This window comes from Paracoccus niistensis, assembly GCF_042432925.1.
Lineage (GTDB): Bacteria > Pseudomonadota > Alphaproteobacteria > Rhodobacterales > Rhodobacteraceae > Paracoccus > Paracoccus niistensis.
Genome location: NZ_JBHLWE010000045.1, coordinates 1 through 46,354, shown reverse-complemented (window position 1 = coordinate 46,354; position 46,354 = coordinate 1). Strand labels below are relative to the sequence as shown.

Below are 46,354 nucleotides of genomic sequence, written 5' to 3'. Positions count from 1 at the left end.
CGACCACCGTAAACACAAACCGGGCTCCGGTCGCGGCTGGATGAAAGACCCGTGGCAGGTCAGCTGACACAATCAGGCCGGACAGCACCACCCCATGCGCTTGATTTTCTCTTGTTTGTTTATCAAGCGGCGCGGCCTGCCCAGCGCCTCTAAATCGCTCTAGTTTAGAGAACGCGCTTTCACTCCATGAGGGGGCGGCAGCTTCTTAGGGTTTTCTCAGGGTGCAGGCAAGCCTGCCATCAGGCGGGGGACGTTCAGGTTCTTCCCGGCGTCTGGCCCATGCAGGCGAGCGCAGCGCGCAAAGGGGGCAGCACCAAGCCGCTTTTCGGGGTGTCCAAGGCGTCCGTCCCTATCACCTCATCCCGCGCGCGTCGGCGTCTGGAAATGCGGCCGGCATCTGCACCTTGTCTTTTCGGTCAAGTTGCAACCGATCCCCGCATCCAATCGGCGTCCTTTTTGTTGACTGTAGGTCCGCACCACCGAACAAGGATTTGCCTGATGGTCAATTTCCTGATTTCGACCGCCGTTACGCTGATTGACACCCTGATAATGGTCGGCTTGGCCATGGCTGCCATTTGACGCCATAGTCTGTCGTGCTGCCGCGTTCGCCCCTCGCGGCGGCAAATGCCTGCTCACAGCCTGCCTTGTTTCAAGTCTTCTTTCGCTGTCGGGCGGCGCGCTTGCGGCACCCCTCGCCGCAGTAGCAGGCATCGGCGCGGCGGAACTCGGGCACGGGGCCGCCGCACCAGCGGCACGCCCAGCCGTTCGCGGCCAGGTTCCGCAGGATGCGCTTGGCCCGCGCCATGCGCTGCGTGCGTCCCGACAGCATGAAGGTTTCCACCAGCACGCCCCAGCCGTGGGGGCGCTCCTCGATGGTGATGCCGTGCGGGTCAGGTGCGGGCATGGGCGGCCTTTGATGAATCGCGGGTCACAGCCGGGTCAGGGGCCTGGTTGCCGGTCGGCGCGGAAGCTGACTTGTCCCGCGCCCTGGCCCAGCGGCGGCGCTGGGCTTGGCGAATACGCTCGATGCCCTCGGGCGTGCGCGCTCCGGTGGACAGCCCCCCCATGGAACTTGCAGCGGCGTTTGCCCGGTTCGCTCTTGTTGCGGCAGGACGTGCCCTTGCGGGTCTTGGCCCCGCAGCGGATGCGGCGGCGGGCAGCGCGCTGGGCCTCGCGGTCCTTGAAGGCGGCAAGCTGGGCGGCGGCAAGGGCGTCCATCCGCTCGGCCAAGGATAGCACCCCATCCCCGCGCGGGTGCGTAGTTGTCTCGCTTGCGAGCCGGACAGCCCAGCCCAGCGCCTCGGTCATGCGGACCACCGCCCAGCCGCGCGGGTCCAGATGCGGCGCGGCTTCCCAATACTGCACCGCCGTCCGGCCCACCCCTGCGGTCTCGGCAAGCTGGCGCTGGGTCAGCCCGGCGGCCTTGCCGCGGGCAGCCAGCTCCGCCCCCTTGGGTTCATGGGGTTGCTTCATCGGCAGGGCCTCCCGTCCAGGCAGGCCAATGCCACCTCGCGGCTGCGAGGCCGCCAGCACTTGCCGCAGAACAGCACGTCTCGCGGGCGGTGGCGTTCCAGGTCCCTCATGGCCTCCCAGCGGTCGCCGCTCACCCATTCCCCCGACCAGTCCAGCCGCACCATGCCGCCGGGGGCGCTGGGCGCAGGGGCCGGGCGGGAAGCGGGGCCGCGAAGGGGAAGCACAACGGCACCGCCGGGCATGGGCGCGTTTTCCGGCTCGGAAGGCCGGGCGCGTGCTACTTGTGCTACTTGTGCTGCATGGGCGGGCCTTGGGGCGTGCGGCGCAGCACAAGTAGCACAAGTAGCACCGGGGGCCGGTTCCGATTGCGTTTTCACGGCAGGGACGGCAGGTGCATCGGCGCGGATGCGCGCCAGCGCGGCGCGGGCGTCAAACAGCATGGACGCCCCCTTTCACGATGCGCCAAGCGGTCGAACGGGCTGCGCCCCGCACCACGGTTCCGGCAGGCAGCGCCGCAACCCAGCCGTGCCGTTCCAGCGTGCCCAGCGCGGCAGTGGCCGCCTTGGTTTCCCGCAGAGCGCGGATGGGCGCGTGCTGCACAACATCCCGCGTCATCACCTCGGGGTGGGGCCATTCCTCCACCAGCCAGCGCCGCAGCCGTTCGGCCCGGTCGGTGTCCTCGCTCACCTTCGCGGCGTCCGCCAGCCGCAGCGCCCCGGACAGGTAGAAGTCCGCCAGTTCGATCGCGGATGCCATGTCCTCGGCCTCGACCACCGGGGCGGCCAGGTCGCGCCATAAGGTCAGCACGCCTGCGATGCGGCAGGCTTGCTCGGCGGCCTTGGACGCATAGCCGGTCACGCCCGACATGGCCGCGCCGGGGCGCTGGGCGAGTTCCACGGCGTCCGCGTATTCGGTCAGCAGCGCGCGGGCATCGGGGGCCAGAGGCAAGCGGCGCGGCTCCAGCGCCCGGCTGTCCGGCTCCATCGGCAGGGGCGTGCGCAGGATGGTGCCCAGCCGGGCGGCAAACGCATCTACCGGCCCCGCCCCGTCGCGGGTCAGCCCATGCAGTCGCGTCCCGATGGTGCTGGGCGGCTCGCACAACAGAAAGCGCGGCAGAAAGCCCGTGTCGTCGGCCTTGGGGTCGGCCATGAAGTCGCGCGCCACGCCAGGTTGGACCATGAGATGCACGGCCAGCCTGCGACCATAGAGGGTGAAGGAACCTTCCCCCTGCCGGGTCCGGCGGATGGGATTGCCCTGCCAGAGGTCATTCAGCGCGGCCAGGGTCTTTTGCCGGTTGTCGCTCGACATGGCGAAGCCGCCCAGAAACTGCCCGCCTTCGTCCGAGAAGATGCCAAGGCTCGGCATCCCTTCGGCAAACTTGCGCGTCAGTCCCTCATAGGTCGGTTCCGTCACCGTGCGGTCGGGCGACGGCGGTGCGGCGGGTTCATCCCCCAGCGCCCGCAGGTCGGCCTGCGCCTCGGTCTGGGTCTTGGCGTTCTTGCCCGCCTTGCCCTTCACGGAGGCAATGATGCCGTCATGCTGCACCTTCCAGAGCGCGTGCCGCGTCAGCCATCCCTTCACATCCTCGCGGTGCCGGTCGGCTTCCTCGCGCTCGAAGTCGCGCAAGCCCTGCATAAGCAGCCCGTCACAGGTGGATTTCCGTTCGCCGCTGCGAGCGATGGTCAGGGCATAGAGCGACAGGGGCCGGTCGCCGCCCAACGTCTCGACGTTAGCAAAGCCCTGCACGGCCAACGACGCCACCGCCAGAGCGCTTTGCGCGGGAATGGCGATGGGGGCCAGCGTCATACCTTGCACCGCCGCCACCGCCCCTTGCAGCGGCCCCAGCGCCTGCACCGGATAGGGTTGCCCCGGTGGGATTTCTCGCAGGAGTGGTTGCGGGCCTTCGGGCGTGAAGGGGATGGGTTCGGCAGGGTGATTAAAGGTCATATTCTCCGCCAAAGGGGAAGGCACGGAAAGTTCAGAAAACTCCACATTGGCGGCCATCACGGCGCCCCTTTCAGCATGAGAATGTCGTTCCAGTCCCGGCCATCCGGGGCGGGCAGCAGGCTCACGGTCCAGCCCAAAGCGGTTGCGCGTTCGGCCAGCTTGTGCGCGGCCTCACGGCCTGCCGTGTCGCCGTCCGGCGCGATGGTCAGGCGATGCGGGATGCCGTCCGGCAGACGCAGCCCGCCGATGCCTGCGGCAGACAGCGCCGCCCAGACCGTCGCAGGGCCGCGCAGCAGCCCGCTGGGCAGGCTCAGGGCCGTCTCGATGCCCTCGGCCACCACAAGCGGCCCCGGCCCGTCAGCGACTCGCACAGCGCCGCCCAGCGCCGCGCCCAGCATCGCCTTGGGCGGGTCCACCTCGGCCTTGCCGGTGCCGTCCGCGCGCAGGTAGGTCCGATGCACGGCCAGGCGCGGCAAGCCGTCCACCCGCGCCACCAGCGCAGGCAGGCGCTGGGCCGTCGCGCCGTGCCAGCACTCGGGATGGAAGCGCAGCGTGTCCGGCAGGGGGCAGGTGATGCCCCGCCCCCGCAGGTAGGTATCCGCCAGGGTGCCGGGAACAGGCAGCGCCTCGCGCCAGACAGCCAGCGCCTGCCGTTCCCGCTTCACGGCCTCCGCTTCATCCTCGACCCGGCGGCGGGCAATCTCGGATGCGCTGGGCGGCTGGGGGTGGTCCATCCGGTCCACCAGCCCCCGGTCGCGCAGGGCAGCCAACACGTCCAGGAAGCTGCACCCGGTCTTGCAGTTGAGAAGCAACCGCCCGTCCGGGGCATCGGCCAGGGTCAGGCTGGGCCGCCGGTCGCCATGCGCGGGACAGCAAGCCAGCCCGTAACGGCGATACCATCTGCCGCGAAGGGCGAGGGTCAGGGCGCGCGCGTCAGTCATGCCCGCACCCCCAGACAAAGGCGGCAAGCATGGCGGCTCGGTCGGCGTCGATGCCGTAGCGCTGGCACAGGACAGCAATGCGAAGCGCCATCATGCGGCACCGCCTTTTAGCCCGTCAGCTAGGCTCTTCGCACTGGGCGGGAAGCGCAGCCGGGAAATGTCCGTGCCGGATTCCAGCCGGTAATGCGCCACGTTCTCCGGACCGCGATAGTCCGTCAGGATGGGCCAGCCGTAATCGTCTTTCAGGCGGTGGACGATAGCGGCCAGACGCCAGCCCTTCACGGCGCGGATTTCCGATTTCGTGCTGATGATGCGGCCCCGGATAAGGGCGTCGCAGGTCCAGAACACCTGCGTCGGACTTGAATACCAGCAGTCACTCGATGCCATGTCTCGGCCTCTTTTCTTGAAGGGCCGGGCGCGAAACGGTATGGTGCAGCTATCCCCGCCGCACATGATTACCGCTCCCGCCCTTGCCCGGCGGGGGTTTCGTTATACGGCGGCGGTTGCGCGGGATGCTTCCCACGCCTCGATTTCCGACAGCTTCCAGCGGGTGCAGCCGGGTGTCAGCGTCACCGGCTTGGGAAAGGTCGGGTCAGCCTTCGCCCAGCGCCAGGGCGTCGTGCGGTGGCCGCTGTAACGGGCGGCAAGCTGAATGTCGGACAGGTAGGTTTCGCGAACCATGCGATGCACTCCAACGGATTAGCGTTGGGTGCAATGTGAGGCGCATAATAGGGCCTGCGGAAGCTGGGCAGGTTTCGATAACTACGCCGTCCCTTCGCAGAAACGCAGTCGCCGAAGTAGTGGCGGCTGATTTATTGTATATATAGATCAGTATGTTAGACTTAGGGGTGGGCTGCTTTCACGATGCAGATTTGAGCCTGCCTAGAACGGTATGGTGTCGTCAAATGGCTCATAAACCGCCGAGAAATTACGAACTCCTTCCGGCGACTCATCCTCTCCTTCCTCAGCCTTCCCCCCAGTTGGATTAGCCCCCCCTTGGTTTCCCAGTTCATCACTTTGGCGATTTCCTCAACGGCGGTAGCGGGCGGGATGCCATCTTTGTCAGCGAGTCCATAGTTCACGCCGTTTGCCTGGACCCAAGCTTGGACCGTTGCCTTGACGCTTAGGTTCCGTGCAGGTCGCTTAACTGCCTCCCATGCGGCAACTGCGCATGCGAGCTTTGGAGAGTAGCGAGAATGGTCCTTATCCCTGAAGCCCGCAGCCGGTCGCTCTGGAAAAAAGAAAGTGGGAAACAATCCTTTTGACGCCAACCATCTCTTCAGATCGTCCACGTCCACCACGGTTTCCTCCCAGCACGGCTCCCTCAAGACGTAAAGAGTTGTGGCGTTATGAAGAGCATCGATCTGCCGATTCGAAAATATGGACGCCTTGAAGTCGGAAGCGCGTATGAGAGTATCGAAAGGAACCTTGATTTCATTAAGGTCTGCATCCAGAACCTCGCGACAATAGATGCGCTCCCCCATGACGTTATACCCTCCATTTATCTCAACAGTGTCGCGCGTCCTTACGGCAATCTTTGCGCGCAGCTTATCGCTTAATATCGCGTTTCGTAGAGCCCTGAATGTTGCCTCAAAACCATCATAGTTTTTTAGCTTCACCCATTGGGAAGTCTGGCTGTCGGGGTCATATTCTTCGTATTTCTGTTCTGGATTGTTCCCGGTAATGAGTATCGCGGCGTCGATAACCGACAGTTCGTCAGCCAAACGCCAGTAATCCATTGCAGAAAGGCTCATTTCTTTATCCTCACAATGTTACAACCTGTCCGGCTCCTGGCGGTTAAGTAATCCGCCCATGCCGCCATCATCGCGCGGGGCTTCTCCACCATGTCGCCGCGCCGGTAGGACGCCTCCACCGCGCTTGCCACGCGATGCGCCAGCGCCACCTCGGCCATGTCGCCGGGATAGTGCGTTCGCTCGGCCACCCAGTCGCGGAAGGTCGAGCGCAGCCCGTGCGGCACCGCCGGGCGCTTGCTCACCCGGTCAACGAAGCCCGCAGCACCCGCGTCCACGTCCGCCTGATGCAGCCTCTTCATGGCCGCGCTCAGGGTCATGTCGGACAACTCGCCGCCACGGGCCGCCGGAAACACCAGCGGGTTGTCGGCAAAGCGCGGCAGGGCTTGCAGCAGCGCCACCGTGTCGGGCGTCAGCGGCACCCGATGCTCGCGCTCCATCTTCATCCGCGCTGCCGGGATAATCCAAAGCGCAGCCTCAAGGTCGATTTCATCCCAACGCGCTCCGCGCACCTCTTGCGAGCGGGTGGCGGTCAGAGCGGCAAACTCCAGGGCACGCGAGCCCATGCCGTCGCGCTGGCGCAGGGCCGTGAACCAGCGTGGCGCGTCGTCGATCTGCACCGCCGGCTGATTGCCCACCTTTGCCACCTTGGACGGGGCGGGCAGCAGTTCCTTCAGGTTCCCGGCCCAGCGCGCCAGGTTGTCGCCCGAGCGGTGCCCGGCCACGGTGGCCCAAGACAGCACCGCCTCAATGCGTCCGCGCAGACGGGATGCGGTCTCGGTCCTAGCTTGCCAGAAGGTGCCGCCCGCGTCGTCAACCAGCTGGGTCAGCACCCGCAGCACGTCCTGCGTGCCGATGTCCTGCACCAGCATGGGGCCAAGGTCCGGCAGGGCGTAGCTGTCGAGCGTGTTGCGCCATTGCTGGCGGTGCTTGGCGTTCCTGAAGGCGTCCAGCTTCGCCGCAAGGTAGCGGTCCACGGCACCCGAGAAGGACAAGACCCGATGCTGGGCGGCTATCAGGGCAGCCTTGGCGGCCTTGCGTTCCTCCACCGGGTCGATGCCGCGCCGAATCAGGTCTTTAGCCTCCCGCGCCCGGTCGCGGGCCATCGCCAAGGTCACATCGGGATAGCCGCCCAAGCCGATTTCCCGGCGCTTGGCCCCGACCTGCACACGCAACAGCCAGGTGCGCCCATTGTTCGGCGTGATTTGCAGGTGCAGCCCCGCAACGCCACCCACGGGAAACAGGACGTTCCGGCCCCGGCCAGGATGCTCAAGCCGCTTCACCTCTATGGCGGAGAGTTCCGCAGCCATCTTCGGCATTTCGCACCCGGCATTTTACCCCACATGCACAATGCAACATGGTGCGACAGCGCGCGACAGGTGGCGACAGGCAGTCCCGCTTTTTGTGGGGTGCTGAACGAGGGTCGCAACGACATGCTACTGATAAAACATGAAAATAGCTTGATTCGTCTCCGCCATATATTCTCCTGTTTTCTTGTCAGTCCTCCCGTTGGGAGGAGTCGCTTTCCGCTCGTGCTCTTTCGCGCATAAAAGTGTGGTCTCGGGAAGTCTGACTCATCCACTCGGAGCTGGCGTCCATGACGGCAGCAGATCATCCTCCCGGCCTTGATCGTCACCCTCCGCACCGGCCGGATCGCGAGCCGGGCGGTGGAAAGCCGTAGGCCAGTTAAGGGCTGACGAGCGCTGCCTGAGACATATATACCAGCCCTGTCGCGTTGACGTGATGTCCGTTCTGCTCTGCATGGGAACCAAGCGCTTGCCGCGAGGCTTGGCTCGGACCCATATTAACAGCGTAGAACATGTTCTGCGGACGTTTCGGAAAGAGGAGCCGCATGGCCAAGGATGGTGTTCAAGTAAGAGCTGTTGCCGAGTTCACTCCGGATATGGTGGATACGCTGCGCGAGTACTTCCACAGCTATGCCGTCGAGGGTGTGGTCTCCATCGAGGTCAGCACGCATGGCCTCTGGCTGGTCAACCCGATCGGGGGGCGGCAGTTCCTCGGCCTGGCGCGGCTGCCGGACAATGCGCCAAAAGTTCTGATCAACTGAGACGAGTTTCGGGCCGGGCGCTGCGCAAGGCCGGGCTGGATGCTTGGTGCAGCCTTGCCGTCAGTCGTGCCGAGCGCGGGGCTGCGACGATGACGCCTTGGGGCGAGTTGTGCGGATTCCCAAGGCCTCTGCGCAGCGACTTGCAGAGGGCGCCTGACTGAGGCTGTCATGGCGCACTTTCCCGAGCTGACGTTACGTCGCGACATATGAGTGTGCATTTGCAGCTTCCCTTTGTTAAAGGGTTCTGTCGTCGCAATGTGAAAGCACACCCATGGGACTGAAGACATGCCCTTGTGGAACCGTCGCGCCGCCGTCGGTATCAATCCTCGCTGACCACCGCAGCGCGTGGAAGGCCATACTCGAATGTCCGACCTGTGGCTTCGTGACCGGGGCGCATGGGGACGCCCCCACATGCTCGCTTTCCTCGGCTGCGGCCAACTGGAATGCCCATGTGGGCTTTGCTGCCCTGGCGAACGCTTCGCGGCTGTTTTCCGTTCACTGATGCGCACCGCTGGTGTCGGTCCGGTGACATGTGTCAGCGGGACGACACGAGCGCCCCGCTGACACCTGGAAACACATCACTCGCTAACACGGCCATGCTAGCGCGAGTTCCCATTCTTCCTAGCTACATGAATGGATAGGACAAGGATGTGCCCGGCAGGAATCCGCTGAGGGGCAACCGGGCGGCCGCGGTCCTGAGTTCCTGAGGTGTTTCACGGTGAACCCCGGCTCTCCGCTGCATCTGTCACGAGAAGGTCAGCACGACCTTCTTCTTGTGGCCGAAAGCGTTGCCCTTGCCGGGGAAGCCGCCGCCGTTGCCAACGCCCTGGGTCATTTCTTCCAGCGAGCCGCAGACTTGCAGGGTGGGGGCAGTGTAGGTCTTTTTCATGGAAACAAACTCGACAAGAACAAGGCCCGCACAGCATTGGCAGGCACAGGCCGGTAATCTCCGAAGCACCGGAAAGTCGCAAGCTGGCTAGAAGGACAGGCCTGTTGCCGTCGCAGGGCGCGGCCTGATGGGGGCGGGAGGGGCCGGGCAGGCTGACACAGAGCGGCGCGTGGGCTGTTCATTCCACGCGAGGGAACTTGGACACGCCATCCAATCTCTTGTGTCCGCCCCGGTCCTTGTCGTGGCCGGGGCGTCATTTGCAGGGGACCGAGAGGCTGAAGCCCCGGTACGATCCCTTGGAGCAGGGCTTCCGGTCAGTTGGCCTGCAGGCCAGCCGCCTCGATCAGGTCCTTCCACTTGGCGACCTCGGCCTCTTGCGTGGCCAGCAGTCCTTGGGGCGTGGCCTCTTCGGCGGACGCCGGAGTGGTGGCCAGGTCGGCGAAACGCTCGGTGACAAGCGGGTCCTTCAGGGCGGTCTGGAGCGCCGAGACCACCGTGTCGATCACCGGCTGCGGCATGTCCCTCGGACCGTAAAGGCCCAGCCAGACGGTCGTCTCGAAGCCCTCCAGCCCCACCTCGGCCAGGGTCGGCAGGTCGGGCAGCGAAGGCAGGCGTTCGGCGCTGGTCGCGGCATAGGCCTTGACCGCACCGCTGCGGATGTGACCGATCGTGTTGGTCGCCTGTTCGCAGATCAGGTCGATCTGGCCGCCCAGCAGGTCGGTCAGCGCGGGGCCCGTCCCGGCATAGGGGACCATGACCATCGGGGTCTCGAGCCGGTTTTCGATCAGCAGACCGCAGAGGTAGGACGGACCGCCCACGCCGGCATTGCCGAAGGCCACCCCGTCGCCGCTTGCGCGGATGTAGTCCAGCGCTTCGGCCGCGGTTTCCGGCGGCAGGTCCTTGCGGCCCACCAGCGTCATCGGCGTGTGGCTGACGACGCCCAGCGGCTGGAACGCCTCGCGCGAACCATAGGCCAGCTTGTCATAGAACAGGTCGTTCGTGGCCTGCGCCGAGGTGTGCAGCATCAGCGTGTAGCCGTCGGCATCGGCCCGGGCGACCTGTCCCGCGCCGATGGTGCCGCTGGCACCGCCCATGTTCTCGATGATGACCTGCTGGCCCAGGGCCTTGGACATCGGCTCGGCGACAAGCCGCGCCACGGTGTCGGTGGGCCCGCCAGCCGCATAGGGCACGACAAGCGTGACGGTTCGGTCGGGATAGGTGCCCTGCGCCCAGGACGCGACGGGGACAAGGACGGATGCGGCAAGCGCCGCCGCGAAGGTCCGGTGATGGATAGGCATGTTTCCTCCTCTGCCTGTTATGTCGTTCATGCTGCCTTGCCGCAGTGGGGCGCCGGCCTGGATGAGGCGGCAGGCACTGGGTTCGTTGGGACAGGAAAAGCCCCACTGCTTCGCGGCCAAGGTGCCCCGCATGCCTCGGCAAGCATGGAGGGCCTTGGGGCAAAGCGGCAGGGCGCGGGATCAGGCGTGCCTTTTCGGCAGCATGGGTGCCGCCTTGTCCAGCACCAGTCCGCTGCGGGAAAAGGCGATGGGGGTGCGCAGGCCGGGGATGCCCTCGGGGGCGATCTTGAGGCCGCGCGCCTCGATCTGCGGCTCAGCCAGGGCATCGGCCACGCTGTTGATCGGTCCGGCAGGGACGCCTGCCTGTTCCATCATGGAGATGATCTCGGCGCGGCGCAGGTGGGCGGTGGCCTCTGCGATCATAGGGCAAAGACGGGCGCGGTTCGCCACGCGGGCAGGGTTGGTGGCATAGTCGGGGTCGTCCGCCAGCCCCTCCAGTCCCAGAGCGCGGCAAAGGCCTCGGAACTGCCGGTCATTGCCGCAGGCGATGATGACATGGCCGTCCGAGGCCGGGAACAACTGGTAGGGCACGATGTTTGGATGCGCGTTCCCCAACCGGCGCGGTGTCACGCCGCCGATCATCTGGTTCATCGCCTGGTTCGCCAGAACCGCCACGCCCGTGTCCAGCAGCGAGAGGTCCACGCGCTGGCCCTTGCCGGACCGTTCCCGTTCGGCCAGCGCGGCCTGGATCCCGATGACGCCGTAAAGCCCGGTGAAGATGTCGATCCAGGCGACGCCGACCTTCTGCGGCTCGCCGTCCGGCTCGCCGGTCAGGTCCATGATCCCGCACATGCCCTGGATCAGGAAGTCATAGCCCGGTTGGCTCGCCCGCGGCCCGTCCTGGCCGAAGCCCGTGACCGAGGCATAGACGAGGCGCGGGTTCGACGCCGCAAGGCTTTCATAGTCGAGGCCGAAGCGCTTCAGCCCGCCGACCTTGAAGTTCTCGACCACCACGTCGACCCTGGCGATCAATCCCTTCAGCCGCGCGAGGTCCTCGTCGTTCCCGAAGTCGCAGGTGATCGAGCTCTTGCCCCGGTTTGCCGCGTGAAAATAGGCCGCCACCCGCTCCGTCCCGCCGTCCGGCAGCGGACGGTCGAGGAACGGAGGCCCCCAGCGGCGGGTGTCGTCGCCTTCGGGAGCCTCGACCTTGATCACCTCGGCGCCAAGATCGGCCAGCGTCTGGCCGATCCAGGGACCGGCGAGGATGCGCGCCAGTTCGACGACGCGCAGCCCTTCCAGCGGGGCACCCATTAGGCGAATGCCTGCAGGCCCGTGATGGCGCGGCCCAGGATCAGGGCGTGGACGTCATGCGTGCCCTCGTAGGTGTTCACCGTTTCCAGGTTCTGCGCGTGGCGCATGACCTGGAACTCCTCGGAAATCCCGTTGCCGCCGTGCATATCGCGGGAAATCCGCGCGATCTCCAGCGCCTTGCCGCAGTTGTTGCGCTTGACGAGGCTGATCATCTCGGGCGCGGCCTGCGCCGCATCCATCAGCCGCCCGACCTGCAGCGAGGCCTGGAGGCCGAGCGTGATCTCGGTCATCATGTTCGCCAGCTTCAGCTGGAACAGCTGCGTCTGCGCCAGCGGGCGGTTGAACTGCTTGCGGTCGAGGCCATACTGCCGCGCGGCGTGATAGCAGAACTCGGCCGCGCCGAGGACGCCCCAGCTGATGCCGTAGCGCGCACGGTTGAGGCAGCCGAAGGGACCTTTCAGACCCTCGACGTTCGGCAGCAGCGCGTCCTCGCCGACCTCGACTCCGTCCATGACGATCTCGCCGGTGATCGAGGCCCGCAGGGACAGCTTGCCCTCGATCTTGGGTGCGGAGAGGCCCTTCATGCCCTTTTCAAGGACGAAGCCGCGGATCTTGCCGCCATGGGCCTCGGACTTGGCCCAGACGACGAAGACGTCGGCGATGGGCGAGTTCGAGATCCACATCTTCGTGCCGTTCAGCACATAGCCGTCCGCGGTCTTCTTCGCCGTGGTCTTCATCCCGCCGGGGTCGGAACCCGCATCCGGCTCGGTCAGCCCGAAGCAGCCGATGAACTCTCCGCTCGCGAGCTTGGGCAGGTATTTCCGCCGCTGCTCTTCCGAGCCGTAGGCATAGATTGGATACATCACCAGCGAGGACTGCACCGACATCATCGAGCGGTAGCCCGAATCCACGCGCTCGACCTCGCGCGCGACCAGTCCGTAGCTGACGTAGGAGGCGCCCAACCCGCCGTATTCCTCGGGGATGGTGACGCCCAGCAGGCCCATCTCGCCCATTTCGCGGAAGATGGCAGGGTCGGTCTTCTCCTCGCGGTAGGCGGCGATCACGCGGGGGGCCAGCCTTTCCTGCGCATAGGCGCGGGCGCTGTCGCGCATCATCCTTTCGTCTTCCGACAGCTGGTCGTTCAGGCGGAAGGGGTCCTCCCAGCCGAAGCGGCTCAGGTCCGGGGCGTCCTTGGGTTTCAGCGCGGCCATGCGGTGCCTCCATTCTTTGCAGTGCTGACTACCAGTCGGCGGCGGCCGCTGGTAGCGAGGAAAAATCCTCAAGCCATGAGGCAAAGTCATGACCCCGTTCCGATCCCACCACACGCCAAGCATCCCCGAACTGCGCGCCTTCGTGCTGTGCGCGCGGCTGGGGTCGGCCTCGCGCGCGGCCGGGGCGCTGAACCTGACGCAAAGCGCCGTCAGCCGCGCGATCCGCACGCTGGAGGACCGGCTGGGCGTGACGCTGTTCCAGCGCATCCGGCAGCGGATGGTCCTGTCGGACGCGGGCCGGGCCATGCTGCGCGATGCCGAAGGCATCCTGGACGACCTCGACCGCTCGGCGCGCAAGATCATGGCCTTCGGCGGAAGCCGGCAGGTGCTGCGGCTGGCGGTCCTGCCGACCTTTGCTGCGGCCTGGCTGATCCCGAGGCTGGGGGACTTCGCCACCCGCCATCCCGGCGTGTCGCTGGATCTCGCCTCGGCGCTGGGGCCGGTCGATTTCGACGACAGCCCCTTTGACGCCGCGATCCAGCGGGCCGAGATGGCGCGGTCAGGCGCGGCGGTCATGCCGATCCTGCCCGAGCGGCTGATCGTGGTGGCAGCGCCCGATCTGCCGGTCCCGAGGGACCTGTCGGGCGTCCCCCTGATCCAGCAGTCCACGCGCCCGCACCTTTGGACCGACTGGCTGGCCGCCGCGGGGCTGGAGGTGGAGGGCATCCGGGGCCCGCGTTTCGAGCATTTCGAGATGGTCATCGCCGCTGCCCGCGCGGGCCTGGGCGCCGCGCTGCTGCCCGACATCTTCGCCCGCGCGGATCTGGATCGCGGGATGCTGGTGCAGGTCAGCCCGATTTCGCTGGCCGGGCCGTGCCCTTATGCGCTGATCCATCCCGCACGAGAGCCCGAGGGGACCGTTGCCCTGTTCGCGGACTGGCTGACGACGCAGGGTGAGCCTGCCGGGGCATAGGAGACGACCCGGTGGGCCAGTCAGCGGTCGGCGCGGCTTGCCACGGCGTGCAGCAAGACATTCAGGCCGGCGCTGAAATCCTCGGGCGCGCAGTCCTCGGCGTTGTTGTGGGTGATTCCCCCCTTGCAGGGGGTGAAGATCATCGCCGTGGGACAGATCGTGGCCAGATGATAGGCATCGTGCCCAGCCTGAGACTTGATGTCCCTCCAGTTCCATCCCTGCCGCAGGGCTTCGGCCCGGACAGTTTCGGTCAGTTCGGCGTCGAAGATGTCGCCGCCCCAGGACCATTCGTCCTCGATTCGGAGCGTGCATCCGGCAATGGCGGCGGCGGCCTGCGCGTCGCGGCGCATCCGCTCGGCCATGACGCGGACGGTCATGGGGTCGGGATGGCGCACGTCGGCCACGGCCTCGGCGGTGTCGGACAGGATGCCTGCCTTGTTCGGCCAGACGGCCAGCCTTGAACCCGAGGCCTTGCCGTCCTGCGCGCTGAAGGCCCAGCCGAGGTCGTCCACCGCCGTCAGCCAGCGGGCGCCCGCAACCAGCGCGTTGCGGCGCAGGTCCATCGGCGTGGGACCGGTATGGGCCGTCTGGCCGCCAAAGGTCACGCGCATCCCGTGGCTGGGATAGCCGCCGGTGACGACGCCCATTTCGCGCCGTTCCGCGTCAAGGATCGGCCCCTGTTCGATGTGCAGTTCTAGGTAGGCGTCGATCTCGCCCGCGCGGCAGGGCAGGCTGCCCTTGTAGCCGATGCGCGCAAGCTCGTCGCCCAGGCGTGCGCCGTCGTCGTCCTGCAGCCCATGGGCCCAGTCCAGGGCATAGCGGCCGGCGAACACGCCCGAGCCGATCATGGGCGGGCTGAAGCGCGCGCCTTCCTCGTTCGTCCAGTTCACGACCACGACGGGACGGCGCGTGACATGGCCCGCGTCGTTCAGGCAGCGCACGACCTCGAGCCCCGCCAGCACGCCCGCGATCCCGTCGAAGCGGCCGCCGTTGACCTGCGTGTCAAGGTGGCTGCCGATCATCACCGGGGGCAGGTTGTCCTCGCGCCCGGCGCGGCGGCCGAAGATGTTGCCCATCTCGTCCACCGACACCTTTAGCCCCGCCTCGCGGCACCATTCGGTGAACTGGTCGCGCATCTCGCGGTCGGCATCGGTCAGGGTCAACCGGGACAGCCCGCCGGGGCGGCCGGGGCCGATCTCGGCCGAACGCGCGATGGTGGACCAGAAGCGGGAGATGTCGGCGCGGGTGTCGGAACTGATGCTCATGGACCGAGCGATCCTCGAAGGACCGGGCCTGTCAATCCGGCCGCCGTGGTTCACGGCTTATGAGTGCATAAGCTGAGGCGATGGACGCCGGAGGGCATGTTTGTTGACAGCCCGCGGACCATGAAAGTCCACTGACCCCAACAAGAACACGAGGGGAGTGGCAGGTGGACACAGCGGATGTGGTGCTGACAGGAGGGGTCGTCTGGTGCGGGCTGGACCTGCCCAAGGCCGAGGCCGTGGCAATCCGGGACGGGCGCGTCATGGCGACCGGGACGACGGCCGAGATCGAGGCCGTGGCCGGGCTGCAGACGCGGCGCATCGACCTTGGTGGCCGCTTTGCGATGCCGGGGATCTACGACGCGCACATGCACCTGCTGCCGCTCGGGATGGACATGAGCCGGGTGGACCTGCGCCACGAGGTCGCCCCGACGCTGGAGGCGATGCTGGAGGCGCTGCGGGCGCGGGCGGCGGTCACGCCCGAGGGCGAATGGGTGCTGGGGCGCGGCTTCAACCACTTCCTGCTGGACGTGGGTCGCTTCCCCCACCGCGACGAACTGGACCGCGCCTGCCCCGATCATCCTTGCTACATCGTCCGCACGGATGGCCACTCGGCGGTTGCCAACAGCCGGGCGCTTGCACTGGCCGGCATCGACGAGACCACGCCCCAGCCCGAGGGCGGGCTGATCGAGATCCGCGACGGCCGCCTGACCGGCATGGTGGCCGAAACGGGGCGTGAGCCCTTCGAGGCCGTGATGCCCCATCCCTCGGTCGAAGAAATGGTCGAGGCGATCGAGCGCGCGGGCAACATGCTGCTGGGCCACGGCATCACCTCGGTCATGGAGGCCGCGATCGGGCTGCATTCCGGCTGGGACGAGATGGTCGCCTATCGGCGTGCGCGGGACGAGGGCCGCCTGCCGGTCCGGGTCTACGGCTGCGTGATGGCGGACAAGACGCGCACCATCCTGCCGCAGGCGATGGCCGAGGGGCTGTCCACCGGGAAGGGCTGCGAGATGTTCCGCATCGGCCCAGTCAAGATGTTCACCGACGGCAGCGCGGGGTCCAAGACCGCCGCGATGACGCAGGACTACATGGGCGATCCCGGCAACAAGGGCCTGCTCTGCATCCCCGACCAGTCGGAACTGGACGCGATGGTGAAGCAGGCGCATGACGCGGGCTGGCAGATGGGCATCCACGCCATCGGCGACGCCGCCATCGAGGAAGTGCTGAACGCCATCGAGGCCGCCCAGACGGCGAACCCCGCGCCCGACCGGCGACACCGGATCGAGCATTGCGGCTGGCTGCGCCCCGACCAGATGGACCGGCTGGAGCGGCTGCATGTCCTGCCCGTCGCGCAGCCCTCGTTCCTTTACTGGTTCGGCGACAACTACGAGACGGTGCTGGAAAAGGACCGCATCGCCGCCTCGCATCCCTTCCGCACCTGGATCGAGCGCGGGCTGAACCCCTCGGCCTCGACCGACTGCCCGGTGACCGACATCGACCCGCGGCCGGTGATCTACAACCTCGTCACCCGGAAGACGCGCGGCGGCAAGGTCTTCGGACCCGAGCAGTGCCTGAGCATCGACGAGGCGCTGCACGCCTACACCTCCGCCTCCGCCTATGCCTCGAGCGAGGAAGGGCTGAAGGGGCGGCTCGAACCTGGGCAGCTCGCCGACATCGCCGTCTTCGACCGCGACCTGACGGCGGTCGCGCCCGAGGCTCTGCTGGACGCGGTCTGCGAACTGACGCTGCGCGGCGGCGAGATCGTGCACGAGCGGGCAGCCCCGGCATGATCAACGCGCTGGTCAACCGCCTGCTGCTGTCGGTCCCGGTGCTGATCGGCGTCGTGATCTTCGGCTTCCTGCTGATCAAGATGGCGCCCGGCGACCCGGCGCAGATCATGGCCGGCCCCACCGCCACCCCCGAGGTGGTCGCTCAGATCCGCCAGCAGATGGGGCTGGACCAGCCGCTGCTGGTGCAGCTTGGCCGATATGCCGAGCGGCTGGTGCAGGGCGACCTGGGGCGGTCGCTGATCTCGAACCGACCCGTCGTCAGCGAGCTTGCCGCCGCCGTCGGGCCCACGGTCGAGCTGATGATCGCCTCGCTGATCTGGGCGGTGCCGCTGGGAATCGGGATGGGCACCATCGCCGCCGTCCGGCGGGGAAGCTGGGTTGACCGCACGATCATGGCGATCTCGGTCGCGGGCGTGTCGCTGCCGATCTTCTTCATCGCGCTGGTGCTGATGCAGTTCCTGGGCGTGACCCTGCAGATCCTGCCCTTCATGGGACGCGGCGGGCCGCTGTGGACTGTCGACGGGCTGCGCCACATCGCCATCCCCGCGCTGTCGCTGGGCCTGATCTTCGTCGGCCCCGTCGCCCGGATGACCCGGTCGAGCGTCCTTGAGGTGCTGCGGCTGGACCATGTCCGCACCGCCCGCGCCAAGGGGCTGACCGAGCGCCGGGTGATCCTGCGCCACGCGCTGCGCAATGCCCTGATCCCTGTCGTCACCCTGATCGGCCTGCAGGCGGGCTACCTGCTGGGCGGCGCAGTCGTGACCGAGACGATCTTCTCCTATCCCGGCATCGGCCGGCTGGCGGTCGGCGCGATCCTGTCCTCGGACTTCCCGCTCGCGCAGGGCACGATCCTCGTCCTCGCGCTGGGCTTCATCCTCATCAACATGATCGTGGACATGCTTTACGCCATCCTTGACCCGAGGGCGCAGAAATCATGAGCGTGACAGATGCCATGACGCCCGCCGCCTCCGACGAGGCACCGGCCCGCCGCCACTGGTTCGCAGCCCTCATGCGCGATCCCGCCGCAGCCCTGGCCATCGCGGTCTTCCTGCTGATCGCGCTGGCGGCTCTTCTTGCCCCCTGGCTCGCGCCGCACGACCCCACGGAAAGCACCCGCAACATGATGCTGCCCCCGGCGTGGGCGGAACGCGGCAGCGCCGAGTTCCTGCTTGGCACGGACGGGCAGGGGCGCGACATCCTGTCCCGCCTGCTGCACGGGACGCGGCTCACGCTGCTGATCGGGCTGGTCGCGGTTGTCCTTGGCGGCGGCATCGGCTCGCTGCTGGGGCTGCTCGCGGCTTTCTACGGCAGGCTCGATCCCTGGATCATGCGGTCCGTGGATGTGATGCTGTCCTTCCCCGCGATCCTGCTGGGCCTCGCGCTGGTCGCGGTGATGGGGGCGGGCATCATGCCGGTGATCCTCGCGCTGGCCGTCGCCACGGTGCCCGACAGCGCCCGCATCGCCCGGTCCGTCGCAGTCGGCGTGATGAAGCAGGAATTCGTCGAGGCAGGCCGCGCGATCGGGCTGCCGGACCGGACGCTCTTCACCCGCTATCTGCTGCGGAACTGCATCTCGTCCATCATGATCTTCATGTCGCTGCGCTTCGGGCAGGTGATCCTGCTGGGGTCGGCGCTGAGTTTTCTGGGCCTCGGCGCGCGTCCGCCCGCGTCCGAACTGGGCATGATGGCCTCGCAGGGGCGCGACTTCATGCTGTTCGCGCCGCATATCGCCATCATCCCCTCCGTCGCGATCTTCGTGATCGTGCTGACGGCCAACGTGGCCGGGGACGCGCTGCGCGACGTGCTCGACCCGAGAACAAGAAACTGAACCACAACAAGCAGGGAGCCAAGGACCATGACCACCCGCAAGACGCTCGGCCTTGCCGCAGCGGCCAGCCTCCTCGCGCTGTCCAGCGCCTGGGCCAGCGAGATCAACATCGCCCGCGAGATGGACTCGAACAACTACGACCCGCACAAGAGCACGGCCCTGGCCGCGGCCGAGATCCTGTTCATGCTGGGCGACACGCTTGTGTCCATCGAGCCCGGCATGAAGACCCTGACCCCCGGCCTGGCGACAAGCTGGGAGGTGTCCGAGGACGGCCTGACCTACACCTTCAAGCTGCGCGACGACGTCAAGTTCTGCGACGGCCGCGCCATGACGGCCGAGGACGTGGTCTACAGCTTCAACCGCTGGCTGGACCCGGCCACGGCCTCGCCGGTGAAATGGCGCGCGGGCGAGGTCGAATCGATCACCGCGCCTGACGCGACCACCATCGTCTACAAGCTGAAGACGCCCTTCTCGGAGCTGCTGTATCAGCTGACGCAAAGCTTCGCGACGATCATCGACCGCAACCAGGTCGAGGCGCTGGGGGCCGACTTCGGCATCCAGGGCATGAACGGGACCGGCCCCTATTGCTGGGAAAGCTGGAACCCGCGCGACCGCCTGACCATGACCAAGCACGCGGGCTATGCCTGGGGCCCGGACTTCTACGAAAACAAGGGCGAGGCGCAGATCGACCGGCTGGTCTGGCAGGTGGTCCCCGAGGAAAACACCCGCACCATCGCGCTGATGACCGACCAGACGCAGATCACGCAATATGTGCCCTATATCGCGCTGGAACAGCTGAAGGTCGCGCCGAACCTGAACGTGGTGCAGTCGGAAAGCGCCTTCTGGACCTATTTCATCGGCTTCAAGGTCGATCAACCGACGGTCGCCGACCCGGCGGTGCGGCGGGCGATCAACCTTGCGCTGGACCAGGACGCGCTGGCCCGCGACCAGTTCTTCGGGGGCGTGCAAGGCGCGCAGAGCTACATCAGCACCGCGACCAAGGACTGGGACCCGGCGCTGGAAGCCTCGCTGCCGCCCTATGACCCGGCCGCGGCCAATGCGCTGCTGGACGAGGCGGGCTGGGTGCCCGGGCCTGACGGCATCCGGGTCAAGGACGGCGTGAGGCTGGCGCCCCTGGGGTATTTCTTCACCGGCTCGACCTGGCAGAAGCTGTCGGAATACACCCAGGCGGAACTGCGCAAGATCGGCGTCGATCTGCAGGTCGAGATCTTCGACGCCACGGTCGCCTGGGGCAAGATGGCCACGCAGGAGTTCGACGCCTTCGGGATGAGCTATCCCTATGTCTCGGCGGGCGACGCGCTGAACCTGTATTTCCCTTCGGCCAACATTCCGACGCCCAACCGCATGAACTGGAACGACGCGGAAACGGACCGGTGGCTGGCCGAGGGCAAGGCTGCCCTAGACGACGCCACCCGTGCCGCGGCCTACGGCAAGGTGCTGGCCAAGGTGCATGACGCGAACGTCTGGCTGCCCCTGATCCACGAGCCGCGGACGGTCGTGTCCTCGACCCGCCTCGCGCCGATCGTGCCGCACAGCAACTATGGCGCGGCGCTCTACAAGGGCCTCGACCTGAAGCTGGTCGAGTGACTGTCCGGGCGGGACCGACAGCGGTCCCGCCCCCTTCGCGACAAGGGATTAGCATGGAACAGAACGTCACGGTCATCCGCGACTGCCCGTGGATCATTGCCTGGGACGAAGCCGCCGAAAGCCATCGCTTCGCCTCGGGCGACGTCGCCTTCGCGGGCGACCGGCTGGTGCATGTCGGCGGGCGCTACGACGGCCCCGCCGCGCGCCAGATCGACGGCAGCCGCAGCATGGTGTCGCCGGGGCTGGTGAACATCCACTCGCACCCGCTGTCCGAGCCGATGAACAAGGGCTTCCTGGACGAGCTTGGCAGCCCGGCGCTGTATATGAGCTCGCTTTACGAATACATGCCGCTGTTCGGCACCAGTGGCGAAGGCACCCGTGCCTGCACCCAGGTCGCCTATTCCGAGCTGCTGCAGTCCGGCGTGACGACGCTGGTGGACCTGTCGGTCGTCTATGACGGCTGGCTCGACCTGCTGGCTCAGTCCGGACTGCGGGGCGTCGTCGCGCCGATGTACCGCTCGGCCAGTTGGGGAACCGCCGATGGCCATGTCGTCCACTATGACTGGGGTGCCGACGGGGGCGAGCGCGCCATGGCCGAGGCCATGGATTTCATCGACCGCGCCACCGTGCATGAGTGCGGGCGCATCACCGGGATGGTGGCGCCCTCGCAGATCGACACCTGCACGCCCGAACTGATCCGCGACAGCCATGCCGAGGCGCAGCGGCGCGGCGTCCCCATGCAGATCCACGCGGCGCAGTCCGTGGTCGAGTTCCACGAGATCACTCGCCGCCATGGCCGCACCCCCGTCGAATGGCTGGATGACTTGGGCGTGCTGGGGCAGGGCACGATCATCGGCCATGGCATCTTCCTGAACGACCACCCCTGGGTCCACTGGCCGCATGGCCGCGATCTTGACCGGCTGGCGGGCAGCGGCACGGCGGTCGCCCATTGCCCGACCGTGTTCCAGCGCCGCGGCATCGCCCTGCGCAGCTTCGGCCGCTATCGTCGCGCGGGTGTGCCACTGGGGATCGGGACCGACACCTATCCCCACAACATGATCGAGGAGATGCGGCACGTTCTGATCAACTCGCGCCTGATGTCGGGGGATGTGTTCGACCTGCGGACCTCGGACGTGTTCGATGCCGCGACCGTCGGCGGGGCCGCAATCCTGGGCCGGGACGACATCGGGCGGCTGGCGCCCGGCGCCAAGGCCGACCTGTTCATGGCCGACCTCGACCATCCGGCGATGCGCCCCGTGCGCGATCCGCTGCGGTCCCTGATCTATGTGGCGGGCGAGCGTCCCGTGCGGCAGGTCTTCGTCGATGGCCGGCAGGTGGTCGAGGACGGGCGCGCCCTTGCCTTTGACCTTCCCGCCGCGCTGGACCGGCTGGAAGCCGCACAGCGGCAGGCCGAGATCGACTTCGCCACCCGCGACTACGCCGGGCGGACGCATGATCAGGCCTCGCCGCTTTCCTACGGGAAGACGCCATGACGCCGCCGCTCCTGTCCATCGAGAACCTGGTTGTCGAGTTCGGCAACCCCCGGCACCGCTTCCCCGCCGTCAACGGCATCGACCTGACGCTGGAAAAGGGGCGCACGCTGGGGCTGGTGGGAGAGTCCGGCTGCGGCAAGTCGGTGACCTCGCTGGCCGTGATGCGGCTGGTCCCGCAGCCCCCCGGCCATTACGCGGGCGGGCGGATCATGTTCGAGGGCCGCGACCTTCTGTCCCTGCCGGAACCCGAAATGCGCAAGCTGCGCGGCGGCCGCATCGGCATGGTGTTCCAGGAACCGATGACCTCGCTGAACCCCGTCTATACGCTGGGGGTGCAGTTGCGCGAGATGCTGCAGGCCCATTCGGACCTGTCGGACCGCGCCGCCCGCGACCGGGCCATCGAACTGCTGGACATGGTCGGCCTTCCCTCGCCTGCCAGGCGCATCGACGATTATCCGCATCAGCTCTCGGGCGGTCAGCGCCAGCGGGTGATGATCGCGATGGCTCTTGCCAACGACCCCGTGCTGCTGATCGCCGACGAGCCCACGACGGCGCTGGACGTCACGGTGCAGGCTCAGATCCTCGAACTGCTGCAGAACCTGCAGGAACGCACCGGCACCGCGATCCTGCTGATCACCCATGATCTGGGCGTGGTCGCCGAGACCTGTGACGAGGTGGCGGTGATGTATGGCGGCAAGGTGGTGGAGCGCGCGCCGACCGCGGCGCTGTTCGCCGATCCGCAGCATCCTTACACCATCGGCCTGATGGCCGCCGTGCCCCGGCTGGACGCGCCTGCCGACCGGCTGGCCACCATTCCCGGCTCGGTTCCGCCGCCTTGGGCGAACCGCAAGGGCTGCCGCTTCGCCTCGCGCTGTCCGCTGGCCATCGACGTCTGCCGGGCCGAGCAGCCTCCGCTGGCAGCCATCGGGACGGACCACAGCGTCGCCTGCTGGCGCGCCCCCATCGAGGAGATTGCGGCATGAACGCGCCGCTTCTGTCGGTCGAACGGCTGACCAAGCATTTTCCCGTCCGCCGGGGCCTTCTGCGCCGCGTCACCGGCGCCGTGCAGGCCGTCACCGACATCAGCTTCACGCTGGAGGCGGGCGAGACCCTGGCCATCGTGGGCGAATCCGGCTGCGGCAAGTCCACCGCCGGGCGCACGATCCTGCGCCTGCAGGAGCCGACCGGGGGCCGGACGCTGCTGAACGGGCGCGACATCTTCACGCTGTCGCCGGCCGAACTGCGCGCCGCGCGGCGCGAGATGCAGATGATCTTCCAGGACCCCTTCGGCTCGCTCAACCCACGCATGACCGTGCGCGAGGTCATCGCCGAGCCGCTGCGCCTGCACGGCATGGCCGGCGGCGCGGCGCTGGATCGCCGCATCGACGAGGTTCTGTCGATGGCCGGGCTGTCATCTTGGCACGCGGGCCGCTATCCGCACGAGTTTTCCGGCGGCCAGCGTCAGCGTGTCGGCATCGCGCGGGCACTGGCGACGAACCCGCGCCTGATCGTCTGCGACGAGCCGGTCAGCGCGCTGGACGTGTCCATCCAGGCGCAGATCGTGAACCTGCTGCAGGACCTGCAGGCCGAGACGGGCGTGGCCTATGTCTTCATCAGCCACGACCTTGCGGTGGTGCGCCACATCGCGACCCGCGTGGCCGTCATGTACCTGGGCCGCATCGTGGAAATGGCTGATGCCTCGCGGCTCTTTGCCGACCCGCGCCATCCCTACACCCGTTCGCTGATCGCAGCCGCGCCCCGGCCGGTGGCCTCGGGGCGCGTGCCGCAGGTGCCGCTGAAGGGGGAAACCGCCAGCGCCATGGCGCCGCCGCCCGGCTGCGCCTTCCACCCCCGCTGCCCCTTCGCGCAGGACCGCTGCCGGGTGGATCGGCCCGAGTTGCGGCCGGTGGCCGACGATCTTGTCGCCTGCCATTTCGCGGAAAGCCTGCCCCCCATGCCCAAGGAAACCGCCGGGGACGAAAGCCCGGCACTGGCGCGGCGCCTTCAGGTGCTCGCCCATGCTCGAAAGGAAGCCGCATGAACGGTGCGGAAAGCGTCGTCCGCAGCCTGCACGCTGCGGGAACCGAGGTCTGTTTCGCCAACCCCGGCACGTCCGAGATGCAGTTCGTGGACGCGCTGGACCGCACGCGGCTGATGCGCTGCGTGCTGGGGCTGTTCGAGGGCGTCGTGACCGGCGCCGCCGACGGCTATGCGCGCATGGCAGGCAAGCCTGCCGCCACGCTGCTGCATCTGGCGCCCGGCTTCGCCAATGGCGCGGCGAACCTGCACAATGCCCGCAAGGCGCGCTCGCCCGTGTTGAATCTCGTGGGCGAGCACGCGGTCCGGCACCTCGGCTATGACGCACCGCTGTCGGCCGACCTGTCGGGAGCGGTCGCGCCCTTCTCGGATTGGGTCAAGACCGGCAGTTCGGCCGCGACGCTGGCGCGGGACGCGATGGAGGGATGGGCGGCGGCAGCCTCGCATCCCGGCGCGGTGGCGACCCTGATCCTGCCGGCCGATCTCGGCTGGGACGAGGGTGGGGTAATCGCCCCGCCGCCGCCGCCGAGGCCCGCAGGCACGGTGTCGGACGAGGCCGTCGCCCGCGCAGCCGAAGCGCTCGGCCCCGGCGCGGTGCTGCTGGTCGGCGGGACAGTGCTGGAGGACCCGCAGTCGCTGAAGCTGGCAGCCGGGATCGCGCAGGCAACCGGTGCGGCGGTGATGGCGCCGGGCGCAAACCGGCGCGTCGAGATGGGGGCGGGGCTGCCCGTCATCCCGCGTATCCCTTACCCGATCGATATGGCGCTGGAGGCGCTGTCCGGCTTCGACCGCGCCGTGCTGGTCGAGACGGTCGAGCCGGTCGCCTTCTTCGCCTACCCCGGCCGCCCCAGTGTGCTGCTGCCGCCGGGTTGCCGCACCCTGACCTTGGCCGACCGCGCCCAGGATGGCCGCGCCGCGCTGGCAGCTATTGCGGAACTGGTCGGCGCGAAGCCTTGGCAAGGCACCGACGCGCCGCGTCCCCAAGCCCCGCAGGCAGGACCGCTGAACGACTTGGCGTTGTCGCAGGCCATCGCCTCGGCGCTGCCCGAAGGGGCCATCGTCGTCGACGAGGGGATCACGCGCGGCCGTGACGTGGGCAGGCTGGCGGCGGGCGCGCCGCCGCTGTCCTGGCTGGCGATCACCGGCGGCTCGATCGGGATCGGCGTGCCGCTGGCGGCAGGCGCCTCGGTCGCCCGCCCGGACCGGCCGGTCGTGGCGCTGCAGGCGGACGGCTCGGCCATGTACACGCTGCAGGGCTTGTGGACCCAGGCGCGCGAGGGGCTGAACGTCACCACGGTCATCTTCGCCAACCGCAGCTACGAGATCCTGAAGGGCGAGCTTCTGCGCGTCGGCGCCAATCCCGGCCCGACCGCGCTGGACATGCTGGACCTGCGGCGGCCCGATCTGGATTTCTGCGCGCTCGCCCGCGGCATGGGCGTCCCCGCGCAGCGCGTCGAGGATGCCGCCGAACTGCACCGCGCCATCGCCGCCTCGGTCTGCGAGCCCGGCCCGATGCTGATCGAGGCGATGCTGTGCTGACGGGCCAGTCAGCGCCGCGCGGAGGGGAAGAGCGGCAGCAGCTCCTCGATCACGTCCACGAACTGGCTCTCGGCCAGGGCGCAGGCGCGGGGGTGGCGGACGAGGTAGATATGCGTCCCCAGCCATTCGCCCGTGGTGCGGACCGGCCAGAGCAGACCGGCCTTCACCTCGGCGCGGGCCGAGGTCCAGGGCAAGAGGCCAAGCCCCACGCCCGAGACGATCATCCGCCGCACCTCCTCGACGTGGGAACTGGTGCCGCTGGTGCTGCGGCCAAGCCCGAGGCGGATGCTGAGGGGGCCCATGGGTTCCAGCCCCGCGCCTTCGCGCGCGCAGGCGAAAGCCACGAAGGGCTCTTGTCGCAGCTCGTCCAGCGTGACCTCCTCGCGGCCGAAGAAGGGATGTTCGACCCCGCAGAAGACCGACCATTCGTCCTGGAACAGGAAGCGGCAGTCGAGTTCCGGCACCGGCTCGGTCAGCAGGCAGATGCCCAGACCCTGCGCCTGCTCGCGCAGGGTCGCCACGATGTCGTGGCTGTTGCGGACCTCGACCCGCAGCAGCACGTCGGGATGACGCTGGTGGAACAGGCGGAAGGCCTCGTCCAGCAGCGGAGAGATCAGGTTCGAGACAGTCATCACCCGAAGTTCGGGCCGATGCTGGCCGACGCGCAGCCCGATGCGTTCGGCCGCGACCTGCATAGCTTGGACGTCCGCCAGCACCGCCTCGCCCACGGGGGTCAGGCTGAAGCTGCGCCCCTCGCGCCGGACAAGCGTGCGGTCCATCGCCGCTTCCAGCCGCTGCAGGGTCTGGCTGACGGCCGACTGGCTCATCCCCAGGACCTGCGCGGCCCGGGTGAGGCCGCCGTTTTCGACAATGGCGGCGAAGATGCGGAGGTGGTTCCAGTTCAGGGTCGTCATGTCAGGCCAGGCGCGGTCAGAATGGGGAAGAAGCTGAAGCCTTCCCGGATATCGCGCCCTGTGCAATCGCTTTCCCGTCCCGATGGCGGCTTCAAAGGTCTATCCGATGCGTGCATTCTATTCCCCTGACCAGGCCCTTCATTCCCCGAAACAGTTCATGCGCTTCGGGGAACTCGCCGCCCCGACGGATGTGCCCGCGCGGACCGGCGCGCTGCTGGGCGCACTGGCGCGGCTGGGCATCACGCCCGAGACGCCGCCCGACCACGGCCGCGCGCCTGCGGGCAAGGTCCACCCGGCGCATTACATGGAGTTTCTCGAGTCCGCCTTCCGGCGGTGGCAGGAACTGCCGGTGCATGGCCCCGAGGTCCTGCCCAACACCTTCCCCGACCTGTCCGCCGAGCGCGTCCGGCCGCCCTGTCCCACGGATCACCTGATCGCGCAGGCGGGCTATTACTTGGGCGACCTTGCCGTGCCCCTGGGCGAGTTCACCTGGATCTCGGCCCTGCGGTCCACCCACAGCGCGACGGCAGCTGCTGACGCAGTGGTGGCGGGCGAGCGCGCGGCCTATGCGCTCTGCCGACCCTCGGGGCACCATTGCCGGGCCGACCGGGCCAGCGGTTTCTGCTACATGAACAACAGCGCCATCGCGGCCGAGCGGCTGCGCAGCCGCTTTGCCAAGGTCGCGGTGCTGGACATCGACGCCCATCACGGAGACGGCACGCAGTCGATCTTCTATGACCGCGCCGATGTCATGACCGTTTCGGTCCACGTCGATCCCGATGCCTATTACCCCTTCTTCACGGGCCGCGTTCACGAGCGGGGCAGGGGCGAGGGCGAGGGTTTCAACCTCAACATCACCCTTGCCCCCGGATCGGGCGACGAGGCCTTCCTTGCCGCGGTGCGCCGGGGCCTCGACGCGGTCGGCGGCTACGGGGCCGAGGCGCTGGTCCTGGCCCTCGGCTACGACACCCACGCCGAGGACCCGTTGAGCCTCGTCCGTGTCACGACCGAGGCCTTCCACGAGGCGGGCCGGGCCGTGGCCTCGGCCGGCATCCCCGTCGTCGTCGTGCAGGAAGGCGGCTACCAGGTGTCCGTGATCGGCGACTGCCTGGAGCGCTTCCTGCAGGGACTTCGATCGGGGATGTGAGGCTGCCCCGGCCTCAGGCCGGGACGCCGACCTCGGTCTCCAGCTCGGCCAGCGACTTGGCGACGATCTCGAACATGTCGTCGGCCTGCTGGCGGGTGATGATCATCGGCGGGCAGAAGGCCACAGTGTCCGTCATGTTGCGCGAGATCAGCCCGTTGCGGTGCATGGCCGCGTTCATCAGCGTGCCCAGTCGGCCCGGCGTGGTGACGGACTTGGCCTGCTTGCTCTCGACCAGCTCGACCGCCGCGATCAGGCCGACGCCCCGGACCTCGCCCACCAGCGGGCTGGACTTCAGCGTTTCCAGCCGGGCGCGGAAATGGGCGCCGACCTCGCGCGCGTTGCCGACGAGGTCGTTTTCCTGGATGATCGCCAGGTTCTCCAGCGCGACGGCCGCCCCGAGGGGGTGCCCGCCTGCCGTGTAGCCATGGCCGAAGGTGCTGATGCGGTCGCTTTCGTCCGCGATTGGCGCGAAGAAGCGCTCGTTCATCAGGATGGCCGAGAAAGGCACGTAGCTGGAGGTGATCTGCTTCGACATCACCATCACGTCCGGCCGGATGCCGTAGGTGGTCGAGCCGAACATCTGGCCCGTCCGGCCGAAGCCGCAGATCACCTCGTCGGCGACGAACAGGATGTCGTATTTCGCCAGCACCGCCTGAATCTTGTCGAAATAGCCCTTGGGCGGGACGACCACGCCGCCGGCGCCCATCACCGGCTCGGCCCAGAAGGCGGCGATGGTGTCGGGGCCCTCGCGCTGGATCAGGGCCTCCAGGTCCTCGGCGCAGCGGGTGGCGAACTGTTCCTCGGTCTCGCCGTCGCGGCCTTCCTTCCAGTGATGCGGGCAGGTGGTGTGCAGCACGCGGTCCAGCGGCAGGTCGAAGGAGCGGTGGTTGTAGGGCAGCCCAGTCAGGCTGGCCGCCGCGATGGTCACGCCGTGATAGCCGCGCGTGCGGGCGATGACCTTCTTCTTTTCCGGCTTGCCCAGCGCGTTCGAACGGTACCACACCATCTTCAGCACGGTGTCGTTCGCCTCGGACCCCGAGTTGGTATAGAAGACCTTGCTCATGGGGACAGGCGCGATCTCGACCAGCTTCTCGGCCAGATCGATGGCAGGGCCGTGGCTCTTGTGGCCGAAATTGTGGTAGAAGGGCAGCTTTTCCAGCTGCCGGGTCGCGGCCTCGATCAGCCGGCGTTCCTTGAAGCCGACGCCCACGCTCCACAGCCCGGCGAGGCCCTCGATGTAGCGCTTGCCGGAGGTGTCGGTGACATAGATGCCCTCGCCGTCCTCGATGATCATCGGACCCACGTCCATGTGGCGGCGGGCGTTGGTGTAGCCATGGAAGTGGTGGCGGATGTCGCGCGCCTCGGCCGTGTTGCCGAAGTTGGTCATGTCGTCCATGTCGGAAGTCCTGCGGAATCGGAAAAGCTGGGCGCCGCAAGCCTGCCCGGCACCCCGGCGGTTGTCGACACCGGAGTGCTTGACCAAGGTTTGACGAACTGAAAACCTTGCGCGGACCGCAGCAGGGGAAAGGTCAGTGCCGCATTCTGGAACGCCCTTCCGCGGGAACCTGTCGGACATCGACATCGCCGCCCTGCGCGAGTTCATCGAGATCGTCGAGGCAGGCGGCATCACGGCCGCGCAGGGACGGCTTGGCAAGGGCAAGTCGGCGATCAGCCTGACGCTGTCGCGGCTGGAGGCGCGGTTGTCGATGCGGCTATGCGACCGGGGCCGTTCGGGATTCCGGCTGACCGAGCAGGGGCAGATGGTCCATTCCGCCGCCATCCAGCTGATGAGCGAGATCGGACGCTTCACGGATTTCATCGGGGCGGCGACGCACAAGCTGGAAGGCGAGGTCTCGATGCTGGCCGACGACAGCTTCCTGTTCGAGTTCGCTGACCCCCTGTCACGCGCCATTGCCCGCATCAAGGACCGTTATCCCAAGCTCAAACTGAACCTGCGGATGACCTCTCCGGACCACGTGCTGGCGTCGGTGCTGGAAGGCTCGGCCGACATCGGCTTCACGGCGCTGATCCGCCAAAGCGACGCGCTGGTCTCCACGCCCGTCTGCAAGGAACGCATGGGCATCTTCTGCGGCAAGGACCATCCGCTGTTTTCCCGCGACGACGCCTGCCTGACGATGGAGGAACTGCGCCGCCACGACTTCGTCGCGGCCGAGGTCGCGCAGGACGCCGATTACTCGGACTTTGTCGGCGCCTTCACGGTGACCGCCGTGGCGCCCACGATCCTGTCGCGGATGCTGCTGATCCTGTCCTCGCGCTATCTTGGGTTCATGCCGGTGGTCTTCGCGGCCCCTTGGGCGGCAAGGGGGGACATCCGCGAGATTGCCGCACGCGGCAGCCGTGGCGCCAACACCTGCTACCTGATCCACCGCCGCGCCCGTCCGCTCGGGCTGGCGGGCTCGATCTTCCGCCGCATGATCCTTGACGAGTTCGCAGGCTGGCAATCGGCTGACGAAGCAGCCCCGGGTGCCTTTGCATCAACCACTGGCTGACGGGCATCCATCTGTCGAGCGTCGAGCACTTGGGTAATTGACCGCAAACGGAAGCCGCGCGGTCCCGATCGTGGGACCACGCGGCTCTTGAAGGGGAGGGGCGCCAGACAGGCGAGCGCCCCGATGGTTCAAGGCCTCAGAAGAAGTCGGACGCGTCCAGTCCCTTGAAGACATAGATGCTTTCGCCGAACCTCAGCACCGCATCGTCGCCCACATCCTGCAGGCTGACAAAGGATTTTGCCGACGAGATGGCCGCGTATCCCGTGTAGCCGTTGATGGTCAGGATGTCCTGCGAGACGTCGAAGTCCGTGATGCTTGCGCGGCTGACGCCGGGGGACTGAGCATTCATGAACACGAAGCGGTCGGCGCCCGCGCCCCCGGTGAGGAAGTTCGAGGACGTGCCGCTCATATCGACCTCGATCCGGTCGTCGCCGTCACCGGCCATCACGTAATCCACGCCCGTGCCCGTTCTGATCAGGTCGTTGCCTGCACCGCCGACAAGCGTATCGTCATTGGCCCCGCCGATCAGCGTGTCCTGGCCGTCGCCGCCGTTCAGGTTGTTGTTGCCGTCTCCGCCGATCAGCGAATCATGGCCGAGCCCGCCCAGGATCACGTCGGCGCCGGGTCCGCCCGACAGGAGGTCGTTTCCGATGCCGCCGTCGATCGTGTCGGCATCGCTGCCACCGGTGATCGAGTCGCTGCCATCTTCCCCATACATCGCGTTCAGGCCGCGCACGGCGCTGATCACGTCGGCCCCGCTTCCACCGTACATGGTGTCGCTGCCGCCACCGCCGATCAGGGTGTCAAAGCCCGCGTCGCCGTACAGACGGTCATTGCCTTCACCACCCGAGATCCAGTCGTCGTCGGCCCCGCCGTTGATCACGTCGTCACTGCCATTGCCCGCAAGACTGTCCTTGCCGCTGCCGCCGTTGATCGTGTCCTGCTCGGCGCCGCCGATGATCGTGTCGTCCCCGTTCTCACCGGCCAGGAGGTTGCGGCCGCGAGCAGTCGTGATCATGTCGTTGCCATCCCCTCCGACCAAGGTGTCGTTGCCCCCTGCGCCGCCCAGCCTGTCGTCACCGGCGCCGCCGAACAACTGGTCGTTGCCCTCTCCGCCGTCCAGCGAGTCGTTGCCGAGGTTGCCGTACAGGACGTCATTGTCCGCACCACCATGGATGCTGTCGTTGCCATCGCCGCCGGTCAGGGTATCGTTGCCGGTATCCCCCGTGATCGTGTCGTTGCCGGTGCCGCCGTCGATGACGTCACGACCGGCACGACCGGTCAGGGTGTCGTTGCCGGAAGCACCGGTGATCGTGTCGTCGGACATGCTGCCGATCACGGTGTCGTCGCCTTCACCCGCATCGATCCGGCCCCCGGTCCAGTTCAGCTTGTCGCCTTCGGCGTCGGTGAAGCCAACTTCGATCAGGTCGTTCCGAGAGGTCCCGTTCACGACGCCGTTCTGGCGGAGGATACCGTAGTTCATCAGGATGACGCGGCCCTGCTGCCAAGTGACGGCCAGGTCATCGACCGCTCCATCGCCGTCCGAGTCGATCATGCGACCCGCGGCCACAAGCTCGGCATCGGTCCAGACCCGGGTGCCGAGGGTAAGGGTGTCGCCCTGTTCCCGGCGGTAATCCGTGACCACGTCCTCGCCACCGTCCGTGAAGACGAAGCTGTCCGCACCGCGCCCGCCGGTCAGCAGATCGTTGCCATTGCCGCCGTGCAGGAGGTCGTCGCCGTCACCACCCGACAGGACGTCGTTTCCGTTGCCCCCGTACAGCGTGTCATCGCCGTGCTGGCCGAACAGGTGGTCGCGCTCGGCGCGACCGGTCAGGATGTCGTTTCCGTCCCCGCCGAACAGCATGTTCATCGCGTTGCCGATGCCGGTCAGCGTGTCGTTGCCACCATAGCCCACCGCATAGCCAAGGCCGTCGAGGCCCGTCGGCCCCCGATCCTCGTCGGTGACAAAGCCGGCAAGCAGACGCGCGGTGATCGCCTCGTTCCCGGCATGTCCAGGATCGTCCTGGCCCATCGTGAAGGCGTTCATGCCATGGGCGAAGCTGTCGGGATGGCGGAAGCGGATCTGCCAGCCGTTGTCGATCGACAGGAAGGCGGACTGGCCCGTTTCCGCACCGGGGAACCAGCCGATCCCGATACCGGCATCCAGAAAGGCCTCGTAGGCGCGCGCCATCCAGAACGAAGCGTCGTTGCCAGAGGCATCGTTCGCCGGCCCACCCGTGGCGTTCGTTTCGGTGATGATGATGTCATCACCCGACAGGACGCCATAGTTCTGGCGAATCAGCGCCTCGAAACCTTCGAGTTCCTGGCCTGCCCCGCTGGCCCAGTCGGGGTAAAGATGCGCCGACCAGACCAGGTCGCTTCCCGCGGCGCCACGGATCTGGTCGAGCACCGAGCCCTGACCATCGAGTGTGCGGGTATTGGCGAGCACGTCGAATTTCGCTGAATAAGCGAAGCCGCCGATCATGATGCGGGCGTCCGACCGTTCCTGGACCATTTCCGCGAATTCGACCATGTGGTCGCCGTAAAGACGGATGAATTCGCCCTTGTTGCCTGTCCGGTCCTCGGCGCGCGCATAGGTATTGGGTTCGTTGACGGCCTCGAGCGCGTAGACGGCGTTCGCCGCCTGCGGATGGTCATCAAGCCAGTCGAGCATCTTGTCCCAGCTTTTCATCATCCGGTCGTGGATGGCTCCGTTCAGCTGGGCACGCATCTGGTCGGCCGAGGCGGGCTGCTCGTCGCCCCCTAGGCGCTGGATATCGCCGTCCGAGTAGTTGAAGACGAACTGGAAGCCCTGCTTCGCGGCCTCAAGGATGAACCGTTCGTATTGCGGGTTCAGCGAACCATCGGAGTTGAACGAGAATGCGTTGAACGGCAGCCGAAGCGTGTTCACGTCCGGCAGGTTGATGCGAAGCTGCCGGGCATAGGCCTCGGGCTGACCCTCCATCCCCGTCGGGATGGTCTGAAACGACGACTGCCAGAGATAATACTTGTCGTCGGACGCGATGTTGGCGTCGTAGGTGCCCTTCTGCCTGTCGAGTGCGGCTTGAGTCTCGGCAAACACTTGCAGGTTGATCATATTGATCTGGGTCGTCGCGGACATAATCCCCTCACACGCAATAGTTGTGTCCATACAAGAGAACGACTCTTTAAAGACCGTTACGGTTGTAATCAGTGAGATCACTCACAATCACTATTCCGTGACGGAAACAGCAGCGCAATTGCCGTATTGATTAAAAATAAACTCAAACAATTAACTATGGCACTGCGCAAGCATCCGGCGACTCCCAGCGCAGGTCAGGGGTCAGCGGATAAACACCAAACATCCGGTATGAACACAACCTCTGATTGACTGGTTTTTCGGCGCGTGCCTTTGCATGGCTGCGGCAGATGAGCCATCCCTTTCCCGCAAGGTCGGCGAAGGAAGGCCGACCTCTCGGCTTCAGACCGGCATCTTCTCGCCGGAACGGCTTAAGGGTTTACATACATCCACGAATGTCTGTATATGCGTCGCTTCTAGAGGACAGAACATGCGCCGAAGCAAGGAAGACTCAGAGCAGACGCGCACCGCGATCCTGGATGCAGCAGAGCGGATGTTCTGCGAAAAGGGCTATGCCGCCGCCACGGTCGAATCGATCTCGCGTGCGGCGGGCCTGACGCGGGGGGCCTTCTACTGGCACTTCCGCGACAAGGCTGAGGTGCTGGCCGCGCTGCATGGGCGCACCTTCCTGCCGCAGGAAAAGATCCTGACCAGCGCCATTGCCCCCGATACCCCGGACCCGCTGGACTGCCTTTTCATGGCGGCGCTTGAAGCACTGCGTTCGTTTGAAGTGAACGAATGCGAGCAGCGCATCTTCCGCATCATGTCCGACCTGACCATCGAACAGGATGGACGAGAGGCTCTGGCCCGCATCCATGCCGAGATGCGGGCGCTGATCGGGACGGTGATGCGGCGCGCCCAGGCGAACGGCACGCTGAACCCTGCGGTCACGGTGGCCGAGGCCGAGCTGTACATCACCGTCACCATCGGTGGCCTGCTGGCCGAGTGGCTGACCTCGGGCAAGAGCTTTCCGCTGGCGCTTTCAGGTGAAAGACTGTTGCGCCACCTGATGACCCTGCTGCGCGCGGACCAGGGGGACGCCCCCCGACGATGCGACAGCCCGCCGCGCAGGGCGGGGCCGGAACTCGGTTCTTGACATTTGTGGCGCACGCGCGCCGAAAACAATCAACTTTCCTTCAGCGCTGACCTGAAAGTCCCCCATGTTCCATTTTTCGCTATCCCGCCCCGCCCTCGGGCTTGCAGGCGTCCTGCTGCTGGGCCTTGCGCCCTGCGTGGCCTCGGCCCAGGCACCGACGCCGACCGTCACGGTTCTGGAGGCACAGCCTACCGACTATACCCTGACTGCGCGCCTGCCGGGCCGCATCAAGGCCTCCACCATCTCCGAGGTGCGGCCGCAGGTGTCGGGCATCATCCGCGAACGGCAGTTCGAGGAAGGAACCGAGGTCGAGGCGGGTCAGCCGCTTTACGAGATCGAATCCGACACCTACGCCGCCGCGGCCAGCGCGGCCCGGGCGGCGGTCGCGCAGGCGCAGGCGAATTTCGACCTGGCGCAGCGCGAAGCGCAACGGGCCGAGGAACTGTTCACCAACCGCACCACCTCGGCTGCGGCCCGCGACGCGGCGATCGCCGGGCGGGACGCGGCCAGTGCGGCGCTGCAACTGGCCCAGGCGCAGCTGCAATCGGCCGAGATCGACCTTGAGCGGACGACGATCCGCGCCCCTATCGCGGGCGTGATCGGCTTTTCGCAGGCCACGCCAGGTTCGCTGGTCGCGGCGCAGCAGGCCAATCCTCTGACCACGATCCGCACGCTGGACCCTGTTTACGTGGACGTGACCCAATCCGCGAACGACCTGCTGCGCTGGCGGCAGTCCCAGCATGGCGGAGGCGTCCTGGCGACGGGTCAGGCCACGCTGATCCTGCCCACGGGAGACGAATATCCGGTCAAGGGCGAGCTGCGCGCGGCCGAGCCTCAGGTCGAGCCGACCACCGGCATGATCACCCTGCGGATCGCCTTCCCGAACCCCGACAAATTGCTGCTGCCCGGCCTTTATGTCGAGGTGATCCTGCCCCAGATCGAGGAAAAGGGCGTCTACCTGGTTCCGCAATCGGTCGTGATGCGCGACCAGAGCGGCACTCCGAACGTATGGGTGGTCGAAAACGGCACGGTCGCGGTGCGCCCGGTGACGGTGGAAACCTCGGACGGAAACAACTGGGTCGTCACCGGGGGCCTGAACCCCGGCGACCAGATCATCGCCACCGGCTTCCAGAAGGTCGCCCCCGGCGCCCCCGTGGAGATCGCGCCCGATCCGGCCGAGGCCGGCGCGCAACCCGAGGGTGGTGCCCCCGGTGCCGAAGCCGCGCCGGCTGCGGCCGCAGCGGCCGCCCCGGCGGAAGGAAACTGAGGCATGGCGCGCTTTTTCATCGACAGGCCCATCTTCGCCTGGGTCATCGCGATCATCATCATGGGCCTGGGGATCCTTTCGGTCCTCAGGCTGCCGATCTCGCAATATCCCTCGATCGCGGGGCCGTCCGTCGTCATCAGCACGGTCTATCCCGGCGCCTCGGCCCAGACCTCGGCCGACACGGTGGTGCAGATCATCGAGCGCGAGATGACCGGCCTCGACGGGCTTCGCTACATCGACTCGTCCACCACATCGACCGGCGGGGCGCAGATCACCCTCAGCTTCGAGCTGGGGACCGATCCCGACATCGCCCAGGTGCAGGTCCAGAACAAGCTGGCCCAGGCCGAGGCCGGGCTGCCCGAGGCGGTGACGCGGCAGGGCATCACGGTGCAGAAGTCGGCGACCGGCTTCCTGATGGTCGTGGGCCTTGTCTCGACCGACGGGACGCGCACGGCCGTTGACCTCGCCGACTATCTCAACTCGTACATGGTCGAGCCGCTGTCGCGGATCGACGGCGTGGGCGGCGTGCAGGTCTTCGGGTCGGAATACTCGATGCGGATCTGGCTCGATCCGACACGGCTCAAGTATTACGACCTGTCGCCGGACCAGGTGGTCGCGGCGATCCGGGCGCAGAACGCGCAGATCTCGGCCGGGGCCTTCGGCGCGATGCCGGCTCCCGAGGGCCAGCAGCTCAACGCCACGATCACGGCGCAGTCGCTGCTGCGCACGCCCGAGGATTTCGAGCGCATCGTGCTGCGGGCCGACGTGGACGGCGGGCTTGTCCTGCTGCGCGACGTGGCCCGGACGGAACTGGGCTCGGAGAACTACGAGATCGAGGCCTTCTTCAACGGCCAGCCTGCCTCGGGCATGGCAATCCAGCTCGCCTCGGGCGCCAACGCGCTGGAAACCTCGGAACTGGTCAAGGCGCGGCTGGCGCAACTGGCCGAAACGATGCCGGCGGGCGTGGAATACGTCATTCCCTATGACACGACGCCCTTCGTGCTTCTGTCCATCGAGGCGGTGATCCACACGCTGGTCGAGGCGATCATCCTTGTCGTTCTCGTAATGCTGATCTTCCTGCACAACTTCCGGGCCACGCTGATCCCGACGCTGGCGGTGCCGGTCGTGATCCTCGGCACCTTCGGGATCATGGCCGTGCTGGGCTTCAGCATCAACACGCTGACCATGCTGGCGATGGTTCTGGCCATCGGCCTGCTGGTGGACGACGCCATCGTGGTGGTCGAGAACGTCGAGCGGATCATGCGCGACGAGCATCTCGGCCCCGTCGAGGCGACCCGCAAGTCGATGGACGAGATCTCGGGCGCGCTGGTCGGCATCGGCATCGTCGTCTCGGCGGTGTTCGTGCCCATGGCCTTCTTCGGCGGCTCGACCGGCGAGATGTACAAGCAGTTCGCCGTGACCATCGTCAGCGCCATGATGCTGTCGGTGTTCATCGCGCTGACATTCACGCCCGCGCTCTGCGCCACCATCCTCAGGCCGCATGACAACCACGGACTGTCCTCGGGGCGGCGCCAGGGCATGCTGGCGCGGCTGGGCAACGGCTTCAGCAACTGGTTCGAGCGGAACTTCGGCCGCGTGACCAACGGCTACATGCGCATCGTGCGCGTCGCGACGGCAGGGCCGCTGCGGATGATGATCGTCTATGGCCTGCTTGTCGCGGGCATGGTGCTGATGTTCCAGCGCACGCCGACGGCCTTCCTGCCCGACGAGGACCAGGGCGCGATCATGACCATCGTCCAGGCGCCCAGCGGCACCACCGCGCAGGCGACCGAGGCGGTGCTGAAGAAGGTCTCGGACTACTACACGACCGCCGAGGCCGAGAATGTCGAGTCGGTCTTTTCGGTGCGTGGCTTCTCGTTCTCGGGGCAGGGGCAGAACATGGGCATGATGTTCGTCCGCCTGACCGACTGGGAAGAACGCGCCGACCCTGAAAAGTCCGCCGCAGCCATCGCGGGCCGCGCCTTCGGGCCGCTGATGGGCGGCATCCGCGAGGCTCTGGTCATCCCGATCGTGCCACCCGCGGTGCTCGAACTCGGCAATGCCAGCGGTTTCTCGGCCTACCTGACCGCTGCCGGGGGCCAGTCGCACGAGGAACTGCTTGAGGCGCGCAACATGCTGCTGGGCATGGCGGGCGAAAGCCCCATGCTGACGGCGGTGCGCCCCAACGGCGTCGAGGACGCCTCGCAGTTCCAGCTGAACATCGACTGGGCCAAGGCGGGCGCGGTCGGGGTGACGGCGACGGACGTGGGATCGTTCCTGGCGACGGTCTGGTCGGGGTCCTATGTCAACGACTTCATCTACAACGGCCGCATCAAGCGGGTGTATGTCCAGGGCGAGCCCTGGGCCCGCACCGCGCCGCGCGACCTTGAACTCTGGCGGATCCGCAATGCGAACGGCGAGTTCGTGGACTTCTCGGCCTTCGCCACGCAGGACTGGGTCTATGGCCCCCAGCAGGTCAAGCGCTATGACGCGCTGCCCGCCATGGCGATCGACGGCCAGCCTGCGCCGGGATATTCGACCGGCGACGCGCTGAACGAGATGGAGCGTCTGGCAGGCGAGCTTCCGCCCGGCTTCAGCCTGCAGTGGACCGGTCTGTCGCTTGAGGAGAAGGAGGCCGGGGCAGGCGCCTTCGCGCTTTACGCCCTGGCGCTTGCGACCGTGTTCCTGTGCCTGGCCGCGCTTTACGAAAGCTGGACGATCCCGATCGCGGTGCTGCTGGCGATGCCGGTTGGTGTGCTGGGCGCCCTGATCGGCGCCTGGGTCGGCGGACAGGACAACGGCGTTTATTTCCAGGTGGGCCTGCTGACCGTCGTCGGCCTGACCGGCAAGAACGGCATCATGATCGTGGAATTCGCGCGCGAGCGGATGGAGTCCTTTGGTGAAAGCGCGGTCGAGGCGGTGCGCCATGCCGCCCAGCTGCGCTTCCGACCGATCGTGATGACCTCGCTGGCATTCGGACTGGGGGTGCTGCCGCTGGTGCTGTCCTCGGGCGCGGGGGCAGGGGCGCGGCACGCCATCGGCTATGCGACCTTCTTCGGGACCTTCACCGGTACGGCTCTGACGCTGGTCTTTGTTCCGGTGTTCTATGTGCTGGTCACGCGGCTGTTCAGCCGCAGGCGCCTCCCGCAGGCAGCCAAGGCAGGCTGAGCCGACCGGATCGGTCCCGCTTCGGCGGGGCCTTTTCATCAGCCGGGCTGAAAGCAGAACGGCCGCCGCAGGAAACTGCAGCGGCCGTGTCCTTTACCAATGACAGAGGATCAGCGGATCGGGTTGCGATAGATCATCCGGCGGACCGAGCCGGTCTTGGACCGCATCAGGATCGTCTCGGTCTCGATGAAGTTGGGCTCGCGGCGCAGGCCCCTAACGATGGACCCGTTGGTGACGCCGGTGGCCGAGAAGATCACGTCGGCAGTCACCATCTCGTCGCGGGTGTAGATGCGGTTCAGGTCGGTAATGCCGGCCTTGGCCGCGCGGCCGCGCTCGTCGTCGTTGCGGAACATCAGTCGGCCCCACATCTGCCCGCCCATGCATTTCAGGGCCGAGGCGGCCAGCACGCCTTCGGGCGCCCCGCCCGACCCCATGTACATGTCGATGCCGGTCTTCTCGGGCTCGGCCACGTGCATGACGCCCGCGACGTCGCCGTCGGTGATCAGGCGGATCGCGGCGCCGGTGGCGCGGACCTCGGCGATCATCTCTTCATGGCGCGGACGTTCCAGGATGCAGACGGTGATGTCCTCGGGGCGCACGCCACCGGCCTTGGCCAGCGCATGGACCCTCTCGCTGGGGGACATGTCGAGGCTGACCACGTCCTTGGCATAGCCCGGGCCCACCGCCAGCTTGTCCATATAGACGTCGGGGGCGTGCAGCAGCGTCCCGCGCGGCGCCATGGCGATCACGGTCAGCGCGTTCGGCATGTCCTTGGCGGTCAGCGTGGTGCCTTCCAGCGGGTCCAGCGCGATGTCCACCTCGGGGCCTTCGCCGCTGCCGACCTCTTCGCCGATGAACAGCATCGGCGCCTCGTCGCGCTCGCCTTCACCGATGACGACGACGCCCTTGATGTCGAGCATGTTCAGCTGCTCGCGCATGGCGTTCACGGCGGCCTGGTCGGCGGCCTTCTCGTCGCCGCGGCCGATCAGCCGCGCCGAAGCATGGGCCGCCGCCTCGCTGACGCGGGCAAGGCCCAGCGACAGCATCCGGTCGTTGAAGTCGGTGGTAGAGGCGTTCATCGGTCGTTCCCTTGCTGGCCGTTTGCAGGCGCTCTTAGGCCCGCCTAGGGGTTGCGTCCAGTCTGGGGGCGCTAACAGCCTACAAATGAGGGCAATCAGCCCGCCGACAGTTCCAGCGCCAGCGCATGGATGCGGGGGACGATGTCGCCCAGCGTGCGGTTGACCAGCCGGTGCTGTTCCACCCGGCCCAAGCCCCGGAAGCGCGGCGATGCCATGCGGATGCGGAAATGCGTCTGCCCGCCCTCGCGCCAGCCGCCGTGGCCGCGGTGCTGTTCGCTTTCGTCGATCACTTCCAGCCGCGTGGGCTCCAGCGCGGCCAGACGCACCTGCATTTCCTCGGCGATACTCTGCTTCATTCGGGCTCTCCCCCTTTTTCTTCCGGCGAAAAGCCCTACACTCCCCGTCCCGAGTCGAAAAGCAGGCCATTCATGTCCAACAGCGACCCGTTCGGTTTCGATATCTCCGCGGCTTCCGACAAGAAGCGGCGGTCCAAGGGTCGTCGCGGCATGTCCGGCGCCTTCGAGACATCGACCCGCAAATGCGACAAATCCGGCTGCACCCAGCCGGGCCAGTACCGCGCGCCCAAGTCTCCGAAGCACCTGGATGACTACTACTGGTTCTGCAAGGAACACGTGCGCGAGTACAACACCAACTGGAACTACTTCCAAGGACAGTCCGAGGCCGAGTTCCAGGAGTTCCTGGACAACGCCACCGTCTGGGAACGCCCGACCCGTCCCTTCGGCCGGGCCACGCAGGAACAGGCCTGGGCACGCCACGGCGTCAACGACCCGCTGGAGATCCTTGGCGCGAACGGCACCAATCCCGAAGTCCGTACCCGCGCGACCCGCAAGCTGCCGCCCACGGAACGGCGCGCGCTGGAGATCCTGGATGCCAAGGACAGCTGGACCAAGCAGGAGATCCGCAAGCAGTACAAGTCCCTCGTCAAGGACCTGCACCCGGACATGAACGGCGGGGACCGGTCCGACGAGGACCGGCTGCAGGAAGTCGTCTGGGCCTGGGACCAGATCAAGGATAGCCGCAGCTTCAAGGACTGAGCAGCGCTCCTGCCTGAAACGCCGGACCGGGGCGCTGCCTCCGCCCCGGCGCGCGAACTCCCTTCCTTGCGGGAAGCAGTCCAGTGGACAGTCTCAGGCGCGCACGAAAGTTCGGGTATGCGCGCCATGGACAAGCAGGAAACTTCCGCACGGCATCGCGCCGGGGCAACACGGAACCGCTTTCTCACCTCCCCAATCAACCAAGGCAGTTCTTCTTCGCCCAAATATCCCGGGGTCCGGGGCAGCGCCCCGGTCCGGCGGTGACGCAGGCGAGCCCCCGCCATTCACATCGCCGGGACACCCACTCCCTTGCCCTTGCGCCGGATGCCTTTGGTCGCGACAAGCGGCGCATGACTGCCTTCCTGAATGTCGAACGCTCGCTCACAGGGCGGCGCTGGTCCGGGCCCGATCCCGCCGAGGAACGCCTTGCCGAGGGCCTCGCGCAATCCGCGGGCCTGCCCCTGCCTGTCGCGCGCATCCTCGCTGCCCGGGGCGTGACCGCCGCCGAAGCCCCCGGCCACCTGGAGCCGCGCCTGCGCGAGCTGCTGCCCGATCCCCTGCGCCTGCGCGACATGGTGCCTGCCGCCGAGCGGCTGGTCGCCGCTGTCACGGCGGGCGAGCGCATCGCCATCTTCGCCGATTATGACGTGGACGGCGGCGCTTCGGCGGCGCTGGTCCTGTGCTGGCTGCGCGCGCAGGGCAGGGACGCCACGCTCTACGTTCCCGACCGCATCGAGGAGGGTTACGGCCCGAACGCACCCGCCATCGACAGGCTGGCGCAGGATCACAGCCTGATCGTCTGCGTGGACTGCGGCACGCTGAGCCACGAGGCGCTGGAGGCCGCACGCGGCCGGGCCGACGTGATCGTGCTGGATCACCACCAGGGCGGCGAGACGCTGCCCCCGGTTCTGGCCGTGGTGAACCCCAACCGTGCGGACGAGGATGGCGCGCTTGGCCATCTCTGCGCTGCGGGTGTCGTCTTTCTGACGCTGGTGCAGGCGAACCGCGTCCTGCGTGCGCAGGGGCGGCCCGAGCCTGAACTGATGTCCATGCTGGACCTCGTGGCGCTGGCAACGGTGGCGGACGTAGCCCCGTTGATCGGCGTGAACCGTGCCTTCGTGCGGCAGGGACTGGCCATCATGGCGCGGCGATCACGGCCGGGACTGGTGGCGCTGTCAGACGTGGCGCGGCTGGATAGCGCGCCCTCGGCCTTCCACCTGGGCTTCCTGCTGGGTCCGAGGATCAACGCGGGCGGACGGGTGGGGAGGGCGGACCTCGGCGCGCTCTGCCTCAGCTGCACGGATCCTGCCGAGGCCGGGGCGCTGGCGCAGGAACTGGACGCCCTGAACCGCGACCGCCGCACGATCGAGGGCGCCGTGCGCGAGGCGGCGCTGGCGCAGGCCGAGGCGCGTGGCGATCCCGCGCTCTCCTGGGCCGCAGGCGAGGACTGGCATCCCGGCGTCGTGGGGATCGTCGCGGCGCGGCTGAAGGAGGCCACGGGCCGCCCCTCGGTCGTGATCGGCGTTTCGGGCGGCATCGGCAAGGGCTCCGCTCGCTCGGTCCCCGGCGTGGACATCGGCCGTGCGATCCAGCGGCTTGCCGCAGAAGGATTGATCGTCCGGGGCGGGGGCCATGCCATGGCGGCGGGCCTGACGGTCGAGGCGGCGCTCATCCCCACTGCCATGGCCAGACTGTCCGAACTGGTCGCCGGAGCCTTGCAGGGGCAGGAGGCGGGCGCGCTGCGGATCTCGGGCCTACTGGACGCGCGCGCCGCAAACTTCGAGATGATAGAGGCGCTGGACCGCGCCGGTCCCTTCGGCGCAGGCGCTCCTGCGCCCCGCTTCGCGCTCTCCGACCAGATTCTCGAGCAGGTCCAGACCATGGGCGAAAGCCACCTGCGCCTGCGCGCCCGCAGCCCCGGTGCGCCGCCCTTGGACGTAGTTGCCTGGGGGGCGATGCAGGGCCCGTTGGGTCCGGCGCTGCTGGGCGCGCGCGGCCGGCGCTTTCATCTGGCGGGCAAGCTGGAACTGTCCACCTACGGCGGTCGCCAGCGCGTCAGGCTGCGCCTGGACGACGCCGCCGAGCCCGCCTGAGCGGGACAAGAGCGGGCTTTTCCAAGGATTTGAGAGCGAAGATGAAGAAAAATCATCCGACCCTTATTTTTTCTCTTGCGGCCCTCCGGAGCATTGCCTAAACACCGCTCCACGCCACGCAGCAAACGCTGCAAGGCGCCAAAGGTGGCCCGTTCGTCTATCGGTTAGGACGTCAGGTTTTCAACCTGAAAAGAGGGGTTCGACTCCCCTACGGGCTGCCACTTACCTACTGAAAATTTTGTTTTCAGTGACGTTCCTTCGGGAAGTGTTCGACGCTTTTGGGGCTGCGGGACACCTGCCGCCTTGCGAGCTTTCTCAACGCGCTCGAAGCCGGACAGCACCAGGCCTGCCCGCTCGACGTCTGCTACGTAGCGGGCGCTGGACTTGACATCGGAATGCGAGAGACGCGCGGCCACTTCGAACACGCTGGCGCCAGCCTTGGCAAGTTCGTGCGCGGTCGCTTTCCGGATGCCGTGCTGAGAACGCACCGCCTTGCCGTCTGCACCCGTAAGTTTTGCCGCGACGATCCAGTCCCGGACTTTGTTGTCGAGAGACCCCGAGGACGCGAAAGGTCGGCCGGACTCCGTCCGCAGGAACGTCGCCTCCTCACCTGTGTCGTTGGCCAACTCGTCGGCGAGCTCGTCCATGATGGGGACTGTGACCGGCTTGGACCCCTTTTTCCCCGGCTGCCATGTGAGAAACGCCCTGCCGCCCTCCAGGACGATGTTGTGCACTCCCAGCTTGTTCATGTCGCCGATCCGCCCAGCCGTGTTGCGGGCGAGATAGAACCAGCGCCGGGCCATCGTGCCCGGTCCGTGTTTCTCAAGAAACGTTTTCTCGTCGTCGACATTCCAAGCGGTTGCGCCACCCATCGACTTGTGCGGCGAGGCCATGCGGAGAACTGGCGAGTCTACCGGGAAACCCCGATCCTCGCCCCACTTGTATGCGGCCTTGAGGGCCTTCAGGCATGTCTCGGCAGCACCGGTCCGGGCACCAAACTGATCGAGTATGTAAACGAAGGCCGGTTTGGGCATGGCTGCCGCGAGGGAGCCCATACGAACTCCATTCTTTTTGATGTCGCAGGCTTGCAGTAGCCCTCGTGTGCGTCCCAAGCGTGTCAGCTCGCTCATTTTTCCGGTCGCGACGAGCGCTGCCATGGCCTCACAATACCGCTCGCGCAGCTCGTCGAGCTTGCCGCGCGATGGCTTGTCAGGCGCCTTCAGTTCGGCCTTCTTCCCGAGCCGAGCCGCTTCGTAGTGCGCGTGAAAATCGGCGTGACCGGGCCCGACAGGGATCGTCATTTTCTTTCCCTTCTGCCCAGCACGTCGAACGCGCCAGCGGACCTTGCCCGCCTTCGTGAATTCCTTACAGAGACCCGCGAATTCCGCCTCGACCTTCATGCCACATCCCCCCACGTCAGCGGGGCATCATCTTTGCTGTCCCCGCCGGCATCCTGCTCGGCTCCGGAGACTGGCGCCCTAACCTCATCGATATAACGAATATCTACTCGCACAGTCCCATGGGCTTCGATGACGAGGGCTCCCGGGGTCAGTCCTGCCGCCACAATGGCGCAGACTGCGTTGTTGATGGTTGCTGGTGATGGCTTGGCTGCTGGCATGGATCTATCCGTCTCTGACGGACACGAGGGCTGCGGCAATCAGTCCGGCAAAGGTCAGCATCTTTATCTTCTGGGCGTTTTTCCTCCTCCGCCTTTCGCGACCGAGTTCGCGTCGTGCTGGCTCGGGAGGAGTTCCGGTGACCACAATTCGGAGCCGCTCTTCCGTGGCGGCGGTTCGGGAGAAGACGGCCGTGCAGCGCAGGACTTCGGGAGCCTGCGTCCCATGTCCTTCCCCGTCGCACGGCGATGGCGGGGAAGGCGGATGCCGGGCTCCCACCCGGCATCGGACCTCGTGAATATGCGGCTATGCGGCGGAGATCGGAAATGATCCCAAGAGAGCTACCCTCTCGGCCCTGTCCTGACTTTCCGGCTGGATGAATAGCCATTCTTCCCCTCGGACCCGAGGCATTGCGATGCCCTCATGAACCCACGCATGACAAGGTGGCGGGAAAAAGGCCGGCGGTGTAGACGCAAGCTGTTTCTTGAAAAATCGCGCAGACCGGATAGGCTCTGATTGCGCTCCAATGCAGGGCACAAGGTGCTTTGCTCGGGCGTGCCGTGGTTCTGCCTGCCTGATCCATGACTGAAGCTGCCGCGAGGATGGCGGATCCGGTCATGCGGAAGTTCAGTTTGTTGCGATGGCCCGATGTATGTTTTGGTCCCCTTCACGATCGAGCAGGTTTCACCGCCATCGCACGAGCAGATGTGCCGCGTGAAGGTGACATGGATCTATAGCAATCAACGCCCTGATCTTATCGAGTTCTGGTGGCAGGGCGCTTCGAATTCCAATTGGGAGCCACTCCATCAGACCGTGATCGCCGATGAGAACAGCGCGACTCAGGAGGTCGAGCTGATGATTTCGGCTTGGCCCGGGAAACTGATCCTTTGTCCCCGCAAGACCGAAGGGAATACGCTTCTCTTCTATCAGCCGGACGATGAAGGGACAAATGTGGAGTGGAGGGATTTCTGCCTTTGGCGGAGTTTCACGGCCGAGCGACTGGCCGAGCGCCCCTCCCCGAAATGCGTCAAGCCCCCTGAAATCACCGGGATCGATGTGGATCGGGGCAGCATCATCATTCGCTGGAACAACCCGGAGGGCTACGACGAGTTCGAGGTGGAATTAAGGCAGGACGACATCGGGCGTTCGCCCCTTTATTACCGCACGGAGGAGCAATGGATCCGTATCGGCCGGCTCCAGGCAGGTGAAAAAGTTTCGTGTATCAAGGGCATTCACAACAATGCGCTCTGGCTGCCCGGATGCGACTCGCCTTGGTCCCGTGAGCGCCGCGCGACTCTTCCGTCCGAGCTTTCCTACTTCGTGCCGCAGTTCCCGCCGGGTGCGCCGGTTGCGGCCGTCTCCCGCGGGGAGGAGCACCAGGAAGTGGTGGTCTGCCACGCCGATGGCCATCCAATGGGGATATGGAAGCTGACGCCCGGATGGGACTGGGAGCCATGGTTCCGCCATGCGCGCGGACCCGGCTTCCCTGTGGGGACCCCGGTTGTGGCACTCTCGCGCGACAGGGAGTTCATGGACCTTTACGCCGCTGCCGAGGATGGTCGCGTGCAACTTGCCTGGTGGCACGGGAACCCATGGAGAGAATGGATCGAACACAGCGATCCGCGCTTCCCCTCGCCGAGCTTCATTGCAGCGCTGGCCCGAAGCTCGGACCACACGGATATCTTCTGCGTGGACGGCGACGAGATGATGCGGTGGAACTGGTGGAACGGCCCGCCTTTGCGCGGATGGAGTGATATCGGAGGCGTGAAGTTTCCTCCCGGCGCTCCTGTTGCCGCGATCAGTCGCTAGGCTCAGGACCCATTGTCTTCATGGCCAGAACATGACGGTGGCTGCGAGGGGTCGACGCAT

At 66.9% G+C, this 46,354-nt stretch carries 36 protein-coding genes, 1 tRNA gene and 1 pseudogene; 19 read left to right on the top strand and 19 right to left on the bottom strand.

The window, feature by feature from the left end; all coding sequences use genetic code 11:
- Window positions 1-649: 649 nt before the first annotated feature.
- The 8 genes from ACFFII_RS15000 to ACFFII_RS14965 form a co-directional block, all read right to left on the bottom strand.
- Window positions 650-904: a hypothetical protein gene (locus ACFFII_RS15000; RefSeq protein WP_377699677.1), complete on the bottom strand. Its 255-nt coding sequence runs from the start codon at window positions 902-904 to the stop codon at window positions 650-652.
- A 35-nt stretch (window positions 905-939) separates the two neighbouring features.
- Window positions 940-1,473, bottom strand: a complete 534-nt coding sequence (locus ACFFII_RS14995; protein ID WP_377699676.1) for an HGGxSTG domain-containing protein — start codon at window positions 1,471-1,473, stop codon at window positions 940-942.
- A gap of 429 nt (window positions 1,474-1,902) precedes the next feature.
- Window positions 1,903-3,420, bottom strand: coding sequence for a YfjI family protein (locus ACFFII_RS14990; protein WP_377699675.1), 1,518 nt, complete (start codon window positions 3,418-3,420; stop codon window positions 1,903-1,905).
- Between the two features lie 56 nt (window positions 3,421-3,476).
- The gene (locus ACFFII_RS14985; protein ID WP_377699674.1) at window positions 3,477-4,361 is read right to left on the bottom strand and encodes a DUF7146 domain-containing protein; all 885 of its coding nucleotides are present in this window, start codon (window positions 4,359-4,361) and stop codon (window positions 3,477-3,479) included.
- A 90-nt stretch (window positions 4,362-4,451) separates the two neighbouring features.
- On the bottom strand, window positions 4,452-4,748 hold the full coding sequence (locus tag ACFFII_RS14980) for a hypothetical protein (protein ID WP_377699673.1): 297 nt from the start codon (window positions 4,746-4,748) through the stop codon (window positions 4,452-4,454).
- A 102-nt stretch (window positions 4,749-4,850) separates the two neighbouring features.
- Complete coding sequence (locus ACFFII_RS14975; protein ID WP_377699672.1) at window positions 4,851-5,042, bottom strand: helix-turn-helix transcriptional regulator; 192 nt, start codon at window positions 5,040-5,042, stop codon at window positions 4,851-4,853.
- A 161-nt stretch (window positions 5,043-5,203) separates the two neighbouring features.
- Window positions 5,204-6,115: a hypothetical protein gene (locus tag ACFFII_RS14970; RefSeq protein ID WP_377699671.1), complete on the bottom strand. Its 912-nt coding sequence runs from the start codon at window positions 6,113-6,115 to the stop codon at window positions 5,204-5,206.
- Window positions 6,112-7,431 carry a tyrosine-type recombinase/integrase gene (locus tag ACFFII_RS14965; protein ID WP_377699670.1) on the bottom strand — a complete coding sequence of 440 codons (1,320 nt, stop codon included), beginning with the start codon at window positions 7,429-7,431 and terminating at the stop codon, window positions 6,112-6,114. Before ACFFII_RS14965 ends, ACFFII_RS14970 begins: the two co-directional genes overlap by 4 nt.
- A 533-nt stretch (window positions 7,432-7,964) precedes the next feature.
- Between ACFFII_RS14965 and ACFFII_RS14960 the strand changes: the two genes are divergently transcribed.
- Complete coding sequence (locus ACFFII_RS14960; RefSeq protein ID WP_090753575.1) at window positions 7,965-8,180, top strand: hypothetical protein; 216 nt, start codon at window positions 7,965-7,967, stop codon at window positions 8,178-8,180.
- Window positions 8,181-8,925: 745 nt separating this feature from the next.
- Here ACFFII_RS14960 and ACFFII_RS14955 read toward each other — a convergent pair.
- The 4 genes from ACFFII_RS14955 to ACFFII_RS14940 all read right to left on the bottom strand — a co-directional run bounded on the left by ACFFII_RS14955 (window position 8,926) and on the right by ACFFII_RS14940 (window position 12,889).
- Window positions 8,926-9,069 (bottom strand): lasso peptide, encoded by a 144-nt coding sequence (locus ACFFII_RS14955; RefSeq protein WP_139166635.1) that lies wholly within the window; start codon window positions 9,067-9,069, stop codon window positions 8,926-8,928.
- Between the two features lie 314 nt (window positions 9,070-9,383).
- Window positions 9,384-10,367: a tripartite tricarboxylate transporter substrate-binding protein gene (locus ACFFII_RS14950; protein ID WP_377699669.1), complete on the bottom strand. Its 984-nt coding sequence runs from the start codon at window positions 10,365-10,367 to the stop codon at window positions 9,384-9,386.
- Between the two features lie 180 nt (window positions 10,368-10,547).
- Complete coding sequence (locus tag ACFFII_RS14945; protein ID WP_377699668.1) at window positions 10,548-11,678, bottom strand: CaiB/BaiF CoA transferase family protein; 1,131 nt, start codon at window positions 11,676-11,678, stop codon at window positions 10,548-10,550.
- Complete coding sequence (locus ACFFII_RS14940) at window positions 11,678-12,889, bottom strand: acyl-CoA dehydrogenase (RefSeq protein WP_377699667.1); 1,212 nt, start codon at window positions 12,887-12,889, stop codon at window positions 11,678-11,680. Before ACFFII_RS14940 ends, ACFFII_RS14945 begins: the two co-directional genes overlap by 1 nt.
- Window positions 12,890-12,977: 88 nt before the next feature.
- Between ACFFII_RS14940 and ACFFII_RS14935 the strand changes: the two genes are divergently transcribed.
- Window positions 12,978-13,862, top strand: a complete 885-nt coding sequence (locus ACFFII_RS14935; RefSeq protein ID WP_377699666.1) for a LysR substrate-binding domain-containing protein — start codon at window positions 12,978-12,980, stop codon at window positions 13,860-13,862.
- Between the two features lie 20 nt (window positions 13,863-13,882).
- On the opposite strand, the gene ACFFII_RS14930 is transcribed toward ACFFII_RS14935, so the two are convergent.
- Window positions 13,883-15,127, bottom strand: coding sequence for a Zn-dependent hydrolase (locus ACFFII_RS14930; protein WP_377699665.1), 1,245 nt, complete (start codon window positions 15,125-15,127; stop codon window positions 13,883-13,885).
- A gap of 164 nt (window positions 15,128-15,291) precedes the next feature.
- Between ACFFII_RS14930 and ACFFII_RS14925 the strand changes: the two genes are divergently transcribed.
- Genes ACFFII_RS14925 through ACFFII_RS14890 form a run of 8 tightly spaced genes read left to right on the top strand, consistent with a single transcriptional unit; the run spans window position 15,292 to window position 25,422 of the window.
- A complete protein-coding gene (locus tag ACFFII_RS14925) occupies window positions 15,292-16,917 on the top strand; it encodes an amidohydrolase (RefSeq protein ID WP_377699664.1) in 1,626 nt (541 codons plus the stop codon).
- Complete coding sequence (locus ACFFII_RS14920) at window positions 16,914-17,855, top strand: ABC transporter permease (RefSeq protein ID WP_090753565.1); 942 nt, start codon at window positions 16,914-16,916, stop codon at window positions 17,853-17,855. Before ACFFII_RS14925 ends, ACFFII_RS14920 begins: the two co-directional genes overlap by 4 nt.
- Complete coding sequence (locus ACFFII_RS14915) at window positions 17,852-18,745, top strand: ABC transporter permease (protein ID WP_377699663.1); 894 nt, start codon at window positions 17,852-17,854, stop codon at window positions 18,743-18,745. The genes ACFFII_RS14920 and ACFFII_RS14915 overlap by 4 nt, the downstream gene beginning before the upstream one ends.
- Before the next feature lie 27 nt (window positions 18,746-18,772).
- Window positions 18,773-20,353, top strand: a complete 1,581-nt coding sequence (locus ACFFII_RS14910; protein ID WP_377699662.1) for an ABC transporter substrate-binding protein — start codon at window positions 18,773-18,775, stop codon at window positions 20,351-20,353.
- Between the two features lie 53 nt (window positions 20,354-20,406).
- Complete coding sequence (locus tag ACFFII_RS14905; protein ID WP_377699661.1) at window positions 20,407-21,846, top strand: amidohydrolase family protein; 1,440 nt, start codon at window positions 20,407-20,409, stop codon at window positions 21,844-21,846.
- Entirely contained in the window at window positions 21,843-22,829 is a 987-nt protein-coding gene (locus ACFFII_RS14900; protein ID WP_377699660.1) for an ABC transporter ATP-binding protein, read from the top strand. Before ACFFII_RS14905 ends, ACFFII_RS14900 begins: the two co-directional genes overlap by 4 nt.
- Window positions 22,826-23,887, top strand: a complete 1,062-nt coding sequence (locus ACFFII_RS14895) for an ABC transporter ATP-binding protein (RefSeq protein WP_377699659.1) — start codon at window positions 22,826-22,828, stop codon at window positions 23,885-23,887. Before ACFFII_RS14900 ends, ACFFII_RS14895 begins: the two co-directional genes overlap by 4 nt.
- Window positions 23,884-25,422, top strand: a complete 1,539-nt coding sequence (locus tag ACFFII_RS14890) for an acetolactate synthase large subunit (protein WP_377699658.1) — start codon at window positions 23,884-23,886, stop codon at window positions 25,420-25,422. The genes ACFFII_RS14895 and ACFFII_RS14890 overlap by 4 nt, the downstream gene beginning before the upstream one ends.
- A gap of 8 nt (window positions 25,423-25,430) precedes the next feature.
- Here ACFFII_RS14890 and ACFFII_RS14885 read toward each other — a convergent pair whose 3' ends face one another.
- Window positions 25,431-26,336 carry a LysR family transcriptional regulator gene (locus ACFFII_RS14885; RefSeq protein ID WP_377699657.1) on the bottom strand — a complete coding sequence of 302 codons (906 nt, stop codon included), beginning with the start codon at window positions 26,334-26,336 and terminating at the stop codon, window positions 25,431-25,433.
- A 106-nt stretch (window positions 26,337-26,442) separates the two neighbouring features.
- Here ACFFII_RS14885 and ACFFII_RS14880 point away from each other — a divergent pair, with 106 nt between their 5' ends.
- The gene (locus ACFFII_RS14880) at window positions 26,443-27,483 is read left to right on the top strand and encodes a histone deacetylase family protein (RefSeq protein WP_377699656.1); all 1,041 of its coding nucleotides are present in this window, start codon (window positions 26,443-26,445) and stop codon (window positions 27,481-27,483) included.
- 13 nt (window positions 27,484-27,496) lie between these two features.
- Here the strand turns inward: ACFFII_RS14880 and ACFFII_RS14875 are convergent, their stop codons facing one another.
- The gene (locus ACFFII_RS14875) at window positions 27,497-28,870 is read right to left on the bottom strand and encodes an aspartate aminotransferase family protein (RefSeq protein WP_377699678.1); all 1,374 of its coding nucleotides are present in this window, start codon (window positions 28,868-28,870) and stop codon (window positions 27,497-27,499) included.
- Window positions 28,871-29,015: 145 nt separating this feature from the next.
- Between ACFFII_RS14875 and ACFFII_RS14870 the strand changes: the two genes are divergently transcribed.
- Complete coding sequence (locus ACFFII_RS14870; protein WP_377699655.1) at window positions 29,016-29,993, top strand: LysR family transcriptional regulator; 978 nt, start codon at window positions 29,016-29,018, stop codon at window positions 29,991-29,993.
- Between the two features lie 136 nt (window positions 29,994-30,129).
- On the opposite strand, the gene ACFFII_RS14865 is transcribed toward ACFFII_RS14870, so the two are convergent.
- Window positions 30,130-33,090: a calcium-binding protein gene (locus ACFFII_RS14865; protein ID WP_377699654.1), complete on the bottom strand. Its 2,961-nt coding sequence runs from the start codon at window positions 33,088-33,090 to the stop codon at window positions 30,130-30,132.
- Between the two features lie 451 nt (window positions 33,091-33,541).
- Between ACFFII_RS14865 and ACFFII_RS14860 the strand changes: the two genes are divergently transcribed.
- The 3 genes from ACFFII_RS14860 to ACFFII_RS14850 all read left to right on the top strand — a co-directional run bounded on the left by ACFFII_RS14860 (window position 33,542) and on the right by ACFFII_RS14850 (window position 38,642).
- The gene (locus ACFFII_RS14860) at window positions 33,542-34,207 is read left to right on the top strand and encodes a TetR/AcrR family transcriptional regulator (RefSeq protein ID WP_377699653.1); all 666 of its coding nucleotides are present in this window, start codon (window positions 33,542-33,544) and stop codon (window positions 34,205-34,207) included.
- 64 nt (window positions 34,208-34,271) lie between these two features.
- Window positions 34,272-35,474, top strand: coding sequence for an efflux RND transporter periplasmic adaptor subunit (locus ACFFII_RS14855; protein ID WP_377699652.1), 1,203 nt, complete (start codon window positions 34,272-34,274; stop codon window positions 35,472-35,474).
- 3 nt (window positions 35,475-35,477) lie between these two features.
- Window positions 35,478-38,642 carry an efflux RND transporter permease subunit gene (locus ACFFII_RS14850; RefSeq protein ID WP_377699651.1) on the top strand — a complete coding sequence of 1,055 codons (3,165 nt, stop codon included), beginning with the start codon at window positions 35,478-35,480 and terminating at the stop codon, window positions 38,640-38,642.
- Between the two features lie 110 nt (window positions 38,643-38,752).
- Here the strand turns inward: ACFFII_RS14850 and glpX are convergent, their stop codons facing one another.
- Window positions 38,753-39,721 carry a class II fructose-bisphosphatase gene (gene glpX, locus ACFFII_RS14845; RefSeq protein ID WP_377699650.1) on the bottom strand — a complete coding sequence of 323 codons (969 nt, stop codon included), beginning with the start codon at window positions 39,719-39,721 and terminating at the stop codon, window positions 38,753-38,755.
- Window positions 39,722-39,816: 95 nt separating this feature from the next.
- Window positions 39,817-40,077, bottom strand: coding sequence for a BolA family protein (locus ACFFII_RS14840; protein ID WP_377699649.1), 261 nt, complete (start codon window positions 40,075-40,077; stop codon window positions 39,817-39,819).
- A 72-nt stretch (window positions 40,078-40,149) separates the two neighbouring features.
- Between ACFFII_RS14840 and ACFFII_RS14835 the strand changes: the two genes are divergently transcribed.
- From ACFFII_RS14835 to ACFFII_RS14825, 3 genes are all read left to right on the top strand, one after another.
- Window positions 40,150-40,776, top strand: coding sequence for a DnaJ domain-containing protein (locus ACFFII_RS14835; RefSeq protein ID WP_377699648.1), 627 nt, complete (start codon window positions 40,150-40,152; stop codon window positions 40,774-40,776).
- 350 nt (window positions 40,777-41,126) lie between these two features.
- A complete protein-coding gene (recJ, locus tag ACFFII_RS14830) occupies window positions 41,127-42,869 on the top strand; it encodes a single-stranded-DNA-specific exonuclease RecJ (protein ID WP_377699647.1) in 1,743 nt (580 codons plus the stop codon).
- Between the two features lie 146 nt (window positions 42,870-43,015).
- Window positions 43,016-43,090, top strand: a tRNA-Glu gene (locus ACFFII_RS14825).
- 150 nt (window positions 43,091-43,240) lie between these two features.
- On the opposite strand, the pseudogene ACFFII_RS14820 reads toward ACFFII_RS14825, so the two are convergent.
- Window positions 43,241-43,672 (bottom strand): annotated as a pseudogene (locus ACFFII_RS14820) (tyrosine-type recombinase/integrase); the annotation flags it as partial.
- A 1,461-nt stretch (window positions 43,673-45,133) separates the two neighbouring features.
- Here ACFFII_RS14820 and ACFFII_RS14815 point away from each other — a divergent pair.
- Window positions 45,134-46,294, top strand: coding sequence for a PLL family lectin (locus ACFFII_RS14815; RefSeq protein WP_377699646.1), 1,161 nt, complete (start codon window positions 45,134-45,136; stop codon window positions 46,292-46,294).
- The last annotated feature ends 60 nt before the right edge of the window (window positions 46,295-46,354 follow it).

Bases quoted from the DNA above. Each gene is read 5' to 3' on its own strand.
- ACFFII_RS14815 (WP_377699646.1), top strand. From the start codon at position 45,134: ATGTATGTTTTGGTCCCCTTCACGATCGAGCAGGTTTCACCGCCATCG.
- ACFFII_RS14895 (WP_377699659.1), top strand. From the start codon at position 22,826: ATGAACGCGCCGCTTCTGTCGGTCGAACGGCTGACCAAGCATTTTCCC.
- ACFFII_RS14835 (WP_377699648.1), top strand. From the start codon at position 40,150: ATGTCCAACAGCGACCCGTTCGGTTTCGATATCTCCGCGGCTTCCGAC.
- ACFFII_RS14910 (WP_377699662.1), top strand. From the start codon at position 18,773: ATGACCACCCGCAAGACGCTCGGCCTTGCCGCAGCGGCCAGCCTCCTC.
- ACFFII_RS14930 (WP_377699665.1), bottom strand. From the start codon at position 15,127: ATGAGCATCAGTTCCGACACCCGCGCCGACATCTCCCGCTTCTGGTCC.
- ACFFII_RS14980 (WP_377699673.1), bottom strand. From the start codon at position 4,748: ATGGCATCGAGTGACTGCTGGTATTCAAGTCCGACGCAGGTGTTCTGG.
- ACFFII_RS14950 (WP_377699669.1), bottom strand. From the start codon at position 10,367: ATGCCTATCCATCACCGGACCTTCGCGGCGGCGCTTGCCGCATCCGTC.
- ACFFII_RS14865 (WP_377699654.1), bottom strand. From the start codon at position 33,090: ATGATCAACCTGCAAGTGTTTGCCGAGACTCAAGCCGCACTCGACAGG.
- glpX (WP_377699650.1), bottom strand. From the start codon at position 39,721: ATGAACGCCTCTACCACCGACTTCAACGACCGGATGCTGTCGCTGGGC.
- ACFFII_RS14995 (WP_377699676.1), bottom strand. From the start codon at position 1,473: ATGAAGCAACCCCATGAACCCAAGGGGGCGGAGCTGGCTGCCCGCGGC.
- ACFFII_RS14885 (WP_377699657.1), bottom strand. From the start codon at position 26,336: ATGACGACCCTGAACTGGAACCACCTCCGCATCTTCGCCGCCATTGTC.
- ACFFII_RS14850 (WP_377699651.1), top strand. From the start codon at position 35,478: ATGGCGCGCTTTTTCATCGACAGGCCCATCTTCGCCTGGGTCATCGCG.
- ACFFII_RS14860 (WP_377699653.1), top strand. From the start codon at position 33,542: ATGCGCCGAAGCAAGGAAGACTCAGAGCAGACGCGCACCGCGATCCTG.
- recJ (WP_377699647.1), top strand. From the start codon at position 41,127: ATGACTGCCTTCCTGAATGTCGAACGCTCGCTCACAGGGCGGCGCTGG.
- ACFFII_RS14915 (WP_377699663.1), top strand. From the start codon at position 17,852: ATGAGCGTGACAGATGCCATGACGCCCGCCGCCTCCGACGAGGCACCG.
- ACFFII_RS14875 (WP_377699678.1), bottom strand. From the start codon at position 28,870: ATGACCAACTTCGGCAACACGGCCGAGGCGCGCGACATCCGCCACCAC.
- ACFFII_RS14855 (WP_377699652.1), top strand. From the start codon at position 34,272: ATGTTCCATTTTTCGCTATCCCGCCCCGCCCTCGGGCTTGCAGGCGTC.
- ACFFII_RS14935 (WP_377699666.1), top strand. From the start codon at position 12,978: ATGACCCCGTTCCGATCCCACCACACGCCAAGCATCCCCGAACTGCGC.
- ACFFII_RS14920 (WP_090753565.1), top strand. From the start codon at position 16,914: ATGATCAACGCGCTGGTCAACCGCCTGCTGCTGTCGGTCCCGGTGCTG.
- ACFFII_RS14965 (WP_377699670.1), bottom strand. From the start codon at position 7,431: ATGCCGAAGATGGCTGCGGAACTCTCCGCCATAGAGGTGAAGCGGCTT.
- ACFFII_RS14905 (WP_377699661.1), top strand. From the start codon at position 20,407: ATGGAACAGAACGTCACGGTCATCCGCGACTGCCCGTGGATCATTGCC.
- ACFFII_RS14900 (WP_377699660.1), top strand. From the start codon at position 21,843: ATGACGCCGCCGCTCCTGTCCATCGAGAACCTGGTTGTCGAGTTCGGC.
- ACFFII_RS14890 (WP_377699658.1), top strand. From the start codon at position 23,884: ATGAACGGTGCGGAAAGCGTCGTCCGCAGCCTGCACGCTGCGGGAACC.
- ACFFII_RS14955 (WP_139166635.1), bottom strand. From the start codon at position 9,069: ATGAAAAAGACCTACACTGCCCCCACCCTGCAAGTCTGCGGCTCGCTG.
- ACFFII_RS14945 (WP_377699668.1), bottom strand. From the start codon at position 11,678: ATGGGTGCCCCGCTGGAAGGGCTGCGCGTCGTCGAACTGGCGCGCATC.
- ACFFII_RS14940 (WP_377699667.1), bottom strand. From the start codon at position 12,889: ATGGCCGCGCTGAAACCCAAGGACGCCCCGGACCTGAGCCGCTTCGGC.
- ACFFII_RS15000 (WP_377699677.1), bottom strand. From the start codon at position 904: ATGCCCGCACCTGACCCGCACGGCATCACCATCGAGGAGCGCCCCCAC.
- ACFFII_RS14985 (WP_377699674.1), bottom strand. From the start codon at position 4,361: ATGACTGACGCGCGCGCCCTGACCCTCGCCCTTCGCGGCAGATGGTAT.
- ACFFII_RS14960 (WP_090753575.1), top strand. From the start codon at position 7,965: ATGGCCAAGGATGGTGTTCAAGTAAGAGCTGTTGCCGAGTTCACTCCG.
- ACFFII_RS14970 (WP_377699671.1), bottom strand. From the start codon at position 6,115: ATGAGCCTTTCTGCAATGGATTACTGGCGTTTGGCTGACGAACTGTCG.
- ACFFII_RS14880 (WP_377699656.1), top strand. From the start codon at position 26,443: ATGCGTGCATTCTATTCCCCTGACCAGGCCCTTCATTCCCCGAAACAG.
- ACFFII_RS14840 (WP_377699649.1), bottom strand. From the start codon at position 40,077: ATGAAGCAGAGTATCGCCGAGGAAATGCAGGTGCGTCTGGCCGCGCTG.
- ACFFII_RS14990 (WP_377699675.1), bottom strand. From the start codon at position 3,420: ATGACCTTTAATCACCCTGCCGAACCCATCCCCTTCACGCCCGAAGGC.
- ACFFII_RS14975 (WP_377699672.1), bottom strand. From the start codon at position 5,042: ATGGTTCGCGAAACCTACCTGTCCGACATTCAGCTTGCCGCCCGTTAC.